Genomic DNA, 55322 nt, shown 5'->3' on the forward strand with positions numbered 1-55322 from the left:
CTGGTCCACGGGCAGGACCGCGTCGGGATCGTCCTCGCGGCGCTCGATGAGCAGCTCGCGCAGGGACTTGCCCCCCACGTACTCCATGACGATGTGGCCGCCGGGGATGCCGGTGCGCGGGTCCGGGTGCCGGGAGAAGTTGATGATCTTGACGATGTTGGGGTGCTCGACCTGGGAGAGGAACGCGCGCTCGGCGGCGGCCGCCTTGTGCGCCTCGGCGTCCCCGGCGTTGAGCAGGCCCTTGAGGACCACCCAGCGGTCGTTGACGTTGCGGTCGCGGGCCAGGTAGATCCAGCCGAGTCCGCCGTGGGCCAGGCAGCCGAGCACCTCGTACTGCCCGCCGACCATGTCCCCCGGGGAGAGCTTGGGGGTGAAGGAGAACTGGGTCCCGCACTTGCGGCAGAATCCCTCGGTGCGGCCGGGCTGGTCGTCCCGGGACCGGCCGACCCTCTCGCCGCAGTTGCCGCAGAAGCGGTTCTTCTCCGAGACGACGGGGTTGTCCATGACGGCTTCGGCGGGGTCCCGGTAGGGGACGAAGGGCACCTGGACCATGCCCATGCCGAGCATGCCCCGCGAGGAGCGGCGGCTGCCGCGCCCCGGGCTCCCGCCGCCGGCACCGGCGCCCACGGCGCCGGAGACACTGCCGGGCCCTGAGCGCCCGGAGAGCCTGACGTTGCCGGAGACGGGGTGGGAGTGCACCGGATCGCCGCCGGAGGATTCCCCTCCCGAGGGGCTGGAGGACAGCCACCGGTCGAGCGCCTCGTCCCGGCTTCCGGGCACGCCGGGTGCGCTCCCCGGGGCGGAGGGGCGGGGCGGCCTCTGCGGGTCCGGGGTCCGCGGGGGCGAGCCGAAGGACGCCTGCGGGCCCGGACCGTACCCCGAGGGGGCCTGCCGGGGCGCGGGGGCGGGGAAGGGAGCGGGCCGCCTCGGGACGGGTCCCGGGCCGCGCGGCCCCGGCACACCGGAGGGGCCGGGCGCACCGGGCGGGACCGCCGGCGCGGCTCCGGACGGAGGGGTCGGGGGTTGGTTCGGGGGGACCGGCGCCTGCGGGGGACCCGCGTCCACGGGAGCCAGCCCGCACACACCGCAGAAGCCGTCCTCGATCAGGCCGCGGCAGTCGGGGGTCGTGCACTTGGTCATCTGCTCACACCACCATCGCTCTCGCCGTCTGACGCGCCCTCGTCCGGTGTGGTTCTGTTCGCGGGGGTGCCGGTTCCCCCGAGCTCCTGGAGCGCGCGCTGGTACGAGGACAGGGCCACCGTGGCCGCGCGCAGGTCGCAGGGGGCGGTCCACAGCTCCCAGTGCGCCACGCGGTGGAGCCCGACCAAGCGCTCGTCCTCGGCGACCCCGAGCCGGACCGCGCGGGCCCGGTAGGCGTCCAGGCGGCCGCGGAGCTCGGCGCGGCGGTGCAGGAGCCCGGTGAGGTCGGCCTCGCGCCCGTGCGCGTCGTCGGCGGCCTCGTGGACGGTGCGCTGCAGCTCGCCGAAGCGCGCGCCGAGTTCGCGCCACCGGCTCCGGGAGCGCAGGGCGTCCATGTCCGCGATACCGTCCCTCAGCCCGGGGAGGGGGTCGGGGACCTCGATCGGGTGGGGTGAGGAGATCTTGGCGACGACCTGTTCGCGCAGTCGGCGGACGCGGGCGAGGACCTCGCCGACGCCGTCGATGGCGGATCGGAGCCGCTCGACGCTCTCGGTGTAGGAGTCGCGCATGCGCAGGGCGTCGCGGAGCTCGCCGCGTACGCGCTCCAGCCGCAGGCGCAGCCCTTCGAGGGAGGAGGTGTCCACGTGTCCCCCCTCGACGAGCGAGAGGGGGTCGCACCGCACGGTGGTGCCCACCGCGTCCAGGTCGGCGCGCAGGGCCTCGTGCTCGCTCTCACCGAGTCCGACCAGGTCGGAGAGGGTGCAGATCTCGTGCCACATGGCGTCGAGCCCGGCCAGGCGCGGGTGGAGGGCGTCCCAGGCCGTCTCGACGGCCGAGATGACCTCGGTGGCCTCCTCGTAGTCGGCCGACATGCGGGCGACGGCGGCGGCGAGGGTGGTGGACTCCCCGTCTGTGTGGAGCAGTCCGCGCCCGTCCAGCGGGACGTCCCTGTCGGGCAGCGGCACGGAGTCGCCGTTGAGCAGGAAGGTCAGGAGGGCCTGGTCCTCGGGGCCGCCGCCTCCGGAGACACGGAGGTCCCGGGCGCGGTCGACGACGCGGCGGAAGGCGTCGTAGACCGTCCACAGGCTGTGGATGTGGCCGTCGGCGTGCTTCCAGCGCCGACGGGTGCGTCCGACGAGGTCGGCTCCCCGGAGCATCCGGTGGCCGACGTGGCCGTCCAGGTCGGTGAGGTCGAGGGCGATCCGGTCGGCCTCGCCGCGCACACGGTTGAGCGCGTGGTCGATGCCCTCCCAGCTCATGGGCGGCGTGCTCGCCCCAGACGCGCTGGCCACCTACCGTATTCCTTCCGGCGTCCTCGGTCCTGCGCCCGTCCCGGGCGTGAACGGTCGATGTTCCTTTACCTAGACAAGAGTCTGGCGTCGACCCACCGGAACCACAAGGGAAAGGGCGGTTTGCGGCCACGAACGGCCACATATGCCGTGTTTGCGAAACAAGAGCACCATGACACGACACATGGCTCTCCCATCACAGGAGTCACGTCCCACCCGTACTCCGCCGGTGCCCGTCCGTGCTTCGGGGTGTGTGGGCCAGGACGAAACGGGCCCGTTCGGCGACCGGTACGCGCGGCAGTTCCACCAGTTCGTATCCGCACGCCGGGTAGGCCCGCACCATCGCCCGGTAGGTGCGCTCGGCCTCCTCGGGGGACTGGTGGCGCTCGGCGTCGCCGGTGAAGATCTCGGGCCACGGCGGGGCGATGAACACCCTGCGGCGGTACCGGAACCGGCGGGCCGCCTCGGTGACGTGCTCCGGGACCGGCAGGCCGCGCAGCAGGAAGTACCCGACCATGTCGGGGACGCCCCGGTCGCAGAAGACCGGCCCGGGCAGGGCCGCGGCCTCGCGGTGGGTGCGCATCTCCCACGCGAGCATGAGTTCGGCGAAGAGGTCGTCGTCGTGCCAGGCCAGACCTCGGCCGCCGATCTCCCTCTGGTCCCGGATGATCGCCCGTCCGGCCTCGGTCGTGCGCGCGTAACCGAGCGAGGCCAGGTGGTCGAGCAGGGTGGTCTTGCCCGATCCCGGGCCTCCGGTGACGACGACGAGGTGGTCCATGGTCTCTCCCAGTGGTGTCGGGCGGGTGTTCCGGTCCGGGACGCGGAGGGCGCGGCAGACGCGGCAGACCGGGGCGCCGCGTCCGAGGACGCGGCGCCCCGGAGGGAACCGCCCTAACCGGGCAGTTCCGCCTCGATCAGGTCGGCCGCGTAGGAGGTGCCGCCGGCCTGGAGCCGGGCGCTGATGTCGGCCAGCCTGCGGGCGACCTCCGGATCGGAGGCCAGCTCCAGCAGCGTCGAGCGCAGCAGGTCCGCGGTGGCGTCCGCGGTGTCGATCCGCCGGGCGACGCCGAGCTCCTCCAGGCGGTCGGCGTTGCCGAACTGGTCGACGGCCTGCGGGACGGCGATCATCGGGACCCCGCTGTACAGGCCCTCGCTGGAGCCTCCCATGCCGGCGTGGGTGACGAAGGCGTCGGCCTGGCGCAGGACGGCCAGCTGCGGCACCCAGGAGTGCGTCTCGACGTTGGCGGGGGCCTCCCCCAGCTCGGCCGGGTCCATGTACTTGCCGATCTGCAGCACCACGTGCCACCCGGGCAGGTCGCCGAAGGCCTTCAGGCACTCGCGGTAGAACCCCGGCTGGTTGGTGTAGGCCGATCCCAGGGAGACCAGCAGGACCTTCCCGGCGTCCGCGGGGCGGGTCCACTCCCCCTGGTCGGCCCGCTCTCCCAGGCACGGCCCGACGAAGGTGACCGTGTCGGGCACGGTGTCGGCGAACGGCTGCATCTCGCGCGGGATCATCGCCAGCGACCGCTCCGGACGTGCGACGAAGGAGGTGTGGTCCAGGCCGGTGACGCCGTTCTCGGCCAGCCAGGCGTCCATCTTCCCGAAGTGCTCCGCCGCTCCGGGCAGGGAGCGCACCTCCGCCATGGCGGTGTCGCCGTAGTCCGCCCAGGCCACGTAGGTGGGCGAGAGCTGCACGGACGGGATGCCCCAGCCGATGCCGAGCATCCGGGCGCCGTAGCCCGCGATGTCGTACAGGAACAGGTCGGGGCGGTCGGCACCGTAGGCGGCCCGCAGGACGGGCAGCTGGGTGATCGCCTCGTCCAGGAAGACGTCCATCCCCGCGACCGGGTCGTCCGGCCACTCCTCGTCCCCGGTGGGCAGGGTCGTGGCGTACGGGACGAGTTCGGCGCCGGTTCCGGTGACCAGGTCGGCCATCACGGGGTCGTTGGCGTAGGTGACGCGGTGTCCCCGGTCCACCAGCTCACGGATGATCTCCAGGCTGGGCAGGGTGTGGCTCACGGCGGGGATGCCGATCATGGCGATGTGGGCGCGACGGTGCATCGCTGCTTCTCCAGGAGTGTGTGTCCACGGGCAGGGCTGAGGAGCACCGGCCCCGGGCGGGGCGGGTGCGCGCGGCGTCGGGGGGACGCCTGCCTCTAGCCGTAGATCTGGAGGAAGTGCACGGACCCATGCTATCCGCGGCCCGGGCGGAAAACACCCCGGGGTCTGTCTGCTCGGCCCGGAGATGCGGTTCGGACGCCGGAGGCGCCGGAGGTTCCCGCCTTCGGGGCGCCCGAGCAAGGAGGGCCCCGCGCCCCAGGCCGTCCGCCGGGGGTGGTGGGGGGCGAGGCGGAGCCCCCAGAGGCGCGGCCTAACGCGGCTCGTCGGGTCGCCCGGGATACCCCTCGTCGTCCTCCCGGGCCCGGTGGCGGCCGCGCCCGAAGGGCTCCTGGTCCTCCCGGTCGCCGTCGTCGAGGAGGTCCCCGTAGGTCCCGGTGGACTCCCCTCCGGACGGCTCGCCGGGGTCGCGGAGGTCGTCGAGGGCCCCCGCCTCCGGCCCCCGGAAGGCGCCGGCGGCGCCGCGGAGGCGGAACCCGGCCACGGCCATCACCGCGCCGAAGATGACGGCGTACATCGCGATCACGAGCATGACGGCCTGGGCACCCTCCAGGGGCCAGAACCACAGCAGCAGGCCGAAGACGATCGAGAGGGCGCCGACGAAGACCAGCAGCCACTCGGAGCTGATGTGCGCGTGCAGGCGGATGGCCGTGATGATCTCCGCGACGCCGGTGACCACCGCCCAGGCGCCGATGACGAACACCAGGGCGGCGATCGCCACGAGCGGCCAGACCAGCGCGACCAGGCCCACGATGACGCCGACGACCGCCTGCACGGCCAGGGAGAGGCGGTTGCCCGGCAGCGCCCGGTAGGCCGCGTACCCCAGGGCGGCTCCGTCGGCCAGCGCGTAGAGGCCGAAGACGATCGCCAGGGCCACCAGGGTCTTCTCCGGCCAGATCAGCGCGACCACGCCGAAGACGACGGCGGCGAACCCCCTCAGGACCACCAGCCACCAGCTCCGGCTCAGCTCGTCGAGCAGGTCGCCGGCCAACGCGTACCGGACCATCGTCGCCTCCTTCCGCGGTCCCGTCCGGAACCGCATCCTGTCCCTTCCCCCGGAGTCGTACACGGGGGGCGGCTGTTCGCAAAATGCGGGAAAAGACGGAACCGGCCGCGGGTGCCCTGGTACGGGTGGTACCCGCCGCGTCCGGTACGCAACAGCGAACGCCGGGGGAGGACGCGAGAGCGCCCGCCCCGTCGGTGACGCGGGCGGGCGCTCTCGGTGTTCTCCCGGAAGGGCTACTCCTGGCCGGGGAGGCGGCGCTCGGAGGCGCCGACGTAGTGCTGGCGCGGACGCGCGATCCGGAAGGCCGGGTCGTGCAGCTGCTCGCGGTAGTGGGCGATCCAGCCGGGCAGGCGGCCGATGGCGAACAACACGGTGAACATGTTGGTCGGGAAGCCCATGGTGCGGTAGATCACGCCGGTGTAGAAGTCGACGTTCGGGTAGAGCTTGCGCTCGGTGAAGTAGGGGTCGGCGAGCGCCGCGGCCTCGAGCTTGAGGGCGAGCGCGAACAGCTCGTCGGGGTTGTCGTCGCGGTCGAGGATCTGGCTGGCCAGAACCTTGATCTCCTTGCTGCGCGGGTCGAAGTTCTTGTAGACCCGGTGGCCGAAGCCCATGAGGCGCACCTCGCGGGCCTTGACCCGCTCCAGGAAGTCCTCGATGGAGACGCCCGAGTCGCGGATCTGCTCCAGCATCTCCAGCACGGCCTGGTTGGCGCCGCCGTGGGACGGGCCGGAGAGGGCGTTGATGCCCGAGGCGACGCTGGCGTAGATGTCGGCCTTGGCGGACCCGACGACGCGCACCGTGGCGGTGGAGCAGTTCAGCTCGTGGTCGGCGTGCAGGACCAGCAGCATGCCCACGGCCTGGTTGAACAGGTCGCCGAGCTCACTGTCGGCGTGGGTGTCGCCGAAGGTCATCCGGATGAAGTTGTCGACGTAGTCGAGGGAGCTGTCCGGGTTGATCGGCTTCTCGCCGATGGAGTTGCGGTAGATGCGCGCCGCGATCGTCGGCAGCTTGGCCAACAGCCGGATCGTGGCGAGTTCGACCTGGTCCTCGTCGCCGGGGTCGACGCTGTCGCCGTAGTAGGCGGCGAGGGTGTTCACGGCGCTGGCCATCAGTGCCATGGGGTGGCCGTTGCGGGGCATCGCGTCGATGAGCGCGCCCATGTCGGCCGGGATGTCGGCGTTGTCTCGCAGCTTCTCGGAGAACTCCTTGAGCTGGCCCGGCTCGGGCAGCTCGCCATAGATCACCAGGTAGGCGACCTCCAGGAAGGTCGCGCCCACGGCGAGGTCCTCGATCGGGTACCCGCGGTAGCGCAGGATCCCGGCGTCCCCGTCGATGTAGGTGATCTTCGAGCTGCACGAAGCGGTGTTGCTGAACCCCGGGTCCAGGGTCGTCATGCCGGTCGACCCCAGGAGGGTCTTCAGCTCGATGGTGCGCTCACCCTCGGTACCGGTGAACACCGGCAGCTTCAGCACGCCGCCCTCGTAGTGGAGCTCCACCGTGCGCTCTTTGTCGTCTTCGCTCATGCCCGAGGTCAACCTTTCCAGGCGGGGGATACGTGAGATGCGTCAGACGCGGGGCGGTCCGCCGCCACGTTCCTGCTTCACTCGTTATTGTTCTGTTTTGTTAAACGACAGTTAAGCAAAAGCATATAAGTTTCACCGATTCACGGACAGGTGACATGCAACACATACCCAGGCGTGAGCAGAATTACCGCAAGGTGAAGATTTACAAACTTTGCCAGTCGTCGATTACTCCGTGATCGCCCTGAGACGTGGAGGGCGGAACCGGGGGTCCACCCGTCGCCGCCCCTCGCCTCCTGAACCGGTCCCCTGAGCACCCCACGACCCGGCCCGAACCCGCCCCTTCCGGCCGTCCTTCACAGAAGTGGACAGAGCCAGACGAAGCCCGGTGCGGCCGGGTGCCCGAACGCGCCCTAGTGGCCTTCTCCCAGGGTACCTTCGCCCTGATCACGGGGGTCGACACGGGGTACCCGACAACCGGTGACATTGGCCTCTGCCTGGGGCCCAGGGGCCCCGTGAGTCCCTCCGGGCACACCGGCCCGGGTTCGTCGTGGCAACAGTCTGTGCGCGGGACACGGGAGTTCACACACCGTCCGTGCGGGAGCGCGCCCGGCCCCGGCCGGCGTCCAATTCGCGCCGGTACCGCGACCGGGGGGCGACAAAGGGTTGTCCGCATTCACCCCGGGTAAACGGTCGGCGCGCTTTGCCGGAAAGGACGGCGGGCACCGGTGCCGGCGCCCGCCGGAGCGTCCCGGGGGCCTCACGCGCCCTCGTCGACGCCTCCGGCGAGCAGGGGCTCCATGAACAAGTCCGGGTGGTCGCGCTCGATGACGCGCAACCGCCACTTGTTGTGCACCAGCACCAGCAGCTCACCGTCGCCCCGGCGCTTGAGCACCTCCGCGCCCGAGAGCGCGTGCAGCGCCGGGGCCGAGTCGGCGTCGGTGCGCCGGGCCACGGAGTAGTCCAGCGGCGAGGTCTCGATCGGCGAGCGGAACTCGTGCTCCATGCGGTGGCGGACCACGTCGAACTGCAGCGGCCCCACCGCCGCCAGCACCGGCGCCTGCTCGCCGCGCACGTCCGAGGTCAGCACCTGCACCACGCCCTCGGCGTCCAGCTGGGCGATCCCGCGCTGGAACTGCTTGTACTTGCCCGCGTCCTGGGCCCGGGCCACCGCGAAGTGCTCGGGGGCGAAGCTCGGGATCGGCGGGAAGACCACCTTGGGCCCGTCGTAGAGCGTGTCGCCCACGGCCAGGGCCTGGGCGTTGACCAGCGCGATCACGTCCCCCGGGAAGGCGGCGTCGATGGTGGAGCGCTCGGAGCCGAACACCGCCTGGGAGTACTTGGTCGCGAACGGGCGCCCCGTGGAGGCGTGGGTGAGCACCATGCCGCGGTCGAACCGCCCCGAGGAGATGCGCACGAACGCCATCCGGTCCCGGTGGTTCTTGTCCATGTTGGCCTGCATCTTGAACACCTGGCCGGAGAAGGGCTTCTCCACCGGGCGCGGCCGGTCCTGCTCGTCGAGCTTGGGCGCCGGGGCCGGGGCCAGGCCGACCACCGCCTCCAGGAGCTGGCCGACCCCGAAGTTGGGCAGCGCGGCGCCGAACAGCACCGGGGAGGACTCCCCGGCCATGAACGAGTCGTGGTCGAAGTCCGCTCCCAGGGCCTCCAGGAGCTCGATCTCCTCGCTGGCCTGCTCCCACGCCGGTCCCTCGGTCCGGGCGGCCTCGTCCGCCGGCAGGACCTCCTCGATCGCCTTGCTGGCCCCGCCCGGGGTGCGGGTCATCTTGGTGTAGGTGCCGCTGGAGCGGTCGATGAGGCCGCGGAAGTCCCCGGCGATGCCCACCGGCCAGTTCAGCGGGGTGGGCCGCAGCCCGATGCGCTGCTCGATCTCGTCCAGCAGCTCCAGCGGCTCGCGCCCGGGGCGGTCCCACTTGTTGACGAAGGTGATCACCGGCATCCTGCGCGCGCGGCACACGTCGAAGAGCTTCAGCGTCTGCGGCTCCAGGCCCTTGGCCGAGTCCAGCAGCATGATCGCGCAGTCCACCGCGGACAGCACCCGGTAGGTGTCCTCGGAGAAGTCGGCGTGGCCGGGGGTGTCCACCAGGTTGAGCACCCGGTCGGCGTAGTCGATGCGCAGCGCGGCGGAGGTGATGGAGATCCCGCGGTCCTGCTCCATCTCCATCCAGTCCGAGGTCACGCCCCGGCGGTCGCCCTTGCCGTGCACCGCGCCGGCGGAGGAGATCGCGGCGGCGTGCAGCGCCAGGGCCTCGGTCAGGGTGGACTTACCGGCGTCGGGGTGGGAGATGACCGCGAACGTCCGCCGCCGCTCCGCCTCACGTACGACCTCTGACTCCTGCTTGGTGGCGCTCGCCGTGTCCACGCTCATTTCCGCTGTCCGCTCCGCCTCGTGTACTGCCCGGTTACCGGCCCCGTCCAGCCTACGCGCGTCGCGGCGCCGACCGGACCGCGCGGGCCGGCGGGGGGGGTTCCCCGGGGCGTGTCCGGCGGGCCCCGCCCCCGCGCCCTCGCGGGCCCGCCGGCCTTCAGGAGCCCTCGGGGCCCTGGACGGCGGCGCCGATGCGGCGGAGCAGCTCCTCCCGGCCGGTGCCCCCGGGATAGACCGCGACCAGCACGTGGTCGCGCCGGGACTCCCGCTCGGCGTGCAGCATCGGCTCGGCGGCCCTGCGGACGAAGTCCATGGCCTCGTCGAAGCCCGCCCACACCTCGCGGCTGTCCTGCTCCGGGCGGCGCAGCCATCCCCGCAGGACGTGGTTGTGCGCCGAGATGAGCGCCGCGGCCGCCACGCCCGCGGCCAGGGAGCGGCCCTCGCCGTCCCCGCTCCGGGCCAGGTAGCTGCTGAACGCGGCCTGGTAGCGGGCGGTCATCGCCACCTCCCGGTCGCGCAGCCGGGGATGGGCCCGCACCAGGTGGTAGCGGGGCACGGTGATCTCCGGGTCGCGCAGGTAGCCCTGGAGCACCAGGCGGGCGGCGGAGAAGACCGAGGTCAGCGGCTCGTCCGGGGAGGCCTCCAGGTAGCGGACCACGGTGGAGAACAGCTCGTCGTGCTCGGCGAAGAGGATGTCCTCCTTCGAGCCGAAGCGGCGGAAGAGGCTGCGGCGGCTCACACCCGTGGCGGCGGCGATCTGGTCCATCGTCGTGGCCTCGAAGCCGCTGTCGGTGAACAGCCGCACCGCGGCCAGCACCACCTCGCGCGTGGCCACGCGCGGTTGGCCGCCTCGGCCTCCCGGCCGTTCCATGGATCCGCCCCCTTCGCACCGGCTCGCTTCGAAGCTATCGGAATCCGCCGGTGTACTTCGCCCTTCCCACCCCCTATTCTGGCACCGGATGCCATATGAAGGCACGCAGTGCCAAGAACCGAGGGGCGACTCCCCCGGGGAGGGAAGCAGATGAGCGACTTCGACCTGTTCAGGACCACCGAGGAGCACGAGGAGCTGCGCGAGGCCGTGCGCTCCGTCGCCGAGGGCAGGATCGCCCCGCACGCCGCGGAGGTCGACGAGAAGAGCGCCTTCCCGCAGGAGGCCCTCGAAGCCCTGGTCGCCACGGACTTCCACGCCCCGCACATCGCCGAGGAGTACGACGGCGTGGGCGCCGACGCCCTGGCCACCTGCATCGTCATCGAGGAGGTGGCCCGCGTGTGCGCGTCCTCCTCCCTGATCCCCGCGGTCAACAAGCTCGGCACCATGCCGCTGATCCTGGGCGCCTCCGACGAGGTCAAGCGCCGCTACCTGCCCGAGGTCGCCAGCGGCGAGGCGATGTTCTCCTACGGCCTGTCCGAGCGCGAGGCCGGCTCCGACACCGCGAGCATGCGCACCCAGGCCGCCCCCGACGGCGACGGGTGGGTGCTCAACGGGCAGAAGTCCTGGATCACCAACGCCGGGGTCAGCAAGTACTACACGGTGCTGGCCGTGACCGACCCCGAGGGCGGCCGCGGCCGCAACGTCTCGGCGTTCGTGCTCCACGCGGACGACGAGGGCTTCACCCTGGGCGAGCCCGAGCGCAAGCTCGGCATCAAGGGCTCCCCCACCCGCGAGCTGTTCTTCGACAACGTGCGCGTTCCCGGCGACCGCATCGTCGGCGCCCCGGGCGAGGGCCTCAAGATCGCCCTGCGCACCCTGGACCACACGCGCGTCACCATCGGCGCCCAGGCCGTCGGCATCGCCCAGGGCGCCCTGGACCAGGCCGTGGCCTACGTCAAGGAGCGCAAGCAGTTCGGCAAGCACATCGCCGACTTCCAGGGCATCCAGTTCATGCTCGCCGACATGGCGATGAAGCTGGAGACCGCGCGCCAGATGGTCTACGTGGCCGCAGCCAAGTCCGAGCGGGGCGACGAGGACCTGCCGTTCTACGGCGCTGCCGCCAAGTGCTACGCCTCCGACGCCGCCATGGAGATCACCACCGACGCCGTGCAGCTGCTGGGCGGCGCGGGCTACGTGAAGGACTTCCCGCTGGAGCGCATGATGCGCGACGCGAAGATCACCCAGATCTACGAGGGCACCAACCAGATCCAGCGCATGGTCATGGCCCGTCAGCTGCTGAAGTAGACCGGCCCGCCGGTCGGGGCGCCCGTTCCCTCCCGGGGCGGGCGCCCGGCTCTCCGGGTCAGAGCACGGCCTCGCGGATGAAGCGGGCCAGCGGGATGGGGTCGCGCCTCAGGGCCTCGCGCACGCCCTCGGTGACCTCGGCGGCGCGCCCGGCGACGGCCGCGGCGAAGCGCTCGTTGAGAGTGTCCACGTACCGCTCGCTCCACCCCCGGTCGGTGGCGCGGAAGTAAAAGCCCGCCTCGTCGACGGCCTTGAACCGCCACACCGGGCTCTCGGTGCCCCGGGTCTGCCTGACCACCTCGCGGAAGGTGAGCGCCTGCGGACCCGTGAGCGTGTACTCCCTGCCGCTGTGGTCGTCCAGCAGCGCGGCGACGGCGGCGTCGGCGACGTCGCGTGCGTCCACGAAGCTGACCGCCGTCCCCTTCTTCACCGGCAGTTCGAGGCGGCCGTTGCGTGCGCGCGCCATGCCGGCGAACGTCCCCTCGGTGAAGTCCTGGAAGAGCCAGTTGGACCGCAGCACGGTCCACCGGTCGAACAGGTCCTTGACCCGCGCTTCGGCGGCGCGCTGGTCGGAGTCCGACGGCGCGTGCTCGGTGCCCATGGCCGTCATGACCACGGCGTTGCCGACCCCCGCTCCCGCCGCCTTCTCCAGGAATCCGGCGACCCGGTTGCCCAGGGCGCTCCCGACCGGCGTCACCACGAAGACGCTCTCCACGCCGTCGAGGAGTTCGTCCCAGTTGGAGGTGTCGGTCCAGTCCAGGCGCGTCTGCGAGGTGCGGGACGCGCCGGTCGCGGACAGGCCGCGGCTCCTCAGCTGGGTGAGGACGCGGCGGCCCACCATTCCGGTGGCTCCGGTGACCAGAGTGCTCATCGGTTACAAGGTACCGACGCGCGGTACCCGACCTGACACGAACCGCCCGCGCCACCGTGATCCCCGGCCGGTCTTCCCCGGAACCGGCCGGTGGCGGCGCCGCCCAGGACGGCCCTTCGCGTACACGCGGCACCAGGCCCGGGCCCGTCAGGGTCCGGACATAGACTTCCCACCGATGAACGCTATGGCCGTCGTGCGGCGGCGCGGTGCGCGCGACTGGATCGTGGACTCCTCCGCCTTCCTCCTCGCGCTCCTCTTCGCGCTGGCGAGCGCCGCCAAGGTCACCGACTTCCCCTCCGCCGAGTACGTCCTGCCCGCGTGGCTCCGGGGCGCCGACGCGCTCCTGACCCTCCTGGCCTGCCTGTCCCTGTGGTGGCGCCGCCGCTGGCCGGTCCAGATCGCCGTCGCGCTCGTCCTGTTCGCCGCCGTCTCGGGCCTGGTCTCGGGCGCCATGCTCATCGCCCTGTTCACCCTGGCCGTGCACCGGCCGCCCCGCACCAGCCTGGCGGTGTACGGGCTGAGCGTGGGCGCCGCGTTCGTGAACTCGGCCCTGTGGCCGGACCCGCACGCCCCCTTCCTCGTGATCTTCCTCCTGGGCGCGGCCCTCCAGGGCGCCGTGACGGGGTGGGGGCTCACCGTCCACCACCGGCGCAAGCTGGTGGAGTCGCTGCGCGACCGCGCCGTGCACGCCGAGACCGAGGCACAGCTGCGCGCCGAGCACGCCCAGCACCAGGTCCGCGAGGCCATGGCCCGCGAGATCCACGACGTGCTCGGGCACCGGCTGTCCCTGCTCAGCGTGCACGCCGGTGCCCTGGAGTACCGCCCGGACGCCTCCGCCGAGGAGGTGGCCCGCTCCGCGAAGGTGATCCGGGAGAGCGCCCACCAGGCCCTCCAGGACCTGCGCGAGGTGATCGGTGTGCTGCGCGCCCCGGTCGGGGAGCTGCCGCAGCCGACCATGGCCGACCTCCAGCAGCTGGTGGAGGAGGCCGACGAGGCCGGGGCCCGCGTGGAGTTCGTGGAGGAGTACGACGGGACCGTGCCGGAGCGCATCGGACGCACCGCCTACCGGATCGTCCAGGAGGGGCTGACGAACGTGCGCAAGCACGCCCCGGGCGCGGACACGCGCGTGCTGGTCGGGGGAGCACCCGGCGACGGGCTGGCGGTGGAGGTGCGCAACGGGCCCTCCCCCGGTCCCGCTCCCGCGGCCGCGGGAGGGGACGGACGCGGCCAGGGCCTCGCCGGCCTCGACGAGCGGGTGTCCCTGGTCTCCGGACGCCTGGAGCACGGCCCGGACACCGGTGGTGGCTGGCGGTTGTCGGCCTGGCTACCGTGGCCGGTATGAGCGAGACGGAGCGCGGGCGGATCGGGGTCGTGATCGTCGACGACGACGCGCTGGTACGGGTCGGCCTGGTGATGATGATGGGGGGCGCGCCCGACATCAGGGTGCTGGCCGAGGCCGAGGACGGCGGCGCGGTGCTCGACCTGGTGCGGCGGCACTCCCCCGACGTGGTCCTGATGGACATCCGCATGCCCACGGTGGACGGGCTGGCCGCCACCGAGCGCCTGCGCGCCCTGGAGGACCCGCCGGAGGTACTGGTGCTGACCACCTTCGACGCCGACGAGCACGTGCTGCGCGCCCTGCGGGCGGGCGCGGCCGGGTTCCTGCTCAAGGACACCCCTCCGGCGGAGATCGTGGAGTCGGTGCGCCAGGTGTCCCGGGGGATGTCGGTGCTGTCCCCGACGGTGACGCGGCGGCTGGTCGACCGGGTGGGCGCGGACGACCACGGCGAGCGCGCCGACCGGGCGCGCCGGCGGCTGGCGGCGCTCAACGGCCGGGAGCTGGAGGTGGCCGTCGCGGTCGGCGAGGGCCGGTCCAACGCCGACATCGCCTCGACCCTGTTCCTGAGCGTGCCGACGGTCAAGACGCACGTGTCGAACATCCTCACCAAGCTCGGGCTCAACAACCGGGTGCAGGTGGCACTGCTGGTGCACGACGCCCAGCTGCTGGACGAGAGGGGCTGACGCACCCGCGCGGCCCGGGCCGCGGCCGTGTACCGCCGCCGTAGCGGTACCGTGCCCGGCGCCGTTCTGGGTAGTCGGGGAGGGAACCAGGACCCGGCACGGGAGGACGCGGTGACCCAGGCCTGCGACAACGACGACTACACCGATGTGCTCGACTCCGTCATGGACAGAGTGCGGCCGCGTATCGGCTCGGGGAAGGTCGCCGACTACATCCCCGAGCTGGCCGGGGTGGACCCGGAGCGGTTCGGCATCGCGGTCGCCACGGTGGACGGCGACCTGTACCGCGCCGGCGGCCACGCCGACACGCGCTTTTCGATGCAGAGCATCACCAAGGTGTTCACGCTGGCCCTGGTGACGAGCGGGTCCGGCGGCAGTGTGTGGGGGCGGGTCCACCGCGAGCCGTCGGGCACGCCCTTCAACTCCCTGTACCAGCTGGAGTTCGAGGGGGGCGTCCCCCGCAACCCGATGGTCAACCCGGGCGCGCTCGTGGTCACCGACCAGCTGCTGACCGACACGGGGGACGCCTCCGGCGCGCTGCGGGAGCTGCTGCGCGCGGAGGCGGGCGCCCCGGACCTGGGCCCGGACGAGGTGGTCGCCCGCTCGGAGAGCGAGCACGGGGACCGCAACCGCGCGCTGGCCCACCTCATGGCGGGCTTCGGCACGATAAGGAACCCGGTGTCGGAGGTGCTGGAGCACTACTTCCGGCAGTGCTCGATCAGCATCAGCTGCGAGGAGCTGGCCAGGGTGGGGCTGCTGCTGGCGCGCCACGGCAGGCGCGCGGACGGCTCCCAGCTGCTCGGCAAGTCCGACGCGCGCCGCATCCTGGCGGTGATGCTCACCTGCGGCACCTACGACGCCGCGGGCGAGTTCGCCTACCGTGTCGGGCTCCCCTGCAAGAGCGGGGTGGGCGGCGGCATCCTCGCGGTGGTGCCGGGGCGCTGCTCGGTGGCGGCGTGGGGCCCGGGCCTGGACGCCAAGGGCAACTCGGTGACGGCGGCGCTGGCCCTGGAGGCCTTCACCGACATCACCAACTGCTCGGTGTTCTGACCGGTCGGCCCCTTTTCGTTCCCGGCCCCTCAGCCGGCGGGCTCGAAGCCGCGCGAGATCCGGTCCAGCAGCGCGTGGTTGGCCTCGGGGTCGTCGTTGTCGGCCACCAGGAACAGGGCGTAGCCCTTGTCCTCGGTGTGGAAGCCCCGGTTGATGGCGTGCATGCCGCCGCTTTCGAAGGTGAACTCCCAGTCGGCGGCGCTGACGTAGTCCTGGGCCCAGTCGGCCTCCACGTCCTCGATGCCGATGATCTCGTAGCCGTTGAAGTTGCCCCGGGCGGAGGGCTCCAGGGAGCGCCAGTCGTCCCCGGCGTCGGGGTTGGGGGCGTCGGTCTGATCGATCTGCAGGTACCCGCCGTCGGGGTTGTGGAAGAAGACCATGTCGCCCCGCCGCTCCCTCTCCCAGTCCTCGGGGACGTCCACGGAGAACCCGCTGGGGTCCTCGTAGCGGACCAGGAAGTCCCACCTGTCGTCCTCGCCGTCCTCGTCCTCCCCGGTCGGTTCGCTCGACTCGGCCGGCTCGGTCGGCTCGGTCGGCTCCGCGGTCTGCGACGCCTCCTCCCCGGGTCCGGGCTCCCCCTCCCCGCCGGTACCGGGGTCGACGGCGGCCTGCTGCCCCGAGCCGTCGACGAGTCCAGCGCCGGGGCCGCCGGTGCGGTCCATGCTCACCAGGACGCCGACGGTGGCGCCCGCGAGCACCAGCACCAGTACGGCCGCGACGACCAGCAGCGCCCTCCCTCGGGACGCGCCGCCTCCCCCGCGGCGGGAGGGGGCCGACGGCGGCGCGGAGGCGGCCCGTCCGGGGCCGTGCTCCGGACCGGCCGACCCGGTGTGCGGCGCCGGCCCGGCCTCCTCCCGTCCTCCCGGCTCCTCCGCCGGCGCGGTGCCGACCAGGGTCGGGGCGGCCGCGGCCGAGGAGTTCTCGGCGCCCTCCCGGACCTCCCGCAGGAGGGAGCGCACCTCATCGACCGAAGGCCGGTCCTCCGGGCGCTTCTCGCACAGGGCCTCCAGGACCGGGCGCAAAGGGCCCGCGTTGGCCGCCTCCGGCAGGTCCTGGGTGACGATCGCGGTCAGCGTCGCCATCGGGGTCGGCCGGTCGAACGGCAGGGTGCCCTCCACCGCCTGGTAGAGGGTGACGCCGAGGGCCCACATGTCCGAGGCCGGGGTGGCCGTGTGCCCGTGCGCGATCTCCGGGGCCAGGTAGCTCGGGGAGCCGATCAGCAGGCCGGTACTGGTCAGGTGGGTGGCGCCGTCCAGATGGGCGATGCCGAAGTCGGTGAGGACGGCCCGGTCGTTCCCGGCGATGAGCACGTTGCCCGGTTTGATGTCACGGTGCACGATGCCCCGGGCGTGCGCCTCGGACAGGCCCGCGGCCATCTGCTCGCCGATGCCGGCGGCCCGCCGGACCGGCAGCGCCCCCTCGTCGCGGACGAGGTCGCCCAGGGAGGGGCCGCGGACGAGTTCCATGACGATCCACGGACGGCCGTCCTCCTCGGCCACGTCGAACACGGTGATGATGGCGGGATGGCTGAGCTGCGCCGCGCTGCGCGCCTCGCGCAGCATGCGGGTGCGCAGCACCTCGACCTCGTGCGCGGGCAGGTTCGGCGGTGTGGTCAGCTCCTTGACCGCGACCGGGCGGTCCAGGAGGGTGTCGGTGCCCTCCCATACCCGGCCCATGCCGCCGGCGCCGATGACCTCGTCCAGGCGGTACCGGTTGACCAGGAGACGACCGGGGTCGGCTTCCGAGCTGTTCATGAAGGCGCGGTTCCTCTGCGGGGAAGGGCGGTGTGGAGGCTGCGGGGGGGCACTGTCCGGGGGCGGGAGAGTGCGCGGGCGTGCGAGGGGTACGGGCCCGCCGGGCGGACCCATGGCCGTTAGAGAGTCTAGAAGTCCGCGACCACCGCCGGCGCTGTCCGCCACGGTGGTATGTGTGTTCCCCCGGTATGCCGGATCCGTCCGGAACCCCCTGAAATGCAGATATCCCGCCGGAGGCGTCACATGACGCCGTTCCGGCGGGACCCGGGCATCGGGCGTGTCCCCGCGCCCGGAGGCCGGACCGCCCCCCGGGCCCGGGCGGATCACCGCAGGCGCACGGGAAGGGCCTCCACACCCGAGCCGATGATCGACGGCAGCGGGACCAGCTCCTCGTCGGCCACCGCGATGTGAAGCCCGGGGAAGCGCCCGAACAGGCGCGGCAGCGCTTCGAGGACCTCCATGCGGGCCAGGTTGGCGCCCAGGCAGTAGTGCCGCCCGTGGGAGAAGGTCAGGTGCGAGGTGTCCTCCCGGGTGACGTCGAACAGGTGCGCCGTCGGCCCGTAGCGCTCCTCGTCGCGCCCGGCCGACCCGTAGCCCATCAGCAGCGGCTCACCCGCCGGGACCGCGACCCCGGCCAGCTCGATGTCCTCGGTGGTGTAGCGCATCGGCACGAACTCGCCCGGCCCGTCCCAGCGCAGCACCTCCTCCACGGCCCTGGACCAGTCGACCTCGCCCCGCAGGACCATGTCGAGCTGGTCGCGGTGGCCGACCAGCGCCCGTACCGCGTTGGCGATGAGGTTCATCGTGGTCTCGTAGCCCGCGCTGATGATGAGCACCAGGCTCCAGATCAGCTCGTCCTCGCTGAGCCTGTCGTCATCGTCGCGTGCGGCGATGAGGGCGGAGGTCAGGTCGTCGCCCGGTTCGGCGCGCTTGGCCCGGACCAGTTCGGTGAGCACGCCCCACATCTCCATGAAGGTGGTCATCGCCTCCTCGGGCGTGACGCTCTGGTCGAAGAAGACCCCGACCAGCCGGTGCAGCTTCGGCCGTGCCTCCTCGTCCAGCCCGAACAGGTCGCTGATCACCGTCATCGGCAGCGGCTGCGCCAGCAGCGCCTTGAGCTCGACCACGCCGTCCGCGCTCGCCTCCGCCTCGGCCTCCATCCGGTCCAGCAACCCCTCGACGATGGCGGCGACCCCCTCGCGCAGCCGCTCGATCCGGCGCGGGGTGAACGCCTTGGAGACCAGCCTGCGCAGGCGCGTGTGCTCCTCGCCGTCGCTGGTCAGCATGTTCTCGGCGATGATCCAGGAGATCAGCGGCCAGTCCGGCGGGACCTCACCGGCGTTGAAGGCCCGCCAGTGCTTCTTGTCCTTCTGCACGCGCTGGTCGGCCAGGGCCTCGGTGACCGCCGCGTGCGTGGTCACGACCCACGCAGCAACCTCACCAGGAAGTTCGACAGGGACGACAGGCCCGATCCCACGGAGGTGGGCTGCTTGGGCTCGGAGGTTTCCGGGTGCGAGTCGGACGGGCTCCAAGGTGTTCCTTCCACGGAGTCGGAGGGCGGTGGGACCTGCGGATCGAACTCGACGGGGAGTTGGACGGGGGCCCAGGACAGGGCGGACAGCTGCCAGCGCAGCTGCTCCTGCGGAACGGCCAGGTGGAGCCCGGGGAGCCGGGTGAGGAGGACGCGCACCGCGATGATGGCGATGGTGGTGGCCTCGTCACGTGCGGGACAGCGGTGCGGGCCCGCGCCCCAGGCCACGTGCGCCCGGTTGGTGGTCTCCTCCATCTGCTCGGCGTTCTCCCGGAGGAAGAAGTGGTTCGACGCGGCGAAGCCCAGCAGTACGGGGGATCCGGCACCGATCACCCGACCGCCGCCGATCGGCACGTCCACCCTCGGATAGATGGCCGGGTAGTTGGTGATCGGCGGGTCCTGCCACAGGACCCTGTCGAGGAGGTCGTTGAGGGCGGTGTCGGAGAGGGACGCCGAGCCGTAACCGGTCAGGGCGGGGTCGTTCAGGGCGGCCCGCAGGGACGCGGCGACCAGGTTCGCGGTCGGCTCGTTGGCGGCGGCGATGACGAGGAGGAGCTGCATGATCACCTCCTCGTCGCTGAGGGCGGCGCGGTGCTGGATCAGCCGGCTGGTGAGGTCGTCGCCGGGATCGCGGTGCTTGGCCGACACCACCTCGGACAGGGCCCGCTCGGCCTCGGCGTTGGACTTCTCCGCGTCCACGCCCTGCCACAGGTTGCGCATGGCGGTGACGAAGCGCAGGCCCTGGTCCTCGTCGAAGCCGAAGAGGTCGTTCATCACCAGCAGCGGGAGCATGCGCGCGTACTCGTTGAGGGCGTCGGCCCGCCCGCGTTCGCAGAACTCGTCGACGAGCCGGTCGGCGTACCGGTGGGTGATCCTGCTCAGGTGCTCGGGGTCGATGGCGCCGAGGCTGTCGGTGACCGCCCGGCGGTAGCGCTGGTGCTCGGTGCCCTCGACGAACAGGGCGTTCATGCGCGGGGCCATCATCGGCAGCAGCGGTGAGTCCGGGCTGACCCGCCCCTCGGTGAAGTCCCGCCACAGCCTGGCGTCGTGGCTGAAGGTGGTGGTGTCCCGGGACCAGGAGATGAGTGTGGCGTAGTCCGTGACCAGCCATCCGTGCACCCCCGGTTCGAGCTCGACCGGGACCACGGGGCCGTGGTCCGCGCGCATCCTGGCGTACACGGCGTAGGGGTCGGGGTGCGGTTCGCTCTGGTACAGCGCGGCACGGGGGCATCCAGAAGACACGGGGAACCTCGGCTGGGGCGGTCGGGTACGGGCTGGGAATCCGTCCTTCACGTCACGGGGGTCGGGGGCTCAGCCTCGGGGCTCGGAAGCTGGTTCGCGGGTTTTCGGGCGGTGCCGTCCGCACGGCCCGCGGGCGCGTGCCCGGGCCCGTGCGGCCTCGCGCAACCTTAGCGGCCCGTCCCGGCGGGGCGCGAGACCCGTCCCCGCCCCCGCGCGGGGACGGCCGCCCCCATCTGCCGTTTCACCTCCGAATTTCACGGCCCCGGGCGGGCCGGGGAGACGGCGCCGCCCCCGCCCCGGTACGGGAGCGGGGGCGGCGCGTCCGGCGATGGGCCGGGAGGCATCCGGCAGGGGGCCGGGCGGCCGTTCAGGAGACCCGGCCCGCGTCGTCGGAGCCGTCCGCCGCCAGGGGGCGGAACCGGCGCAGCCTTTGGCTGTTGCTCACCACGAACACGCTGGAGAAGGCCATCGCCGCACCCGCGAGCATCGGGTTGAGCAGGCCCGCCGCCGCCAGCGGCAGAGCCGCGGCGTTGTAGGCGAAGGCCCAGAACAGGTTCCCCCTGATCGTGCTGAGCGTGCGGCGCGAGAGCCGGACCGCGTCGGCCGCCGTCCGCAGGTCGCCGCGCACCAGGGTGAGGTCTCCTGCCTCGATGGCCACGTCGGTTCCCGTGCCCATGGACAGCCCCAGGTCGGCCTGGGCCAGGGCCGCCGCGTCGTTGACGCCGTCGCCGACCATCGCCACGGTGCGCCCCTCGGACTGCAGCCGCCTGACGACGTCGACCTTGTCCTTGGGCAGGACCTCGGCGATCACCTCGTCGACGCCGACCTCGGCGGCCACCGAGCGGGCCACGGCCTCGTTGTCGCCGGTGAGCAGGATCGGGGTGAGGCCCAGATCGCGGAACCGGCGGACCGCCTCGGCGCTGGTGGGCTTGACGGTGTCGGCCACCACCAGCACGCCCCGGGCGCGGCCCTCCCAGGCGACGGCGACGGCGGTGCGGCCCTCGGACTCGGCGGCCCTGAGGGCGGTGGAGAGCTCCTCGGGCAGGGACGCCCCGTGCTCCTCCAGCAGCGCGACCCGGCCGACCAGGACGGCGCGGCCGTCGACGGTCCCCCGGACACCGAGTCCCTCGACGTTGGCGAAGCCCTCGGGCGCGGGCAGGGTGCCCACCCGGTCGGCGGCGCCGGAGGCGACCGCCCGGGCGACGGGGTGCTCGGAGGCGTTCTCCAGTGCCCCCGCCAGTCGCAGGACCTCCTGCCCGTCCTCGCCGTCGGCGACGGTGACGCCGGTCAGCGCCATCCGGCCGGTGGTGACGGTGCCGGTCTTGTCCAGCACGACGGTGTCCACCCGGCGGGTGTTCTCCAGGACCTCCGGCCCCTTGATGAGGATGCCGAGCTGGGCGCCGCGCCCGGTGCCCACCATCAGGGCCATGGGCGTGGCCAGGCCGAGGGCGCACGGGCAGGCGATGATGAGCACCGCGACGGCGGCGGTGAAGGCCGCCGTGGCGGACTGGCCGGCCAGGAGCCAGGCGCCGAGCGTGCCGAGGGCGATCAGGATGGCGATCGGGACGAACACCCCGGACACCCGGTCGGCCAGGCGCTGGACCTCGGCCTTACCGCTCTGGGCCTCCTCCACCAGACGCGCCATCTGGGCGAGCTGGGTGTCGGAGCCGACGCGGGTGGCGCGCACCACCAGGCGTCCGCCCGCGTTGACCGTGGCGCCGACGACGGAGCTGCCGGGTGAGACCTCCTCGGGGACGGACTCGCCGGTGAGCATGCTCATGTCGACGGCGGAGGTGCCCTCCTCCACGGTGCCGTCGGTGGCGATCCGCTCGCCGGGCCGGACGAGGAAGCGGTCGCCGACGACGAGCCGGTCCACGGGCACGAGCTCCTCGCGGGGCGAGGGGCCGTCGCCGCGCAGGACGGCGACCTCCTTGGCGCCGAGTTCGAGCAGGGAGCGCAGGGCGTCTCCGGCACGGCGCTTGGAGCGCGCCTCGAAGTACTTGCCGAGGAGGATGAAGGAGGTGACGCCCGCGGCGACCTCCAGGTAGATGTTGCCCGCCCCGTCGGTGCGGGCGATGGTCAGCTCGAACGGGTGGGTCATGCCCGGTGTCCCGGCGGTGCCGAGGAAGAGCGCGTACAGCGACCACAGGAACGCGGCCGTGACCCCGAGGGAGACCAGCGTGTCCATGGTGGCCGTGCCGAGCCTGAGGTTCTTCCACGCGGCCACGTGGAAGGGCAGGGCGCCCCAGACGACGACGGGCGCGGCCAGGGCCAGGGAGGCCCACTGCCAGTAGGTGAACTGCAGCGCCGGGACCATGGCCATGGCGATGACGGGCACCGAGAGCACCAGGGAGACCAGTGCGCGGTTCCACAGCGCCCGCACGGGGTCGGCCGGGTCGACGGCGGTCTCGGCCGTCTCGGCCTCGGCCCGGGGCACGGTGGCGGTGTAGCCCGCCTTCTCGACCTGTGCGACGAGGTCCTCCACCGGGGTGGGCGGCCCCTCGAAGGAGACACGGGCCTTCTCGGTGGCGAAGTTGACGGTGGCGCTGACGCCGTCGAGCTTGTTGAGCCGCTTCTCGACCCGGTTGGCGCATGCGGCGCAGGTCATCCCGCCGATGGCCAGCTCGACCGGTGCGGTGTCGGCCGGTTCCGCCGTGGCTTTGCTGGTACTCATTGACCCCTCCCGGGTGTCCCGGAACTCCTGGTGCCCTCCGGCGCCTCACGCGGCGTCCCTCCGCGGTGCGCGGGGACGGTCCGCCCCGGACGCCGCGGCGGACGCGTGTGCGAGGCCCGGGGCTCGGGCCTCGCGGCCGCGTCCGTGTCAGTCACGGACCTCGTATCCGGCCTCGTCGATGGCGGCGCGGACCGACCCGTCGTCGACGGGGCCGTCGCTGGTGACGGTCACCTTCTTGTTGGCGAGGTCGACCTCGACGTCGGTGACTCCCGCGACCTCGCCGACCTCCTCGGTGACCGCGTTGACGCAGTGCCCGCAGCTCATGCCGTCAACGGTGTAAACAGCGGTGGTGGTGGCAGCCATTTCGCCTCCTGGGGCATGTGTGGTGTGTCGGCCCCCCTGGGGCCGCCCTCCGATAACCACAACATACCCCTTAGGGGTATATGTTTGTCAAACGCCGACACGTGGACCGCGCCCCGCTCGGAGGAGGAGACTCCCAGGAAAAGCGGCCGTCACCACCCGGCGCGGGGCTCGCGCCCCCGGATCGCCACGGTACCTACCGGGGGTACCTGGCTGAGGCTGTCCTGGACACGGCGAAGGCCCCCGCACGCCGTGCGGGGGCCTCGGGGCCGTCCGTCCGGTTCCGGGCACCCCCGCCGTCGCGGGCGTGCGGGGCCGGGTCCCGGCTCCGAGGGGAGGAGGGACACGGGGACGGAAGGAGACGGGGGATCGCGGGGACGGGGGCGAAAGTGGGGGCGCGGGGACGGGGGATCGCGGGGGCGGGGGACTGCGGGGTTCGACGGGGCCTGGGGCGGTTACTCGGCCTTCAACTCCAGGCGTGCGACCACGCGCTCGCTCACGTGGTGCCCGTTGAGCGTGAACCCGGCCCGCTGGAACATCTCCACCGTGCCCGTGTAGACCTCGGCGCTGGGAGCCCTGCCCCCGGCCGTGTCCACCGGGTAGGCCTCCAGGACGCGGGCCCCGTTGGCGCGGGCGTACTCGATCGCCCCGTCCAGGAGGCGGCTGCCCAGACCGCGCCTGCGCCGCCGGGGCGGCAGCCAGAAGCAGACCAGTGCCCACACGCCCGGCTCGTGGGGATCGGCCGGGCGCAGGGACCGCGACCGCGACAGCCGGATGAAGTCCTCGCGCGGGGCCACGGAGACCCAGCCGCACGGGCCGTCCTCGTCGTAGGCCAGCAGGCCCGGTATCCGGCCCTCCAGGGTCAGGCGCCGCAACTCCTCCTTGTTGTCCACTCCCCGCCTGGAACGCTCACAGGAGGTGCTCGCCGTGTGGTCCTTGGCGCGCCTGCGAAAGAACGTGCACCAGCAGTGCCCGTACGCTCCCGTCGGTCCGAACAGGTTCTCCAGGTCTTCCCACCGCTCGGCGGTGGCGGGCTCGATTGAGACGATGGACATCGGACTCCCTCGACGAGACACACGGGCCGCCACAACTGTGACCCAGAACACTAGCGATTATTCGTCGTGACCGAAAGAACACGGATGCACGAAAACGCCTCACCTGGCGGGTTTCGTCACCGAAAGCCGGTGTCTGGGAAGCTCGTGGGGCGGAGGGCGCACGGCCCTCCGCCCCGTTCAGCCGATCGGTCCGGGCCCGGTCAGGAGGAGGCCTGGCCCGCCTTGTCCGTGGACTCCTGCCACCCGGGCTCCCAGCACTCCACGGAGCCCCGCACGCCGGTCAGCCGGTCCCGCGTGAACACGGGGTCGATGCCCTGGCGCCGCTGGTCGGTGTAGTCCTTGAGCAGACGTGCCGCCGTGGCCGCCAGTGGCGTGATGGCGATGAGGTTGACCAGCGCCATCATGCCCATGGTCGTGTCCGCCAGGGTCCAGACCAGGTCGATCGAGCCCAGGGCGCCCAGGAAGCTGGCGATGAGGAAGACCACCTTGTAGCCGACGAGGACGCCCTGGCTGTTGGTCAGGTACTCCAGGTTCGACTCGCCGTAGTAGTAGTTGCCCAGCACCGACGTGAACGCGACGATGACGACGATCAGCGTCATGAGGTGCAGCGCCCAGGGGCCCAGCGCGGAGGTGACCGCGAGCTGGGTGAGGTCGCCCTCCAGCTGCACGTCGGAGTCGCTCTGGTAACCGATGAGGATGATGAAGGCCGTGATGGAGCAGACCACGAGGGTGTCGAAGTAGACGCCCAGGCTCTGCACCAGGCCCTGCTTGACGGGGTGGGTGACCGAGGCGCTCGCCGCGGCGATCGGGGCCGAGCCGAGCCCCGCCTCGTTGGAGAACATCCCCCGGCGCACGCCCTGGATGACCACCGTGGCCAGGCCGGCGGCGGCGAACTCGCGGACGCCGAAGGCGTGTTCGAGGATCAGCGCGAACATCGCCGGGATCTGGTCGTAGTTCATCCCCACGATGATCACGCCCAGCAGCAGGTAGATCGCCGCGAAGGCCGGGATCAGGGCCTGGGCCGTGTGCGCGATCCGGCGGATGCCGCCGAAGATCACCAGCGCGGTGAGCAGGACGACCACGGCACCGACGATGACCGACACCCACACGCCCGTGCCCGTGCCCAGGCTCTCGGAGGAGTTGGCCACGGCACCGGAGATGGTGTTGCTCTGCACCGCGTTGAAGACCATCGGGAAGGTCATGATGAGCACGATGGCGAACAGCACGCCCATCCAGCGCTGGCCGAGTCCGCGCTCCATGTAGTAGGCCGGACCGCCCCGGTAGCCCGTGGAGTCCCGGACCTTGTAGAGCTGGGCCAGGGTGGACTCGACGAAGCTGGCTCCGGAGACCACGATCGCCATCAGCCACATCCAGAAGACGGCGCCCGGGCCGCCCAGGGAGATGGCGACCGCCACACCGACGATGTTGCCGGTGCCGATGCGGGCGGCGGCCGAGACCATGAACGCCTGGATCGAGGAGACGGCCCTCTTGCCGTCAGGGGCGATCTCGGGCTGGCTGCGCAGCACCCGGAACATCTCCGGGAACATGCGGATCTGGACGACTCCCGTCCTGATCGTGACGTAGAGGCTGACCAGCACCAGCAGCGGGATCAGCACCCAGGACCAGAAGAAGTCGTTGTTGAACGTGCCGATGGCCTCGGTGATGCGTACACCGACGGTGGACGTTGCGTCTGCGACTAACACGGGAACGGAACTCCTTGCTCCTAAAGAGGACAACCGCCCTCACATACCCGTGAAGTGCGAGGAGTCACCATCCGGTGCGTGCTGTGGTCTGATGGTGATCTTCCCGTTACTGCACCTCACCCGGCGGGCCGCACACGGGCTCCCGGGGGCCCGCGGCTCAGCCCTCGTGGACCAGGTCCGCGTAGGACGGGTTCCTCTTGATGTAGGCCTGCGCGAACGGGCAGATCGGCACCACCTTGAGCCCGCGCTCCCGGATGTGGTCCAGGGACTCGCGCATGAGGTGGCTGGCCACGCCCCGGCCCTCGAAGGCCGTGTCGACCTCCACGTGCGGCAGGGCGTACACGCCCTCGTCGATCAGGTGGTAGGCGCAGAACCCCACCACCGTTCCGTCGGCGCTCACTTCGTAGCGCGACCGCTCCGGCACGTCGGTAACCGTCAGGTCCATGGCACTCTCCTGCTCCCTGCGTCCGCGCACGGGTGTGCGCGTGAGCCCGATGCCCACGTTCCCACACATATCCGCCGCGCACACCCCCGAGGACGCCTGCTCCGGACGGTGGGGGGCGAGGCCCCGGCCGGAAGCACGGGTCACGCGCCCGCCGCGCGGGGTTCACCGTCCGCCGAGGTAGGGGTCGGTGGCCCCGCCGGGGCAGGCCAGTGCCTCGATGTCCCACCCGGCCAGCCCCGCGCCCGCCCGGTAGGCGCTCTCCATGAACTCCAGCACGGCCGCCCGCGGGTCCTGCGCCTTGCGCGCGTCGGCGTAGCGCAGCAGGGCCAGGTGCCCGTCGCCGCTGGGGAGCCACTCGGCCCCGGCCGGGCTGAGCGGCTGCTCGGCGAGCCCCTCCGGTTCGGGGGCGGTGTAGGAGTAGAAGCAGGGTTCGGGGACGTCGTCGTCGCCGAACCAGAAGCCGAAGCTGACGACCTCGCGCGAGTACGCCTCGCGCACCACCCGGCCCGCCTCTCTCGGCTGCGGAACCGTGTGCGGGGAGAAGCGGGTGACCGCGATGTCGAAGGTGTGCCAGAAGTGGTGCACGGGGCTGGTCTTGCCCGAGAATCCGGCGGCGAACTCCTCCAGCAGCATGTTGACCTGGCTGAGCACCTGCCAGTAGCGGGTGGCCTGCTCGGGAACGTAGGTGGCGTGTTCGCGGTCCTGCGCGAACGGGCGGTCGGCGTCGGGCAGGTCGAAGGGGTGCGCCGTGGGGATGCTGCCGTCCACGCCCAGGCTGTCCAGCGCGGACTGGAACCTCAGGTAGAACGAGGCCACGCTGTTGCCCTGGAGCGGGAAGGAGACCGCGCCGCCGTCCAGGGACGAGACGGTCAGCTGGTGGCGGACGAAGTCGAAGTCCACGGTGAAGACCGGGTTGCCGTCCGTCAGCCCCATGGGGCGTGAGGTGATCCCGCTGCCGGTGAGGTGGAAGGGCACGTTCCACCAGTGGTTGCGGCGCGGGCTGTGGTGCAGGCGCACCTTGCCGACGATCTGCTCGAAGCGGTGCAGGGTCTGCTTGGTGTCCCGCCAGGCGTCGAGGGGCAGGTCCGGGAACAGCTCCATGGTGACGGCTCTCCTTGTCGTACGTGCTGGTGGCGGTGCGGTCGGACCGCGTCGCCTACGGTTCTCCCCCGAGCCGGTCGGAGGCGTCGGTCCCGGTCCGGGCACCGGTGTCCGTGCCGGTCCGCGGCAGTGGAATCCGCGTCCCGTTCGGGACCGCCTCCGGATCCACGGCTGCGGTGAGCGGGCTCGCCTTCCCGGAGAGCGGACCCGGGGCGGGCGGGCGGAGAAGGGCGAGCCGGTGCGGCGGCCGTCCCCCGTCGGGGCGTCCGTGCGGGGTCGGCAGGGTCATCCGGACGGCGTCCAGGACACGCGCGTACGGGGTCCCGTGGTCGTGCAGGGCCTCGCCCAGCAGGTCCAGCCCGGGGCGCAGGCGCAGGAGCAGCGCCTCGCCCGTGCGGGCGTCGGCGCGGGCGGCGAACTCCAGGACGACCGCCAGGTGGTCGGGCGGTTCGTCGGAGGGCGCCGTCCAGCCCGCGTCGGCGTACACGCGCGCGACCTCGGACAGGGCGCGGTCGCGCGCGGAGGTGCCCCCGTAGCGGGTCAGGTGCAGGGACCGCCGGCCGAACACGTCCGCGTAGTGCCCGCGCAGCTCCGGCTCGGGCGTGGTGGACGCGTGCTCGCAGAACTCGCGGAGCGCCGTGCGCACCGCGCTCCAGGGCAGTTCGGCGACCGCCCGGGCCACCAGTGGCAGGCGTTCGAAGAAGGCCTGGCCGGGATGGCCCAGCAGGACGGAGGCGGCCTGGCGGGTGACCGCGGTCCGGTGGGCCCTGCGCGCGTCCCGGTCCGCCTCCAGCCATCCTGCGGTGCCGCGCACGCTCTCGTCCGGCGTGCCCCCGCCCGCCGTGTTCTCGTTCGCGCCGTCTGTGGTGGTGCTCATCGTCCGCCCCCTCACGCGGTGCGGCTTCCCTGCCGTTGTCACCGCCTCGGTGTCGCCATCGGGAAGGAGTCCGCGGGGCGGCCGTCACCGACCCGCGGGACCGGGCGGCGTGTGCGCCCGGGAGTCGCCGTGCGAGGGAGGAACACTGCGGAGACCAGTGGTCACCGCTTCCGCTAACGAATATGCCTCGTCTGCGTCGGATGTCACGTATCCCACACCGTGGTGGCCGAGAATCACCGCAAACCAGAAGGAGTCGGAAAACCCGTGGCGCAGACGGGAGGGGCCGCGGCCGCAGGCCGTCCGTTGAGGGTGGTGGAGGGTGACGAAGAGGGAGGAGCCGCGGCCGCAGGCCGTCCGTTGAGGGTGGTGGAGGGTGACGGGTGGGCGGTGCCCCCGCAGGGCACGCCCTACTGGGCGATGTCGCGTGCGCGGACCAGCACCGCCGCGCGGTTGCCGACCCTCACCCGCTCCAGTGCGCGCACGCCCTCCGGCAGCGCGACGCGCCGGGTCCTGGCGGTCACCACCGCCACGGCGCGCTCGGGCAGCACCCGCCCCAGGGACCTCAGGAATCCCCGCATCGGATCCTCACCCGGAACGGCGCCCGCCCACCGGGTCATCTCGCCGTAGGGCACGTCCGTCACCACCAGGTCGGCGTCCACGGGCTCCGTCAGGGAGAACACGTCCGCCACCGCCGTCTCGGAGGGCAGGTCACCGCCCATCGCGGCCAGTCCGGCGGCCAGGTCGCGGGCGGCCTCGGCCCGCTCCACGAAGGTCACCCGGCCGAAGTCCCGGGCGGACCGGCGCAGCTCCTCCTCGCGTTCCACGAGTCCCTCCCCGGTCAGCAGCCGCAGGTTGCGCTCGGCCAGGGCGACCGCGTCGGCGTCCACGTCCGAGGCGCGCACGTGGGTGAGGCGGTCCCGGTGCAGGAAGCCCAGTACCGTCGCGAGGTATCCGCTGCCGCAGCAGGGGTCCCAGAGGCGTACGGCCTCCCGGCCGGTGTGCACCATCGCCCGCTGGAACAGCTCGCTGGCCAGCCGTACGGGAAAGCCGGGAAAGCCCGGGGCGGAGCGCAGCACGTGTCCGCTCGCCAGCACCGAATGGTCGGTCCGCTCGACGGCGTACCGGTAGCTCAACGTACCTCTGCCCTTCCGTACTGGCCGGAGAAAGCCGAAGGCCCGGTGTCTGTGGACACCGGGCCTTCCTCACGCGGTCCTGACGGGATTTGAACCCGCGGCCTCCACCTTGACAGGGTGGCGAGCACTCCTAACTGCTCCACAGGACCTCGCTGCGGGTACAACTCTAGCGCGACTTCGGAGTACTTCGTACCGGTGGCCGCCTAGAGTGGCCCACAACGTCCCAGAGAAGCGAGAGGAACCGGCGTGAACGAGTCATCGGCCCCCCTGCCGTCGGGACCGGAGAGCACCCGGGTCGACCGCTGGCTGTGGGCCGTGCGCCTGACCAAGACCCGCTCGGACGCCGCCCAGGCCTGCCGTGGCGGGCACGTGCGCGTCAACGACCGCCCGGCCAAGCCCGCCACCACCGTCAGGGCCGGCGACAAGGTCCGCGTCCGCATGCACGGAGTCACCCGCATGGTCGATGTGAGCCATGTCATCGAAAAGCGCGTGGGAGCGCAGATCGCGACCCGCTGCTACGTCGACAACACACCCGCCCAGCCGCCGCAGGCGGCCGTGCCCCTCATCAGGCGGGACCGTGGCGCGGGACGGCCGACCAAGCGCGACCGGCGCCTCCTGGACAGGGTCCGCAACGACCTCCAGCAGGGGCCGCCACTCCCCTAGAACGTGTCCGGCGGGCACCCGCCCCGCCGCGCGGCGGCCCCCGGTCGCTCCGGTCAGTCGCGTGCGCGGAGCGGGTGCTCCGCGAGGAAGTCCAGGACCTCGCGCGTGGCCTTGGCCCCGGCCTCGTGCAGGTAGCCGTGCCGCACCCCGGGCAGGACCAGCAGCCGGGCGCCGGGGATCCTCTCCGCCAGGAGTGCGGCGTTGCCGACCGGGGTGAGGACGTCGTCCTCGCCGTGCACGACCAGGGTCGGCGCCCCGATGCCGGGCAGCAGGTCCCAGCCGTCGTAGCCCGTGCTCGCGCCGAAGTGCAGGCGCTGGGCGCGCAGCGGCCCGCGCGGCAGGATGCGGGTGACCGTGTCGGGGTGGGCGTCCGCCCACGCGGGGGTGTAGAAGAGCTCGGCGACCATGTCGCGTCCCTCGGCCGTGCCGGCCCGGCGCAGTGCCAGGGTGGACGACCTCGGGCGCTCGACCTCGTTGCGGCCTCCGGGAGCCGTGGCTCCCAGGACCAGCGAGCCGAGGCGTTCGGGCGCCGTGGCGGCGAGGGTCTGGGCGACCTTGCCGCCCATGGAGAACCCGTAGACGTGCGTCCGGGTGATCCCCAGCTCATCCAGGACGGCGAGGGCGTCGCCCACGAACAGTTCGAAGGTGTAGGGGTCGTCGAGGGGCGCGTCGCTGCCGCCGGTGCCGCGGAAGTCCATCCGCACGACCCGGTGGCGCCGCGCCAGCTCGGTGTGCACCCCGTCCCACATCTCGTGGTCGAGGGACTGCCCGTTGAGGAGCAGGAGGGGATCTCCCTCCCCGCGGGCGTCGTACCAGATGCGGGTTCCGTCAGCGGTGGTCACGTGGCTCACGGACCCGGACACTACCCGAAGAACCACGCATACGACGCGGTGCGCCGGGCGCGGGACCGTGCCCCAGGCCGCCCAGCGCCACAGCCGCTCGCCCGGCCCTTCGGCGTCGCCTACGCCCGCCCGGAGGACCCGTCACCTCCGGCCCGGGCTCCTGCGTCTCGGGCGGGGATGTCACGACGATGACGGACGGCTACGGGGCGGCTGAGGGAGGGGCGTTGTCAGGCGCGTGCCGCTTCTCCTGCTTCCTCACCTTGTCCAGTAGCACGAAGAAGATTCCGGCGTTACCGAGGAGCATGAGCCCTGGGAACACCAGAACCTCCACGAACGCCAGGGCCGACCCCGCCAGGTTGATCAGGGCCATGAACAGCAGCGGTGGTTCCCAGGAAGCTTTCATGCGGTGGAGACTCCTGTTCCGTGCGTGTGCTCGGTCGTGCTGGTCGGAGGGTCCGGGGCAGGTTTCTCCTCGGGCGGAGGAGCGGCCCGGGATTCGCGCTTCCTCGCTTCCTTCCGTGCCCGGCCAGGAACACCGCGAAGAACAGGGTGTTGAACACGAGGAGCGGGACCGGCACCACATGGCCGTGGCTGAGCGACAGTACCGACGCGGTCAGGCTGAGAACGGTCGTCACGAGCAGGGGCGGCACCGACCACGGTTGCATCCGGCCTCTTCCTTGGTCGTTCGAGGGGCGCCTGACGCCCGCTCCCACGGGCAGGTCCACCCGGGCCGGACGCCTCGCGCAACCGCTGGCGCAGGAGGTGGCCGAACAGGTCGCCGCCGACCACGGCGTGTGGGTCCGTCCGGTCTCTCTCCGACGCACGAACATCGTCGCCGGTGTCACGGAGGCGATCGACGTTCCGTGCGGGTCCACCCCGGCATCCCGGTGTCCTGACTGCGCAACCGCGCCGAGATCGCCGCCTGGGCCGGGGGGAACCGCCTGACGGACCAGGTCGGGAACATCGAAAACGCCCGGGACCTGATGGTCTCCGGGCGCCGGTACTGCTCAGTGTGAGTGGCTAGGGGCGGGGTCGAACCGCCGACCTTCCGCTTTTCAGGCGGGGTAGGTGGTGGGTCGCCGTGCTGGCCTGCGGGGTGGATATCCGTTCGGGTCCGGGTGAGTCCATCCCCGGTTGCTGTCGTTGCTGTCACCGCTGCTGTCACTTCAATGTGTCTCCGGCCTGCCCTGACGTAGGGGAAGGCGGTCCGCCACAGCAGTGCCGCGCGTGCGCTCCTCCGTCTGCCGCCACTCCCCCGGCCGCGGGACTTCGGCAACCACGGTTCCGGGCCGAGGTGCCCGATAGCGACGCGGCGGTCACCCCAGACAGTCGTAGCCCGCTATCGGGTGCCTCGGGATCTGAGCACGTCATCGACCTTTGGGACCAAATGCCCTGACAGGCGTGTATGCCCTACGTCACCATAGACGGGTCGGACAGCTCTGGCCCCGCTCGCCGTACGGGCCTGTCCAACAGATGTTGCGTGCGTGCGGCCTACGGCCGTGCGCTCGGGACCGGGCGGCAGCCCGCAGCCCGAGCGGCGGCCGGAGGCCGCTGCGACGGCGCTCGCGCCGTCGCCTTGATCTCATACAGCCCAATTCGGCACCGAGGAAGTGACTTGCCACCAACTGAGACCACAAAGGAAGATCCCTGGTTCGCAGGAAAGAATGGAACCATTCTTTTTTATCGAGTAAACCGTCGACCACTGCAAAATCCATCCCTAAACGCCGAGCAGCCCGACTCAGTAATGGATCACCTAACAGAGGTTCTTCTATTCGGAGAAGTAGTTTCTTCGGGTCGCGGAAACAAAAGGAACTGGCTCCTCGGAAATAGAGAAATTGCAGACAACGAGGAAACCCTAATGGGGCAGATCGGCTGGAGGCGGGACGGCAGCGAGACACAAGACGAGTACGACCCCGAAAGTAAGCGTTGGGTCGACGTCACCAGAGACAGAGACTCCTCGGGGCGGTCCGCTTTTTGCTTTGACAGCAAATCAAGAATTCTCGGAGTCCTCAAGCACCCATCGTTTGACGAAAAAACACTACCAGTGGTTTTCCAGGAAATTATGAACATGGGAGAGCAGAGGAGGAGTTGGCCTTCAACGGAATGGTCCGTAGAGCCCCTTCCAGATAATAAAAAGTTCACCCAGTGGCTGCGGGAAGTCGACTCAGTTCAACAAATCAACCTCGTCGCGAAACTACCCAACCCCGATGGCCTAGACGAATTTGGAAAAGTGTGGGAAGACATGAATTCCATGCGGGCCAGAAAAATACAACAAGTAGTCGAAGCCGTAGACAGCAGTGGACTTGAGAACATACAGCAAAATGAACGAGTATCCAATCACATCGCCATGAGCGAACGCGCGTACGGCTACGCCACGGCTCGCGGGATAAGGAACGGAAGGAAAGTCGTTTACGACCAGAGGAAGAACGTACAGCGCGCAAACACTGACGACATGCCCGCCCTGTGGCCACAAATAATGAATGTCATCAAGAGTCACGTCAAAGCCCGAGGGGAGAAGTTTCTCCGCGAAAACTTGAGAACAAATGAATAGGGAACTAAGAAAGTATCAATTTGGCTTCTGGTACAACCTGAAATCCTCTCCAGTTGGCCAGCTCATCGGAATCGAAGGCGCGGCAGCGCTAATAATATCCCCTGCCGCCGCTTTTTTGTGCCACAAGTTCCTGAGCGTAGAAGAAAGGATATCTCTGGCAAACGACCTACTCGGAACCACAACAGGCATACTAGGAGTGCTTTTCGCGGCTTTTGCAATAGTCGCAGCCCTCCTATCCGACTCATACTCACGCTTCATCCAAAGGAGCACAGGAAGAATTCACAGCTTCTACTCACCTTTTATTATAGTCATCGGAGTGGCCATTGGTACAATATTCTCAATAATCTCATACAAGGCATTCTCAAAGCACTTGCCAACACCATGGGAGATAGCTTTTTTTGGAGCTACTACCTTTCTCTTCTCCTACACTCTTCTCAATGTCTTGGCGCTAGCGAGAAATATGTTCGCGCACGGTGTAACGAGGGTTCTCTTACTCGAGATAGAGTCTCCCGTTGAGCGGGAAGAATAACTACTCTTAGAGGTTGACAAGAAACCAAGTCTTGCGACCAGACAGAGTGGCGTGGCTGCCCCATGAAGTAGCCAGAGCGTCAACGAGGAACAGGCCGCGACCGTGTTCGGCGTCGGGTTCGGGCTGCGCCACATACGGGGCGTCGAAATACGAACCGCCGTCGTGGACGGTAACGCGCACACTGCGGCCGTGCTCGTGCTCGACGAGGACACCGAACCCCGCCCCAGGAAGACTGGACGGCGTGTGCCGGACGGCGTTGGTCGCCAGCTCGCTCGTGAGTAGTACGACATCGTCCAACACAGGGCAGTCCGCCAACCGCTCGGGGACGAACGCACGCACTGCGGCGATCTGCTCGGGGCGGCCGTAGAACCACCCGTGGTGGACGCTCACCGTACGGTTGGGCCTGTCTGCATGGAGGGACATGGGGTTTCACCTCGTGCTCTAGGTGCAGGGGGCAGACACTGAGCTGCATGACTAGTACTATTAGTACGGCTACCGTACATTGAATGCGTGTGTAGCGCACTGGTTTGCGCGCACAATAAGTACGGGTCTTGTAGTCGAAGTGAGGAGAGTGCCCCATGTTCGGACTGTCTGTGCGGTTCACGCTGAAGGACGAGGCCGCCGCCGACGGCTTCGACGCCCTGGTGGCGGAGACGCTTCCGCACATCCGCCAGAGCGAGCCGGGCACGCTCGTGTACGCGGTCCACACGGTGGAGGACAAGCCGCTGGAGCGGATCTTCTACGAGCTGTACGCCGACCGCGCCGCCTTCGAGGCGCACGAGGAGCAGCCGCACGTGAAGCGCTTCCTGGACGCTCGCGGCGCGTTCCTGGCCTCAGCGGACGTGGACTTCCTGGACCTGGTGGACGCCAAGGGTGTGCAGGAGTGAGTACCGACTACCAGAAGGCGCTGGGCCGCAAGGTGGCCAAGCACCGCAGACAGCGCGGGCTCTCCCAACGGGAGTTCGCCGGACTCGTGGGACGCTCCGAGACCTGGGTGTCCCAGGTCGAACGCGGGGTGCGCAAGGTCGACCGGATGGTGGTCCTCGAAAAGCTGGCTGAGGTCCTGGAGATCCCCGTCTCCGAGCTGGCGGCCGAGGCGCCCATCGTCGCCGCCTCCAACGAGGAACCTCCGGGCAGTAGTCGCCTGCGCCTCATCCTCAGCGGGTCGCACGCCCTGGCCGCGCTGCTGCGGCGCAATCCCGCGTCGGTCGACATGGACGGCCTTCGCCAGCGGGTGGACCGCGCCTGGGAGCTGACGCACGCTAGTGCCTACATGGAGCTGACCGAGGTCCTGGAGTCGCTGATCCCCGACCTGGAGTCGGCCGCGCGCTCGGTCCCCAACGGTGAGCGCCTGGAGCTGTTCCGTCTCCTCAACGCCGCGTACCGGGCCTGCTCCTCCACGCTCTCCCGCCTGGGCGAGTACGAAGCGGCGTGGATCGCCGCCGACCGTGCCATCACGGCGGCCGAACGGGCGGAGGACCCGCTCCTCATGGCGGCGGGTGAGTTCCGCCTGTGTCTGACCTTCCAGGGGGCACGCCACTACGACCAGGTGGAGGCCACCGCACAGACCGCGTGTGAGGCTCTGGGCGGCCTGGTGGAGGAGGGCAACCCCGAAGCGATGTCCGTCTACGGCGCGCTGACCCTGCAACGGGCGGTCGCCGCCGCACGCCGCAACAACGCCACGGTCGCCTACCGGCACGTGGCCGAGGCCAAGCGGATCGCGGACACCATCGGCGGAGAGCGCAACGACTTCAACACCGAGTTCGGTCCGGCGAACGTGGGTCTGCACGAGGTGTCCGTGGCGGTGGACCTGGGCGACGCTGGCGTGGCCCTGCGGGCTGCGGACGGCGTGGACGTGTCCATCCTGTCCCCGGAGCGCCGAGGCCGCTTCCTCATCGACGTGGCACGCGCCCAGCTCCAACGCCGCAACGCCGACGCCGCCGTGGCCACCCTGGAGGAGGCAGAGCGGATCACGCCCGAGCAGGTCCACTCGCACCCGATCGTGCGACAGGTCGTGGGTGACCTCCTGGCGATCCAGGACCCCGCCGGAACAGCGCTGACCGGCCTCGCGAGAAGGGTGGGCGCACTCTGAGTGCTAGCTAGTACTTCATGTACTATACAAAATAAAAAGTGCGGATTAGTGTGTGGTGGGTCGCACAGTCCTTCCTGCTGTGGAAGGCGCGACCGACCACACACTTTCGTTTGCGCCGACAGGCGCGGTGAGGAGTCCGCATGGCTATCCAGGGTGCGTTGCCGGTCGAGTTCGGCACGGTGTTCCCGCACGGTGCCTTCGCCCTCGGGGCGGAGGCGATCACCGACTTCGAGACCAAGCGGCCCCAGTTGGACAAGGACACGGGGTTGCCGCTGTGGGCGGTGGACGTGATCGACGCCGACCCCGAAGCACGGGGCAAGGCCAAGTCGGTGAAGGTCAAGGTCGCCGCCGAGGTCTGCCCGACCCTGCCCGACGAGGTCCCGGGGCTGCCCTTCCGGCCGGTCGAGTTCGAGGCGATGGCGGTCATGCCCTACGTCGACGACAACGGCCGTCGTCCCCGGGTGGCGTACTCGCTGCGCGCCCGTGGCGTGAAGGCTCCCGGCGGCACCGCTGGCGGTCGTCGCGCTCCGGCGGCCAAGGACGCCGCCTGACCCGCCACAAGACATGAGACGGGGCGGCCTGGTGCGCCAACACCTAGCCGCCCCTGTGAACCCCTCCCCAAGCCCTTGCACAAGCTTCGTGAAGAGGTGTCCTCAGTATGTCCGAAAACCGACCCGACCTGTCCACACTGACCGGACCACAGTTGGTCCGGGCCTTCCTCGCCGAGTTCGACAAGCCGCGCACGACACCGGCTGAACGGGCGGCGTTCTTCGACTTCAAGGCACGGGTGTTCACCGCCATCGCTGAGCGGGACGCCAACCCGGACGCGGCTCGCGCCGCTGCTCGCGCCCGTGTGGCCCGTGACCGGCTCCTGGCCCAGACCGACACCGTCAACGGCGGTGAAGCGTGATGCTGCGTCAGCCCAAGGTGGGGGCCGCCCAGACCTCCCCGACCCTCCCCACTCCCGCCCAGGGAGTACGGTTCACCACTCCCGTCGTGGAGACTCCCGGGATCGTGGTCCTGGCCTCCTGGGTCTGGCGGCTGGTGCGCTTCCTTCTCACCCTGCCGTTCCGGTTCCCGGTCATGCTCGCCTGCCTGGCCGCTTCTGCCGGGGCGTGGTGGTGGCTGGACTGGCCCGGCCTCACTGCTCTGTGGGGTGCCGCTGTTGTGGTGTCCCTGGTGTGGTGGCGCACCTGGCCGGACTCCTACCGCACCTGCGTCACCTTGCGTCTGCTGGCGTGGTGGCGGCACCTGTTCGTGTACCGGCGTCACTGGCAGCCGGTGTTGGTGATCTCCGGGCTGGCCGAGTCCTACCAGGAACGCCGCTACCTGCCCCGTATCCGCCGTGTCCGCTGTAACTCCTGGGCCGACTACGTGCGCGTCTCGCTGGTGGCCGGAACCTCCCCGGCCGACTTCGAGCACCGCGTGGCCGAGTTGGCGCACGGGTTCGCCGCTCCCTCCTGCCGGGTCGTGGTCAACGGTCCCCGGGACATCACGTTGGAGTTCCCTCGCCACGACACGTTGGCTGAACCCCTGGACGCCCTTCCAGTTCCTGAGGTCCCGGACCTGGACGCGCTCTCGGTCGGCCAGAGGGAAGACGGGTCACCGTGGCTGTTGCGTCTGCACGGAACCCACGTCCTGGTCGTGGGCGTGACGGGGGCCGGCAAGGGATCGGTGATCTGGTCCACCGTGCGCGCCATCCTCCCCGCTCTGGCCGATGGAACGGCGCAGGTGTGGGCGATTGATCCCAAGCGCATGGAGTTGGCCTACGGACGCGACCTGTTCGCTCACTACGCCGACACCGGCGAATCCGCGGTGGCCCTGCTCGAAAAGGCAGTAGCGCAGATGCAGGAGCGGGCCGAACGCTATGCGGGCAAACAGCGCTCCCACATCCCGACCACCGATGACCCGTTCGTCGTCGTGCTCCTGGACGAGGTTGCCTTTCTGACCGCCTATCACCCCGACCGGGGTGTGCGCCGCCGCGCGGAGAACGCCATCGCCACCCTGACCTCGCAGGGGCGTTCGGTCGGCTTCGCCGTCCTGGCCGCATTGCAGGACCCGCGTAAGGAGGTCATGAACCTGCGCAACCTCTTCCCCGACAAGGTCGCCCTGCGCCTGGACGAGGCATCGCAGGTGGACATGGTCCTCGGCGAAGGAGCACGCGAACGCGGAGCGGAAGCCCACCTGATCGACCCCACCCTTCCCGGGGTGGCCTACGTCCGCATGGAGGGCTCACCGTCCCCGGTGCGGGTGCGGGCCGCCTACGTCTCCGATGACGACATCACCACTATGGCTGATGGTTACGGGGTGGGTTCCTCTTCTGCGGGAGAGATGGCCTGATGCTCGCGATATTCGGCCAGTTCGACCCGATAGAGAAGAGCGGCGTACACCAGGCACACCACTCCGCAGAAGAGCACCCACACAATCGTGGAAAGCACCAGGAAGTCGAACACCGCCCCAGCAATGCCGAACGCAATCAGGCCGACGCTGAAGAGCAAGTATCTGAGTCGTGGTCGCCGGGGCCTCATACGGTGGGGGTCTCCCGCTCTCTGGGTGTACTCGGTCAGGCTGGCAACGGGCTACGAGGCAGGCCCCTCGTCTTCGGAGGGCGCGGGCTGCTGGGCACTCTTCTTACGCCCGTAACGCTCCCACGCGGCCCAGCCGAACAGAGCCGCGTAGTAAACACCCATCCACGCCAAGGCAGCCACGGGATTCACGTAGCTCAGCAACAGCATCCCCACGAAGTAGGGGAAGCCAAAGTTGATCATGCCTCGCAGGAGCCAGCGGTCCGAGGATCGGGTGGGGCTCATCGGGTGGGGGTCTCCCGGTCTGTGGTTGTGGGGGTGGGCTGATGCCGACGCCTACCGGTAAGTCCACCCGGGCCGAACGCCTCGCGCAACCGCTGGCCCGTGAGGTGGCCGAACAGGTCGCCGCCGACCACGGCGTGTGCATCCGCCCCGTGTCCCTTCGACGCACGAACATCGCGACCGGTGCCAGTGAGGTGATCGACGTTCCGTGCGGGTCCACGCTGGAATCCCGGTGCCCGGCCTGCGCTAAAAGGAAGCGGTCGCTGCGGCGGATCCAGTGCGAGGAGGGTTGGCACCTGGCTGAGGAACCCGTCGTGGAACCTGACCCGCCGTCCGAGGAACAGCGCTCGTGGGTGGAGCAGCGGGCCGTGGTGACCGCCGAACGGGATCGCCTCGCCGCCACGGGGTCGGCCTCGGTCGAGGATCTGTCCGCGTTGGATGTGGCGATCGCGGACCTGGACGAGGAGATCACCGCCTCCGGCCTACGCGGCTCCATCACCCGCTCCACAGACTCCCCGGCCTCGTCCGGGACCCGGCGAGTGCGCTCGACCAAGCGGCGTCAGGACGTGCCCGACCTTCCCAAGCGACCCATGACGAGGAAGACGGTCGGCCGCGCGTTCACCGATCCTGCCTCGGGCAAGGTGTTCCGGCCCTCGCTGTTCATCACCCTGACGTTGGACTCCTACGGGCGGGTGCGCTCGGACGGCACTCCAGTGGATCCCTCGACGTATGACTACCGGCGGGCCGCTCGGGACACCCTGCACTTCTCCAAGCTCATCGACCGGTTCGTGCAGAACCTCCGACGGGTCGCGGGGTTCAATGTCCAGTACTTCGCGGCCGTGGAACCCCAACGGCGGTTGACTCCGCATCTGCATATGGCCACCCGTGGCACGATTCCTCGGGCCGAGCTGCGCCAGATCGCCGCCGCGACCTACCACCAGGTGTGGTGGCCCGCCGCTGACACGGTCCGCTTCGAGGGCGACCACCTGCCGGTCTGGGACGAGGACGCCGGGACCTACCTCGACCCGGCCACGGGTGAAGTGCTGCCCACTTGGGACGAGGCACTGGACACCCTCGATGATGACCCGGACGCGGAGCCCTTCCACGTGGTCCGCTTCGGCCGACAGGTGGACGCCAAAGGGGTCGTGGCCGGGTCCGAGGACGCGTCCCGGTGTGTGCGCTACCTGGCGAAGTACCTGACCAAGGACATCGCCGACTGCCACACCGTCGAAACGATCTCGCAGGAACAGCACGTGGACCGGCTCCTGGAGGCGCTGCGCTTCGAGCCGTGCTCGCCCCGGTGCTCCAACTGGCTCCGGTACGGCATCCAACCCGACCAGCCCAAAGCCGGTCTGCGTCCCGGGTTCTGCCGGTCCAAGGCGCACCGCCGCGAACACCTGGGCTACGCGGGCCGCCGCGTCCTGGTCTCGCGCAAGTGGTCGGGAAAGACCCTGGCCGACCACAAGGCGGACCGCTTGGCCTGGGTCCTCAACGCCCTCGGTGTCGACCCCGCCAACGAGGACCAGGCGGACGAGGACAACCCGCGTTCCCCGGTGCTGGCCTCGGTCTCCTCGGGCTCCTTCGCCTGGGAACTGGCACGCCCCACTGATCCCGACGTGGCCCCTCGGGAGCAACGCCTCCTCCGCGCGGTGGGTGAAGCACTCAAACGCCGCGCCCAACTCGACGCCGCACGCACTCCCGAACTTTCGGCAACTCCTGAGCAGGAAGCAGCGTGATCATGACCGAACTCCTCCTGACCGTCGAAGAGGCCGCCGAGCGTCTGCGGGTGAGCCGCTGGATGATCTACAACCTCATCCGCTCCCGCACCCTCCGCACCGTCAAGATCGGGCGTCGCCGCCTGGTCCCCGTCGCCGCGCTCCCCGAGTGCCTGGAAGCCCTGGAGGACGCCGCGTGAGCGCTTCTGAGAGCAACACCAGCCGTCGCAGGGGTCGCAGGCGCGCCAACGGCGAGGGAAGCGTCTGGCAGCGCAAGGACGGCCGCTGGGCCTTCGCGGGGTACGTGCTGACCACCGGGGGCACCTACAAGCGCGTACAGGGCTACGGCCGCGACCAGGCGGACGCCCGGACCAAGCTGAACAGGCTTCTGGCCGACTCCGACCGAGGCATCCCCGTCGCTTCGGAGAACTGGACGGTGGCCGAGTACCTGGACTACTGGCTGGAACACGTCGTGCGCGCCGAACGCCGCCCCAAGACCGTGCAGGGGTACGAAGGCGTCGTCCGTCGCTACCTCGTCCCCAGCTTGGGAAAGAAGCGGCTGGCCAAGCTCACCGTTCGGGATGTGCGGTCCTTCGTCACGAACATTCGGCAACTGTGCCAGTGCTGCCGCAACGGCATCGACGCCGCCCGGGACGAACCCCGCTGCTGCGCGCTCCCCCAACCCCAATGCTGCGAGCACAGGCTCTCCGCGCGCATGGTGCAGTCCATCCACGCCGTCTTGCGCAACGCGCTCCAAACGGCGGTCCGTGAGGAGGTGATCCCGCGCAACGTGGCGTCCCTGGTCAAGGTCTCTCCCCCGCGCTACGCGGTGAACCGGGGCCTGGACGTCGCCCAGTCCCGGCGTCTGCTCAAGGCGTCGGAGAACGACCGGTTCCACGCCCTCTACGTCCTGGCGCTGTGCCTGGGCCTTCGTCGGGGCGAACTGCTCGGGCTGCGCTGGTGTGACGTCGACCTGGAGGCGGGTCGTCTGGAGGTGGTCCACACCCTGCAACGGGTAGGCGGAAAGCTCTCCCTGGTACCGCCCAAGACCGACGACTCGGCGCGGACCGTCCCCCTCCCCGGCTTCTGCGTGGACGCGCTCAAGGCGCACCGGAAGCGGCAGTTCCTCGAACGCTCGGACGCCTTCCCCGGCTGGGAGGAACACGGACTCGTCTTCCCCTCCCGCAGGGGGACTCCCCTGGAGCCGGACAACCTTCGGCGGAGCTGGGAGCCGCTGCGGCGCGAGGCCGGCCTGGAAGGGGTGCGCTTCCACAACCTTCGGCACACGTGCGTGACGCTGCTGCTGAACCTGGAGGTGCCGCCACAGGTGGTCCGGGAGATCGTCGGGCACAGCGACATCGGGGTCACGATGACCATCTACGCGCACGCCTCACTCGACGACAAGCGGCGGGCACTGGGGAAGCTCGGGGAAGCGCTCGGCTGAACCGGTTACTGTCACGTTGCTGTCAACGGGGCACGAAAAACGCCCGGAGCCATGGTCTCCGGGCGCCGGTACTGCTCAGTGTGCGTGGCTAGGGGCGGGGTCGAACCGCCGACCTTCCGCTTTTCAGTAGGCCACACTGACCAGAGAAGCACCTGCGCTGACCTGGATCGACAGCTCCATAGTCTCGGACGTAGTCGAACTTGGCCGCATATTAGCCGTCACTGCTTGCGGTTCCCGAGCAACCATGCAGCAGAGTCACCCCTTGAGCTCCCTGCGGTTCGCCAGCCAAGCTGGGGGTAGAGAGCCGGTACGGCCAAGGTAGCCCAAGACAGTACAGGCTCCTGCTGAGATGCAATACTGGCCCTCCAGCGAGCTAGCCAGAGGAGGACCTACCATGCCTCGCACACTCGCGAGCGTTCCTCCGCTCGACGATCCGGCCTACACTACACCGATCTACCATCGCCCAGAGGTTGCGCGCCTAATAGGCATCCGACCAAACACCCTGCGCAACTGGGCCAAGGGTTACATCATTAAGCGACCGGGGAGGTACGACACCTCCTCGAAGGCGCTCATCACAACCATCCCCACCGCCAATGGGCGCGGACCGAGCATTCCTTTTGTAGGCCTAGCCGAGTCATACATGCTTGCAGCATTCCGCCAGGCCGGAGTACCAATGCAAAGGATCAGGCCTGCCTTGCGGCGCCTCGAAGAACAAATTGGCCTACCTCAGGCGCTAGCCAGCGAACAACTGATGACGGACGGCGCTGAGGTTCTCTGGGAATACAGAGAAACCACTGACAACCCCTTGGAAAAAGAAGTCGTGGACGAACTTGTCGTCCTACGCAACGGCCAGGGCGTTTTTCGCGAGGTAGTCAAAGACTACCTGGTTCGAGTCAGTTACGAAGATGGATGGGCCAAAGTCATCCACTTGCCAACATGGAAGAATGCCGACATCTTTGTTGACCCAAGGATCAACGGCGGGAAGCCCACTGTAGCCAGAAGAGGGATCCGCGTGAGCGATATCATTGATCGCTCAACCGCTGGCGAGAGCAGCGAAGACCTGGCATACGACTATGAACTCGAGATCAGCGAAGTGGAATCTATAATTTCAGGCGCAGCTTAGTCGAGGAATCAATGACTCCCCCCCTTGATGGCCTGACGTTCTTTCTCGATAGAGGCCTCGGATCCCGTATCGTAGCCAAAGCCCTCAGGGAACAAGGGTGGCGCCTGGAAACGATGGATGAGCGGTACGGCAAGCAGGCTTCTCAGAACATCCAAGACGTCCAATGGATATCCGAAGCCACAAGCAACGGTGACGTGCTTTTGTGCAAGGACCTGAGAATTGCCTCAAACCCGCTCGAAGCCCGATGCATCTACATGAACAACTCTCGCGTCTTCGGCCTAAAGAACCGACACATGACGGGGCCACAAATGGCCGATTTGTTCATTTCCATGGGCACGAAGATCGGGAATATGGCACGCGGAGCCAATGGCCCTTATGTCGTCTCCGTATCCTCTGATTCCTTGAAGAGAAGGAAGCTTCTATTCCCCTAGAAGGGGGGAACACAGAAAAACCCGGATCAAACGACCCGGGCTTCCTTTTTCCTGTCTAACTAATCCTTCGAGCGGCAACCCGAACGCTTCTCGTCAGCTTCTTCCCAGGTGCGGTTCATCGCTCCCTTGAGGGCTTCCACCTGGTCAACGACGGGCGCCACTCCGAAGGAACGCAGCATCAGCATGGCGGCCTGCTCCGGCTTCGGGTCGTCCTGCGCAACCGGCTGAAGGCCCTCGCTCTCCAGGAGTTCCCGCACCTGCCGCACGAGCTTGTTGCGGTCGTAGCTCTGATACATGCTCACGCCTCCCAGCGCTTGCCGGTGATCCGCTCGTAGACCTCGATGTACCGGGCCCGGGTCGCCTCTACGATCTCATCCGGGATCTCAGGACCGGGAGGCGTACGGTCCCAGTCGGTGACCGTGCTGGACCAGTCCCGCACGAACTGCTTGTCGAACGCGTGCTGGGGCCTGCCCGGCTGCCAGTCGTCCGCAGGCCAAAACCGCGAGGAGTCGGAGGTCAGCACTTCGTCGGCGAGCACGAGAGTACCGTCCGCCGCGCGGCCGAACTCCAGCTTGGTGTCAGCGATGATGATGCCGCGCTCAGCCGCGATCTCCGCGCCGCGCTTGTACACGTCCAGGGTCACCGTGCGCAGGCGGTCGGCGGTCTCCTGGCCGATCTCCTCGACAACGTCGGCGAAGGTGATGAACTCGTCGTGGCCCTCGGTCGCCTTGGTCGTGGGGGTGAAGATCGGTTCGGGGAGCTTGGACGCCTCCACCAGGCCCTCGGGGAGCTGGATCCCCGAGACCGTGCCCTGCTTCTCGTACTCCTTGAGCCCCAGGCCCGCGAGGTAGCCGCGGGCGATCCACTCCACAGGAAGCATGCTGAGCTTCTGGCAGCGCACGGCACGCCCGGCCCACTCCTCCGGAACGTCGGTGGCGGAGATGACGTGGTTGGGCACCACGTCGGCGAGCTGATCGAACCACCACAGCGAGAGCTGGGTCAGAACCTTGCCCTTGTCGGGGATGGGGGTGGGCAGCACGACGTCGTAGACGCTCACGCGGTCCGAGGCCACCAGGATGAGGTCGTCACCGTCGGCGTAGACGTCGCGCACCTTGCCCGAGTGCAGCAGTTCCATGTCGCTCCTACCTGGAGATCTCGTAGTTGTAGGTGGCCCAGCGACGGGCCACGGAGACGGACTGGCCGAACTCGATCACGTCGCCTTCGGCGTTGAACACCCAGTTCTGCTTGCGCAGGACCGGGGAACCGAGCGGGATGCCCAGCGCTGCGGAGTCCTCCTCCGAGGCGATGTCGGCGCGGAGCTGGTCCTTGCCGGTGGCGGGTGTGAGGCCCGTCTTCTCCTGGACGTACTTCGGGGTGCCCTGGGGCAGCCGCTTCGCCTCCAGGAGCAGCGGTGCGCTTTCGGCCAGCTCTCCGTTGAACCAGGACGTGCTGGCTGAGGAGGGCACGTCATCCCGGAGGGTGACCCGCTGACGCCGGATGACGTTCGTGCCTGCGGAAACGCCGAGGGCGTCCGCGACTTCCTCGGGTGCCGGCACCAGTTCGGCCGCGCGGATCTCGGCACGCTCGTTCGCCGCGTAGATCCGGCCTTCCAGGCTGCGGACCACACGGTCCTTGGCGCTGTCCGCCGCCTGGTCGCGGGTGACGATGCTGCCCTTGCCGGGTTCGCTGCGCACCAGGCCCTCAGCCTTGAGCGTCCCGACAACCTTGGTGGCGGTCGCCAGCGAGATCTTCCACTTCGCGCTGATGGCGCGCACGGAGTCGATCTTCTGCCCGTCCTGGAGGACACCGGACTCGATCTCGGCCTTGATGTGCTTGACGACCTGCATGTAGGGCGGGTCGGTGCGTTGGACCTGAGGCGACACGTGTGGCTCCTTCGTGGTGAACACGATCAGTGTACTAGTACGCATAGAGGTACAGGCATGTGAGCTAGGGCTCTACGACCTGCAACACGCTGCGGCCCAATGAATATGCCAACTGTACTAGTACGCCAAACGCTCGCGTGCTATAACAGTTGCACGGCCACAGGCCGCAGCCCGGAAGAGGACTCCGGTGACCAGGGCAGAGCCCTGTCCCATCGCGTGGAATCCCGGAGCGCACGAGCTTTGACAAGCCCTTGAGGCACATAGCGCGCACGCCCTGACCCCATCCCGAGCTCTCAAGGGACGGCGAAGGGAAGACGTGGCCACGGCACCCCGACAAGGGTGCGCCGCCCCAGCAAGAGCAGGGGCCGCATGGCATGGCCGCGCCGCACCCCAGGGGTGCCTGTCCGCCCCCGCCTCCCGACACAACAAGGGACACGCGGGGCCGGGCCGGGACCACCCGGGTCCACGAGAAGCCGCTAACGGCTCGAACCACTGATCAAGCAGAGACGAGCCCCGCCGGGATGCCGCCCGGCGGGGCTCTTACGCACCCGCTCACCTGCAAGGAGCAGCACATGCGCACCACCATGATGCCGTCCCCGACGGTCCACGAATTCCACACCCCTCCCCCGGCGCTGTTCGAGGTCGCCCCCGCAGCCCTGGACGTTCTCGGCATCACCGACACCGAGGACCTGTTCGCCGTCGCACTGCCCGACGAGACCCCCGAGGAGGCCGCCGCCCGCAGGGCGGCCGCAGCCGACATCCTCGACGACCGTCTGACCGACATCGCCACCGAGGCCCTCGTCCACGACGTGGTCCAGAGGTGGTCCGTATGACCCCCGACCTGCTGCCTGTCGTCATCGCGACCGCCGGGGTGGTGCTCCTGCTCGTGCTGGGAGCCCTCCGGGTCGCCGCTGGCTACCGCAGGGTGCGCAACACCGTGCGCCGCTGGGGCCGCACCCGGCTGGTCCTCACCCACACCATCCGCCGCCGCAAGGGGGTTCGTCGCTGATGGCCTCGCTGATCTCGCTGTTCGCCCTGTTCCTGACCGCTGCCCTGGTCTACCTGATCATCGGTAACCCGCTGATCGAGCGCAGGTCCGACCTCGAAACCCTCGTCCGCCTTTCCAAGCTGGAGGAGCACCGGTGAAACTCCGACGCACCCCCAAGAACAAGCCGACCGAGGTCACCGACGTCGTGGCCGACCTCAAGGCCCGTACCCAGCAGGCCCAGTCCCTGGCCAGCGTTCCGCGTCAGGAACTGTTGGCCGATCCCCGGCTCAACCCCGCTACCCGCGCTCTGGCGGACCGGTTGGAGGCCGACCGGCTCCGTGCCCGGCTGGACTGGGAGCACCGCCGCTACCTGCGTTCGGAGCGCGAAGCCGACCGCCGCGCGGAGGAAGCGATTCGGGCCGCTGAGACTGTGGACCGTGCCCGCGCCGCGACCGATCCGGCCTACACCGTCCTGACACTGGTTCGGAGCAGGGGCCGGTTCGCGGCCCTGTCCCTGGGAGCGTCCCTGGTGCTGTCGGTCGGGTCCGCGATGGGCCTGGAGGCCGCCGTCACCGCGCACTACCCCACCGCCCCAACCGGTATCGGCTACCTCGGAGAGGTCGCCCTGACCGGCATGTCGACGGCCGCGATCATCTGGGCGGGCCTGCTGGCCCGGTCGCAGGCGTTCCCGACCGGTGGCCGCCGCGCCGCGCTGATCGGGCTGATCGTGGTTCCGCTGCTCGTGAGCATCGTCGGGTCCACGATCGGCTCCGGCCCGGTCGGGGCCGTCGCCTCGCTGGGATCGGCCGCGTTCTCATGGTTCGCGTACCTGATCGCGGTCACATCCGCCGACGCCATCGGCCAGCTCGTGAAGCGCATGGGCACGACCACCACGGCCACCGAGGTCCCCGTCGACAACGAGGACCAGGAGCACGAGGAACCGACCACTCCACTGCCCCACCGCACCGCCGGAGAGGCTCTGGAGGTCGTCGGGGAGGAGCTCGCGGAGCAGGTCGACGACTACCTGCGCTCGCACGGGAGCCCGTCTGAGCGCTCGCACGGCGAGACCCGCTCGCACGGGACCGGCCCGGAGCGCTCGCACGGGGACGCCTCCCCTGCCGACGACGGGTCGGACGCCGAGTCGGCACAGGTCACCCCGTCTGAGCGCACGTCCGAGCGGGACCGCTCGCACGACGACGGGGAGTCGCCCGAGCGAGTGCTGACCGCGCAGGAGCGGCGCCGCCTGGAGGGCCTCCAGAACCGCCGCCGGGTCGCGAACTACCTCTACCGCCGTCCCGACGCTCACACGGCCGAGATCGCGACCGAACTGGGGTTGGGAGAGTCCACCGTCCGCCGGATCCGCAAGGAGCTGGAGAGCGGGGGCGAGCCGTGACCGTTCGCCACCGCCCGAAGGTACGCCGCTGGCGCGAGGAGACCAGTCAGGGAGAGGCCTGGTGCTACCAGGTCCGGTGCTCGTGCGGCGAGGAGTTCGACGAGCACTACACCAAGCGGCTCGCGGAGTCGGACAAGGCCCGTCACCTGATGGACGTGGCACCGCCCGTCTCCGAGCGGTGCCGCGACCCCAAGAAGCACCGGACGCAGAGCCACGACTACTGCCCGGTGTGCGCCAACCAGCTCTGCCTTCCCGGGTTCGAGGGCCTGGAGGCGACCGGATGAGCAGCACCGACTGGCGCACCCGCCTGCGGGCCGCCGCATCCCTGGCTGACCACCTGCTTTGCCATGCCGACTCCGTGGTGTCGGCATGGCTGGACATCCGCCCGATCCGCCACACCCTGGCCGACTGCGCTGGCTGGCTGGGGCGCACCTGGAGGGCGCACCTGTACCGCGCCCACGTGCGCCGCTACGGCCCCGGCCGAGGCGTGATCGCCGTCGTCATCAACCGCACGACCACGAAGGAGACCCGTGACTGAGTCCGCACCCACCGAGCGCTCCGAGCTGAAGCGCATCATGTCGGACCTGGAGAGCATCGAGTTCGAGACCGGCTCGGACATCCGCCGCTACACCGAGACCACCCGCAAGCTCGCACGAGCCCTCGCGATGGAGCTGGAGTTCTCCGCACAGGAGCTGGAGGCCGCCCTGAAGGAGCTGCCGCCCGGGTCCGGGGAGTCGCGCATGGCCATGCGCCGCAAGGCCCGATCGGTGGCCAAGCACCTGCGCCGTTGCGCTGAGGCCCAGCGCGTCGTGGGCGTGGAGGCGGTGCGCACCTGGGCCAGCCTGCACAAGCACTTCGAGTACCTGGTCAAGCGCAAGAAGCGCAAGAAGGCCCTGGACCTGAGCGCCTGACACCACCACAACCGCGGGGGCCGCATCGCGTGCGGCCCCCGCCCACCACACGAGAAGGAGAGACACGGATGGCTCGCAACGAGCTGGTGGTGCGCGACGGCAACCGGGAGACCCCGGTCCGGCGCGGCAACACGGCCATGGACTACGTCCGGCCCTGGATGGCCGCTCCCGCCCTGATCCCGGCCGGGTTCCTCACCCACTGGATGTGGGGCGACCTCGGTCTGGGCACCGGCCTGGCCGCCGCCGCCATCGCGGCGGCCGGCGGGGTGGTCACCTACGCCGCGCACCGACTGACCGCCGCGCGGACCTGGTACGCGCACCACATCTCCACCGCCATGACCGGCGGCGCCGGGGCCTGGCTGGCACTGGCCACCGCGTTCGGTCCCGGACGGCCGCTGATGGACGCGCTCCTCATCGGAGGATCGGCCGCCGCCGCGATCGCGAACATCCACTTGTGGGCGCGCCACCAGGGCACCGGAGACGCCCGTGAGAAGGGCACCGGCCGCATCCTGCCGACCTTCGACGAAGTCGCCGCCAAGCTGCACCTGAAGAACGTACGGGCCAAGCTCACCTCCGACACCGAGATGCAGCAGCGCCACCGGCTCACCCTGGACAACGGGACCACGGCCGAGGAACTCCAGTCGCGCGGCAAGGAGCTGGCCTCCGCCTACGGGGTCGCTCCCGGCGCGATCCGCGTGATCGAGGACCAGGGCCGCGCCGACCGCGCAGAACTGGTCATCACCAAGAAGGACGTGATGGGCAAGCTCATCCCCTGGCCGGGGCTCAACCCGGCGCACGTGGGCACCTCGATCGCGGACCACCCGCTGGAGCTGGGTGTCTACGAGGACGGCGAGACCTTCACCAACCAGATCACCAACCGGCACTCGCTCACGGTCGGCATGGCCGGTGCTGGGAAGAGCGTGTACGGCAAGGTCAAGATGGTGCAGGTCGCCGCCCGGTCCGACACCTTCACCCTCGCGATCGACCTGGCCAAGGGCCGTCAGACCCTCGGTCCGATCGAAGGCGCGATCGGCTGGCCCGCCTACACCAAGAAGGCCGCGCGCGGGCAGCTCGACGCGGTCAAGCGCGCGATCAAGGCGCGCGCGAACCACCTCGCGGACGCCGGGCACGCCCAGTGGGTGCCCGGGTGCGGACTGACCTTCCTCTACCTGCTCGTGGAGGAGGCCGCCGAAGTCGTCGACTTCGACGAGATCGTGGAGATCGCGCGGGTCGCCCGGTTGGTCGGCATCCACCTGGAGCTGAGCCTCCAGCGCGCCACGTGGGGCAACCTCGACACCGACACCCGCGCCAACCTGGGTGACGGGCTGTGCTTCGGGGTCCGCGACTTCGCGGACGCCTCCTTCGTCCTGCCGGACTACGTGACCGACGCCGGGTGCGACCCGTCCCGCTGGCGCAAGTCCAGGCCGGGAGCGGTCTACGCCGCGATCGAGCACGTGGACGTGGACCGGCACACGGTCGCGGCCAAGACCTACGGGCCGCCCTCGACCGACCCGGCCGAGGAGAACCGCGACCTCAAGGCCGCCGCCGACGCCCTGCCGGACCAGGACGCCAAGCTCGACGCCGTCACTCGCACCGCGTTCGGTGCCGAGTACGCCGAGTTCCTCGGGGGCCGCACCGGGACCGCCACGGCCGCCGCGCCGGTCCCGGCCATGGCCGACACCGTGAACGACGTGGACGACGAAGAGCTGATCGTGGACGAGGACATCGAACCGGTCGTGCTCCAGACCCCGGACGACGACCCGGAGATCGAGGGCGACCTGGACACCGAGATCCCGCCCCTGGAGGAGGGGGAGGACTTCGCGCTCCCGACCCGCAAGAAGGGCACCAAGGCCAGCGCGGAGGAGGCCCGCGCCGCAGTTGAGGGCCTGCTGGAGGAATGGGGGCCGGGCAAGGAGTTCGGAGCCTTCGACCTGAAGACGGAACTGGCCGAGATGGGCGTGGAGCGCAAGCGGTCCTGGATCTACGGCCAGCTTCGCCGTCTGGAGGAGGAGGGCCGACTCCGCCACGAGGACTCCGGTGCCTGGACCGTGCTGGAGAGCCGCGAGATGGCGGGTGTCTGACGGTCTGGAGCTCCCGTCCAAGCCGAGTCCGGGCAGCCGTCCACACCCTGTCCAAACCGGGTGTCCAGACCCCGTCCAAACCGGTTTGGACACCCTCTGACCTGTAACACCGCGCCGGGGCGTCCAACGCGCGCTCCGGCCTGTCCAACACGAAGGCCCGCCCCTTGCCGACCAAGACCCGGGGCGGGCCTTCTCACTCCAGTGAGGAGCACTACCAGTATGACCACCGACACCCGCGCCACCGCCCGTGACGTGCGCTGCCACGCCGTTCAGGTCCTGGCGGACCTGCTCGCCGAAGACCTGCCCGAGGTCACCTGGCGGGTGCGCACGGTCCACAGGTTCCTACGCCTATACGTCTCCTATCCCCTGGACCACGAGGTCTTGGAGGGGCACGCCGACTCCCACCAGGCCGTGCGTGAATGGGCCGCGCACCTGGGTGCCGACGTCGAGCTCCTGCACGGCGACACTCCGGCGGCCAGGGCGGTGATCGACGGCGTCGGAGTCCGCGTGTGGTGCGCCCCCGAGCGCCGGGACGACGTGAACGCCTCGGAGGAGTAGTGGCACCGGCTGACCCGAGCACGGTGCGCGGGCGGTGGCTGCGCTACGTCTACGCCACCGCCCGCGTTCCCGACAGCGTGCGCGTACTGCTGCTCGTACTCGCGGAGCACATGGACGAGGACGGCCGTGTCGAGGTCAGCCGAGACGACCTCGCGGCCCTGCTCTCCCGGGCCCCGAGACGCATCTCCGCCCGGCTGGCCGACGCGGTCGCGGCGGGGCTGTTGACCCAGGTACGCCGGGGAGCACGCGGCAGGCCGTCCGCGTACCAGGCTGCCCTACCGGACGGTCTACGGGTGACCCCCGGGCAGCACATGCTTCCGGGGAAACAGGTGACGGAACCCAGCACCCTTTCCCAGGAAGAGGGTGTCCCCCGGGGAGCACATGCTTCCCGGGAAACGGGGGACACCCGGGGGTCACGGGATGACCCGAACTGGTGCCCCACGGGGGTCACCAGTTCCGGGGCCCCTATAAGGGAAGGTTCGCGCGACCAGCCGTCACAGGCGACCCCGAGCACCCCTCCAGAACGGGACGGTTCACCGGCCCCGATCGACCACAAGCGGGTCAACGCGCTCGCGACCGTCTACCACCGGGCCACCAACGGCATGGGCGACTGGAACAAGATCCGCGCCGTCGTCAAGAAGGCCCTGAGGAACGGCTACTCGGACGAGGAGATCTCCCGGGGGCTCGAACACGTCGCGGCTGACGGTCGCTTCGCCCTGACCGCCGACACCCTGCGCATCGCGATCAACCGCACCCGGCCACGGCCGCAGCTCCGTGTCGTGGGCGGCCACACCCCGTACCGGAACCCTAGCGATTACGGCGACGATCCGGACCCCTGGTCCTGAGAGGCACCGCATGAACACGACCACCGAAACGCAGTTCTTCGCCAGACTGGCGCGCATCACCCGAGAGAAGGGACTCGACACCACGCCCGGCCCGGTCGAGGACGCACCACACCCCGACCTTCCGGGCCACCCTGAGTACCACCACAGGCAGCGGGTCAACGCGGCCCTGACCAAGTTCGAGCGGGCGACACCGCCCCGGTACCTGACCGCCTCGACGGAGCACCCCCGGGTGTGCGATTGGGCCGACCAGGTCGCCGCCGACGTGACGCAGGCGCCCTCGCTCATGCTCTGGGGCGGCACCGGCACCGGGAAGACCCACGCGGCGTTCGGAGCCGTGCGCAGGATCGCTCTGACCGGCCCCGCACGGTTCGGCTTTCTGGCCACCACGTTCCCGGACTTGTACGCCGCTCTCCGGCCCGGAGCGGCCACGGACGAGGAGCGGGAGCGGCTCATGCGCCGGGTGCTGAGCGTGCCCGTGCTGCTCCTGGACGACCTCGGGACCACGAAGTCCTCGCTGTGGACCGAGGAGACGACGTACCGGATCGTCAACCACCGCTACAACCGCATGCTCCCGGTCATCGTCACGAGCAACGAGCCGCCCGCAGCCCTGCCGGAGCTGCTGGGCGACCGGATCGCGTCGCGGCTGATCGAGATGACGACCCGTGTCGAGATGAACGGCCGGGACCGGCGGCTCACCCGGTGAGCGCCGCCGCCCACCTCAGGAAAAGCGACCCCGGCCTGTACCGCCAAGCACCGCCGGAGCCGCGCCCCGAACCCCGTGAGAGGCAAGGAGCACTTCCCATGATGACCGACCGCACCAAGCCGCGCCGGGTGCGACCGGCCAAGACCCCCACCGTCCCGGCACAGCGTGCCCGGGGCTGGCTGACCGTGGACGAGTTCTGCGGGGAGCTGATGATCAGCCGCGACACCTTCTACGACTGGCGCAAGAAGGGGCGCGCCCCCAAGTGCGCCAAGCTCCCGAACGGGAGCCTGCGCATCCGCCGTTCGGAGTTCGAGAAGTTCATGACCACCGCTGAGGACAACGCCTGATGATCGACTCTGACGATCTGAGCTACAAGGTCGCCGTTTGGAAGGTCACCACCTACAAGGGCACCCGGGGGACGACCTACCGGGTGCGCTGGAAGGTCGGCACCGAGGAGTTCAAGGAGCCGTTCAAGAAGCGGGCGCAGGCGGACGCCTTCCGCTCCCAGCTCGTGCAGGCCCAGAGCAGGGGCGAGGCGTTCAGCCTGTCCAAGGGGCTGCCCGTGAGCATGCTCCGGGAGGAGCGGCCGGAGATGTCCTGGTACGACTTCGCGGTCACCTACGTGGACCACAAGTGGCCGGACATCTCCGCCAAGCACCGAGGCAACATCGCGTTCGCCCTGATGATGGCGACGACGGCGCTGTTCACCACCGAGCGGGGGATGCCGGACCCGGCGCTGCTCCGGGCCGCGCTGAGGCGTTGGGCCTACAGCAAGACCTACCGGGCGGCGGAGCGTCCACCAGAGGTGGAGAACGCCTTGCGGTGGGCCTCCCGGCACACCCGCGCGGTCGGGGAGCTGGCCGACCCGAAGGTCGCGGACGCCGCCGTGCGCGCGGCCATCCGCGACCTGGAGGGCAGGAAGCTCGTGGTCGGCTCCCAGCGGCGCAACCACGGCATCCTCAAGGCCGCGCTGGCGTACGCCGTGAGCGAGGGCCTGCTCGAACGGAACCCGATCGGAGAGCTGGAGGCAACCACGTCCCGCTCCGTCCACCAGGTCGACCGGCGGTGCGTGGTGAACCCGGAGCAGGCCCGGAACCTGCTCGACAAGGTGCGGGAGTACGGCTACGAGGAGACCGAGCGGCGACAGGGCATGAAGTCCGGTCCGCGGCTGGTCGCGTTCTTCGGGTCGATGTACTACGCCGCGCTCCGGCCCGAGGAGGCGGTGAACCTGCGCAAGCACAACCTGTCCCTGCCCGCGCCCCGGGTCGACGCGACCGGCTCACCGGTCTACGACTGGGGCGAGATCTACGTGGAGGAGGTCACCCCCGACGCACGGCCGGAGTTCACCGACGACGGCACCAGCCGCGACACCCGGCGCGGCCCGAAGCAGCGCGAAGCTGGGGAGGTCCGGCCGGTCCCCTGCCCGCCGGAGCTGACCCGGCTCTTCTGGGAACACCTGGAGGGCTTCGGCACCGACCCGGAGGGGAGGCTGTTCACCGGCGTGCGCGGCGGTCCCCTCGCGACGATCACCTACCGGCGCGCGTGGGCGTGGGCACGCGAGGAGGTGCTGAGCGAGGCTGAGGCACGCTCTCCGCTCGCGAGGCGTCCCTACGACCTCCGGCACACCTGCGTGTCCACGTGGCTCAACGCGGGCGTCTCAGAGACGCTCGTGGCCCAGTGGGCGGGGCACAGCGTGGCCGTGCTCAAGAAGATCTACGCGAAGTGCCTCGTCGGGGAGGAGGACCGGGCCAAGCGCCAGATCGAGGAGGCCCTGCGCCGCTCCTGAACGTGGCCGCGCATTGGCCGTGGGCACCCACCGAGACCCGCCACCGCCCACCGGCAGCCACCGACGCACGAAAAGGCCCCGCCATCTGTTTACACAGGTGGCGGGGCCTTTTTGCATGTGTGTGGGTTGTGGCTAGGGGCGGGGTCGAACCGCCGACCTTCCGCTTTTCAGGCGGACGCTCGTACCAACTGAGCTACCTAGCCTCGTTCGCCGATCTCTCGGCAACGGCGGTCCTGACGGGATTTGAACCCGCGGCCTCCACCTTGACAGGGTGGCGAGCACTCCTAACTGCTCCACAGGACCTTGTTCTGTTGTCACGCCGGGCTTGTGACCCCGCGCGTTGCTGCGCTTCTCATTCTGCCAGATGTCCGACAGTGCTCGAACCGCCTCGTACCCCCAACGGGATTCGAACCCGCGCTACCGCCTTGAAAGGGCGGCGTCCTAGGCCGCTAGACGATGGGGGCCCGTGTGACACGCCAAGCATAGGGGAGATACCCGACCAACACCAAAGTGATTCCCCAGGACGG

58 protein-coding genes and 5 tRNA genes (1 of these 63 cut by a window edge) are annotated in these 55322 nt (G+C 70.1%); 30 read left to right on the forward strand and 33 right to left on the reverse strand.

The features are described 5' to 3' along the window. From A6A08_RS01815 to A6A08_RS01850, 8 genes are all read right to left on the reverse strand, one after another. Positions 1-1140 carry the 5' end (the start) of a tetratricopeptide repeat protein gene (locus A6A08_RS01815; protein WP_378701101.1) on the reverse strand. The gene continues 1461 nt to the left of window position 1, outside the view, so only the first 1140 of its 2601 coding nucleotides appear in the window; it begins with the start codon at positions 1138-1140; its stop codon lies off the left edge, out of view. Beyond that, complete coding sequence (locus A6A08_RS01820) at positions 1137-2399, reverse strand: hypothetical protein (protein WP_073700716.1); 1263 nt, start codon at positions 2397-2399, stop codon at positions 1137-1139. The genes A6A08_RS01815 and A6A08_RS01820 overlap by 4 nt, the downstream gene beginning before the upstream one ends. Before the next feature lie 235 nt (positions 2400-2634). After that, positions 2635-3207 carry an AAA family ATPase gene (locus tag A6A08_RS01825; protein WP_073700717.1) on the reverse strand — a complete coding sequence of 191 codons (573 nt, stop codon included), beginning with the start codon at positions 3205-3207 and terminating at the stop codon, positions 2635-2637. A gap of 113 nt (positions 3208-3320) precedes the next feature. Then, positions 3321-4490, reverse strand: a complete 1170-nt coding sequence (locus A6A08_RS01830; protein WP_073700718.1) for a macrolide family glycosyltransferase — start codon at positions 4488-4490, stop codon at positions 3321-3323. A 310-nt stretch (positions 4491-4800) separates the two neighbouring features. Beyond that, the gene (locus A6A08_RS01835; RefSeq protein ID WP_073700719.1) at positions 4801-5553 is read right to left on the reverse strand and encodes an HdeD family acid-resistance protein; all 753 of its coding nucleotides are present in this window, start codon (positions 5551-5553) and stop codon (positions 4801-4803) included. A gap of 233 nt (positions 5554-5786) precedes the next feature. Beyond that, a complete protein-coding gene (locus A6A08_RS01840; protein ID WP_073700720.1) occupies positions 5787-7076 on the reverse strand; it encodes a citrate synthase in 1290 nt (429 codons plus the stop codon). Between the two features lie 757 nt (positions 7077-7833). Then, entirely contained in the window at positions 7834-9459 is a 1626-nt protein-coding gene (locus A6A08_RS01845) for a peptide chain release factor 3 (RefSeq protein ID WP_073700721.1), read from the reverse strand. Between the two features lie 157 nt (positions 9460-9616). After that, positions 9617-10330 carry a TetR/AcrR family transcriptional regulator gene (locus A6A08_RS01850; RefSeq protein WP_073700722.1) on the reverse strand — a complete coding sequence of 238 codons (714 nt, stop codon included), beginning with the start codon at positions 10328-10330 and terminating at the stop codon, positions 9617-9619. A gap of 150 nt (positions 10331-10480) precedes the next feature. On the opposite strand from A6A08_RS01850, the gene A6A08_RS01855 reads away from it, so the two are divergent. After that, positions 10481-11635, forward strand: a complete 1155-nt coding sequence (locus A6A08_RS01855; RefSeq protein WP_073700723.1) for an acyl-CoA dehydrogenase family protein — start codon at positions 10481-10483, stop codon at positions 11633-11635. Positions 11636-11693: 58 nt separating this feature from the next. Here A6A08_RS01855 and A6A08_RS01860 read toward each other — a convergent pair whose 3' ends face one another. After that, positions 11694-12506: an NAD-dependent epimerase/dehydratase family protein gene (locus tag A6A08_RS01860; RefSeq protein ID WP_073700724.1), complete on the reverse strand. Its 813-nt coding sequence runs from the start codon at positions 12504-12506 to the stop codon at positions 11694-11696. Positions 12507-12681: 175 nt separating this feature from the next. On the opposite strand from A6A08_RS01860, the gene A6A08_RS01865 reads away from it, so the two are divergent. The 3 genes from A6A08_RS01865 (at position 12682) to A6A08_RS01875 (ending at position 15575) form a co-directional block, all read left to right on the forward strand. Then, complete coding sequence (locus A6A08_RS01865) at positions 12682-13848, forward strand: sensor histidine kinase (protein ID WP_073700725.1); 1167 nt, start codon at positions 12682-12684, stop codon at positions 13846-13848. Further along, on the forward strand, positions 13836-14528 hold the full coding sequence (locus A6A08_RS01870) for a response regulator transcription factor (RefSeq protein WP_199866815.1): 693 nt from the start codon (positions 13836-13838) through the stop codon (positions 14526-14528). The genes A6A08_RS01865 and A6A08_RS01870 overlap by 13 nt, the downstream gene beginning before the upstream one ends. 111 nt (positions 14529-14639) lie before the next feature. Beyond that, positions 14640-15575 (forward strand): glutaminase, encoded by a 936-nt coding sequence (locus tag A6A08_RS01875; protein WP_073700726.1) that lies wholly within the window; start codon positions 14640-14642, stop codon positions 15573-15575. Between the two features lie 29 nt (positions 15576-15604). Here A6A08_RS01875 and A6A08_RS01880 read toward each other — a convergent pair whose 3' ends face one another. The 12 genes from A6A08_RS01880 to A6A08_RS01935 form a co-directional block, all read right to left on the reverse strand. Continuing rightward, entirely contained in the window at positions 15605-17329 is a 1725-nt protein-coding gene (locus tag A6A08_RS01880) for a serine/threonine-protein kinase (protein ID WP_073700727.1), read from the reverse strand. 323 nt (positions 17330-17652) lie between these two features. Beyond that, on the reverse strand, positions 17653-18750 hold the full coding sequence (locus tag A6A08_RS01885) for a cytochrome P450 (RefSeq protein WP_073700728.1): 1098 nt from the start codon (positions 18748-18750) through the stop codon (positions 17653-17655). After that, positions 18747-20027, reverse strand: coding sequence for a cytochrome P450 (locus tag A6A08_RS01890; RefSeq protein ID WP_242422091.1), 1281 nt, complete (start codon positions 20025-20027; stop codon positions 18747-18749). Before A6A08_RS01890 ends, A6A08_RS01885 begins: the two co-directional genes overlap by 4 nt. Positions 20028-20469: 442 nt before the next feature. Next, positions 20470-22776, reverse strand: coding sequence for a cation-translocating P-type ATPase (locus A6A08_RS01895; protein ID WP_073700730.1), 2307 nt, complete (start codon positions 22774-22776; stop codon positions 20470-20472). 147 nt (positions 22777-22923) lie between these two features. Further along, positions 22924-23139 (reverse strand): heavy-metal-associated domain-containing protein, encoded by a 216-nt coding sequence (locus tag A6A08_RS01900; protein ID WP_073700731.1) that lies wholly within the window; start codon positions 23137-23139, stop codon positions 22924-22926. Between the two features lie 452 nt (positions 23140-23591). After that, positions 23592-24191: a GNAT family N-acetyltransferase gene (locus A6A08_RS01905; protein ID WP_073700732.1), complete on the reverse strand. Its 600-nt coding sequence runs from the start codon at positions 24189-24191 to the stop codon at positions 23592-23594. Positions 24192-24391: 200 nt separating this feature from the next. Continuing rightward, on the reverse strand, positions 24392-25894 hold the full coding sequence (locus A6A08_RS01910; protein ID WP_073700733.1) for a sodium:alanine symporter family protein: 1503 nt from the start codon (positions 25892-25894) through the stop codon (positions 24392-24394). Positions 25895-26051: 157 nt separating this feature from the next. Beyond that, complete coding sequence (locus tag A6A08_RS01915) at positions 26052-26339, reverse strand: GNAT family N-acetyltransferase (protein WP_073700734.1); 288 nt, start codon at positions 26337-26339, stop codon at positions 26052-26054. Between the two features lie 162 nt (positions 26340-26501). Further along, a complete protein-coding gene (locus A6A08_RS01920; RefSeq protein WP_073700735.1) occupies positions 26502-27440 on the reverse strand; it encodes a DUF5996 family protein in 939 nt (312 codons plus the stop codon). A 55-nt stretch (positions 27441-27495) separates the two neighbouring features. After that, a complete protein-coding gene (locus A6A08_RS01925; protein ID WP_073700736.1) occupies positions 27496-28317 on the reverse strand; it encodes a nitrate reductase molybdenum cofactor assembly chaperone in 822 nt (273 codons plus the stop codon). 407 nt (positions 28318-28724) lie between these two features. Continuing rightward, positions 28725-29450 (reverse strand): rRNA methyltransferase, encoded by a 726-nt coding sequence (locus A6A08_RS01930; protein WP_073700737.1) that lies wholly within the window; start codon positions 29448-29450, stop codon positions 28725-28727. 74 nt (positions 29451-29524) lie between these two features. Further along, a tRNA-Asp gene (locus tag A6A08_RS01935) sits at positions 29525-29599 on the reverse strand. Between the two features lie 97 nt (positions 29600-29696). Between A6A08_RS01935 and A6A08_RS01940 the strand changes: the two genes are divergently transcribed. Then, complete coding sequence (locus tag A6A08_RS01940; protein ID WP_073700738.1) at positions 29697-30113, forward strand: RNA-binding S4 domain-containing protein; 417 nt, start codon at positions 29697-29699, stop codon at positions 30111-30113. 53 nt (positions 30114-30166) lie between these two features. On the opposite strand, the gene A6A08_RS01945 is transcribed toward A6A08_RS01940, so the two are convergent. The 3 genes from A6A08_RS01945 to A6A08_RS27845 form a co-directional block, all read right to left on the reverse strand. Next, complete coding sequence (locus A6A08_RS01945) at positions 30167-30976, reverse strand: alpha/beta fold hydrolase (protein ID WP_199866816.1); 810 nt, start codon at positions 30974-30976, stop codon at positions 30167-30169. A 178-nt stretch (positions 30977-31154) separates the two neighbouring features. After that, complete coding sequence (locus A6A08_RS01950; protein WP_073700740.1) at positions 31155-31358, reverse strand: hypothetical protein; 204 nt, start codon at positions 31356-31358, stop codon at positions 31155-31157. Between the two features lie 614 nt (positions 31359-31972). Next, a tRNA-Ser gene (locus A6A08_RS27845) sits at positions 31973-32045 on the reverse strand. Positions 32046-32570: 525 nt separating this feature from the next. On the opposite strand from A6A08_RS27845, the gene A6A08_RS27275 reads away from it, so the two are divergent. Further along, on the forward strand, positions 32571-33506 hold the full coding sequence (locus tag A6A08_RS27275; RefSeq protein ID WP_143181631.1) for a hypothetical protein: 936 nt from the start codon (positions 32571-32573) through the stop codon (positions 33504-33506). Further along, the gene (locus A6A08_RS27280) at positions 33499-34035 is read left to right on the forward strand and encodes a hypothetical protein (RefSeq protein WP_143181632.1); all 537 of its coding nucleotides are present in this window, start codon (positions 33499-33501) and stop codon (positions 34033-34035) included. Before A6A08_RS27275 ends, A6A08_RS27280 begins: the two co-directional genes overlap by 8 nt. A gap of 6 nt (positions 34036-34041) precedes the next feature. Here the strand turns inward: A6A08_RS27280 and A6A08_RS01955 are convergent, their stop codons facing one another. Continuing rightward, on the reverse strand, positions 34042-34458 hold the full coding sequence (locus tag A6A08_RS01955) for an ATP-binding protein (protein WP_073700741.1): 417 nt from the start codon (positions 34456-34458) through the stop codon (positions 34042-34044). A 155-nt stretch (positions 34459-34613) separates the two neighbouring features. On the opposite strand from A6A08_RS01955, the gene A6A08_RS01960 reads away from it, so the two are divergent. The 5 genes from A6A08_RS01960 (at position 34614) to A6A08_RS01980 (ending at position 38467) form a co-directional block, all read left to right on the forward strand. Beyond that, the gene (locus A6A08_RS01960; protein ID WP_073700742.1) at positions 34614-34922 is read left to right on the forward strand and encodes a putative quinol monooxygenase; all 309 of its coding nucleotides are present in this window, start codon (positions 34614-34616) and stop codon (positions 34920-34922) included. Further along, on the forward strand, positions 34919-36127 hold the full coding sequence (locus A6A08_RS01965; protein WP_073700743.1) for a helix-turn-helix domain-containing protein: 1209 nt from the start codon (positions 34919-34921) through the stop codon (positions 36125-36127). The genes A6A08_RS01960 and A6A08_RS01965 overlap by 4 nt, the downstream gene beginning before the upstream one ends. Positions 36128-36267: 140 nt before the next feature. After that, positions 36268-36678 carry a plasmid replication, integration and excision activator gene (locus A6A08_RS01970; RefSeq protein ID WP_073700744.1) on the forward strand — a complete coding sequence of 137 codons (411 nt, stop codon included), beginning with the start codon at positions 36268-36270 and terminating at the stop codon, positions 36676-36678. Positions 36679-36785: 107 nt separating this feature from the next. Beyond that, positions 36786-37037: a hypothetical protein gene (locus A6A08_RS01975; protein WP_073700745.1), complete on the forward strand. Its 252-nt coding sequence runs from the start codon at positions 36786-36788 to the stop codon at positions 37035-37037. Next, complete coding sequence (locus tag A6A08_RS01980; RefSeq protein WP_073700746.1) at positions 37037-38467, forward strand: FtsK/SpoIIIE domain-containing protein; 1431 nt, start codon at positions 37037-37039, stop codon at positions 38465-38467. Before A6A08_RS01975 ends, A6A08_RS01980 begins: the two co-directional genes overlap by 1 nt. Here the strand turns inward: A6A08_RS01980 and A6A08_RS27285 are convergent. Further along, positions 38428-38625, reverse strand: coding sequence for a hypothetical protein (locus A6A08_RS27285; RefSeq protein ID WP_143181633.1), 198 nt, complete (start codon positions 38623-38625; stop codon positions 38428-38430). The two genes, A6A08_RS01980 and A6A08_RS27285, sit on opposite strands and share 40 nt — an antisense overlap. Before the next feature lie 81 nt (positions 38626-38706). Beyond that, positions 38707-38895, reverse strand: a complete 189-nt coding sequence (locus A6A08_RS01985; RefSeq protein ID WP_143181634.1) for a hypothetical protein — start codon at positions 38893-38895, stop codon at positions 38707-38709. Between the two features lie 83 nt (positions 38896-38978). Here A6A08_RS01985 and A6A08_RS01990 point away from each other — a divergent pair, with 83 nt between their 5' ends. From A6A08_RS01990 to A6A08_RS27850, 5 genes are all read left to right on the forward strand, one after another. Further along, positions 38979-40670: a replication initiator gene (locus A6A08_RS01990; protein WP_073700748.1), complete on the forward strand. Its 1692-nt coding sequence runs from the start codon at positions 38979-38981 to the stop codon at positions 40668-40670. A gap of 2 nt (positions 40671-40672) precedes the next feature. Then, positions 40673-40849 carry a helix-turn-helix domain-containing protein gene (locus A6A08_RS01995; RefSeq protein WP_073701062.1) on the forward strand — a complete coding sequence of 59 codons (177 nt, stop codon included), beginning with the start codon at positions 40673-40675 and terminating at the stop codon, positions 40847-40849. Next, the gene (locus A6A08_RS02000; RefSeq protein ID WP_073700749.1) at positions 40846-42093 is read left to right on the forward strand and encodes a tyrosine-type recombinase/integrase; all 1248 of its coding nucleotides are present in this window, start codon (positions 40846-40848) and stop codon (positions 42091-42093) included. The genes A6A08_RS01995 and A6A08_RS02000 overlap by 4 nt, the downstream gene beginning before the upstream one ends. A gap of 394 nt (positions 42094-42487) precedes the next feature. Then, positions 42488-43216: a DUF433 domain-containing protein gene (locus A6A08_RS02005; RefSeq protein WP_073700750.1), complete on the forward strand. Its 729-nt coding sequence runs from the start codon at positions 42488-42490 to the stop codon at positions 43214-43216. Positions 43217-43227: 11 nt separating this feature from the next. Beyond that, positions 43228-43647 carry a hypothetical protein gene (locus A6A08_RS27850; protein WP_158069246.1) on the forward strand — a complete coding sequence of 140 codons (420 nt, stop codon included), beginning with the start codon at positions 43228-43230 and terminating at the stop codon, positions 43645-43647. A 59-nt stretch (positions 43648-43706) separates the two neighbouring features. On the opposite strand, the gene A6A08_RS02010 is transcribed toward A6A08_RS27850, so the two are convergent. The 3 genes from A6A08_RS02010 to A6A08_RS02020 are packed head-to-tail and all read right to left on the reverse strand — an operon-like array spanning position 43707 to position 45530. After that, a complete protein-coding gene (locus A6A08_RS02010; protein ID WP_073700751.1) occupies positions 43707-43943 on the reverse strand; it encodes a hypothetical protein in 237 nt (78 codons plus the stop codon). A gap of 2 nt (positions 43944-43945) precedes the next feature. Continuing rightward, positions 43946-44782, reverse strand: coding sequence for a phosphoribosylaminoimidazolesuccinocarboxamide synthase (locus tag A6A08_RS02015; protein ID WP_073700752.1), 837 nt, complete (start codon positions 44780-44782; stop codon positions 43946-43948). A 7-nt stretch (positions 44783-44789) separates the two neighbouring features. After that, positions 44790-45530 carry a GntR family transcriptional regulator gene (locus A6A08_RS02020; protein WP_073700753.1) on the reverse strand — a complete coding sequence of 247 codons (741 nt, stop codon included), beginning with the start codon at positions 45528-45530 and terminating at the stop codon, positions 44790-44792. A gap of 572 nt (positions 45531-46102) precedes the next feature. Here A6A08_RS02020 and A6A08_RS02025 point away from each other — a divergent pair. The 13 genes from A6A08_RS02025 to A6A08_RS02080 all read left to right on the forward strand — a co-directional run bounded on the left by A6A08_RS02025 (position 46103) and on the right by A6A08_RS02080 (position 54795). Continuing rightward, positions 46103-46363, forward strand: a complete 261-nt coding sequence (locus A6A08_RS02025; RefSeq protein WP_073700754.1) for a hypothetical protein — start codon at positions 46103-46105, stop codon at positions 46361-46363. Further along, positions 46360-46539: a hypothetical protein gene (locus A6A08_RS02030; RefSeq protein WP_073700755.1), complete on the forward strand. Its 180-nt coding sequence runs from the start codon at positions 46360-46362 to the stop codon at positions 46537-46539. The genes A6A08_RS02025 and A6A08_RS02030 overlap by 4 nt, the downstream gene beginning before the upstream one ends. Next, positions 46539-46676: a hypothetical protein gene (locus A6A08_RS28100; protein ID WP_199866817.1), complete on the forward strand. Its 138-nt coding sequence runs from the start codon at positions 46539-46541 to the stop codon at positions 46674-46676. The genes A6A08_RS02030 and A6A08_RS28100 overlap by 1 nt, the downstream gene beginning before the upstream one ends. Further along, the gene (locus A6A08_RS02035) at positions 46673-47911 is read left to right on the forward strand and encodes a winged helix-turn-helix domain-containing protein (RefSeq protein ID WP_073700756.1); all 1239 of its coding nucleotides are present in this window, start codon (positions 46673-46675) and stop codon (positions 47909-47911) included. The genes A6A08_RS28100 and A6A08_RS02035 overlap by 4 nt, the downstream gene beginning before the upstream one ends. Next, positions 47908-48195, forward strand: a complete 288-nt coding sequence (locus tag A6A08_RS02040; protein ID WP_073700757.1) for a hypothetical protein — start codon at positions 47908-47910, stop codon at positions 48193-48195. The genes A6A08_RS02035 and A6A08_RS02040 overlap by 4 nt, the downstream gene beginning before the upstream one ends. Then, entirely contained in the window at positions 48192-48449 is a 258-nt protein-coding gene (locus A6A08_RS02045; protein WP_073700758.1) for a hypothetical protein, read from the forward strand. Before A6A08_RS02040 ends, A6A08_RS02045 begins: the two co-directional genes overlap by 4 nt. Beyond that, the gene (locus tag A6A08_RS02050) at positions 48442-48822 is read left to right on the forward strand and encodes a hypothetical protein (RefSeq protein WP_242422055.1); all 381 of its coding nucleotides are present in this window, start codon (positions 48442-48444) and stop codon (positions 48820-48822) included. Before A6A08_RS02045 ends, A6A08_RS02050 begins: the two co-directional genes overlap by 8 nt. A 68-nt stretch (positions 48823-48890) precedes the next feature. Next, entirely contained in the window at positions 48891-50903 is a 2013-nt protein-coding gene (locus tag A6A08_RS02055; RefSeq protein WP_073700759.1) for a hypothetical protein, read from the forward strand. Positions 50904-51122: 219 nt separating this feature from the next. Continuing rightward, the gene (locus A6A08_RS02060) at positions 51123-51461 is read left to right on the forward strand and encodes a hypothetical protein (protein WP_073700760.1); all 339 of its coding nucleotides are present in this window, start codon (positions 51123-51125) and stop codon (positions 51459-51461) included. Then, a complete protein-coding gene (locus tag A6A08_RS02065) occupies positions 51461-52306 on the forward strand; it encodes a hypothetical protein (RefSeq protein WP_073700761.1) in 846 nt (281 codons plus the stop codon). The genes A6A08_RS02060 and A6A08_RS02065 overlap by 1 nt, the downstream gene beginning before the upstream one ends. A 10-nt stretch (positions 52307-52316) precedes the next feature. Continuing rightward, positions 52317-53009 carry an ATP-binding protein gene (locus A6A08_RS02070; protein WP_073700762.1) on the forward strand — a complete coding sequence of 231 codons (693 nt, stop codon included), beginning with the start codon at positions 52317-52319 and terminating at the stop codon, positions 53007-53009. Between the two features lie 98 nt (positions 53010-53107). Further along, positions 53108-53356 carry a helix-turn-helix transcriptional regulator gene (locus A6A08_RS02075; RefSeq protein WP_375539649.1) on the forward strand — a complete coding sequence of 83 codons (249 nt, stop codon included), beginning with the start codon at positions 53108-53110 and terminating at the stop codon, positions 53354-53356. Then, entirely contained in the window at positions 53356-54795 is a 1440-nt protein-coding gene (locus A6A08_RS02080; protein WP_073700763.1) for a tyrosine-type recombinase/integrase, read from the forward strand. The genes A6A08_RS02075 and A6A08_RS02080 overlap by 1 nt, the downstream gene beginning before the upstream one ends. Before the next feature lie 129 nt (positions 54796-54924). Here the strand turns inward: A6A08_RS02080 and A6A08_RS02085 are convergent. From A6A08_RS02085 to A6A08_RS02095, 3 genes are all read right to left on the reverse strand, one after another. Further along, positions 54925-54998, reverse strand: a tRNA-Phe gene (locus A6A08_RS02085). Between the two features lie 25 nt (positions 54999-55023). Then, positions 55024-55098: transfer RNA gene (locus A6A08_RS02090), tRNA-Asp, on the reverse strand. An 88-nt stretch (positions 55099-55186) separates the two neighbouring features. Then, a tRNA-Glu gene (locus A6A08_RS02095) sits at positions 55187-55259 on the reverse strand. Between the last annotated feature and the right edge of the window lie 63 nt (positions 55260-55322).

Source organism: Nocardiopsis sp. TSRI0078 (assembly GCF_001905145.1).
Classification (GTDB): Bacteria; Actinomycetota; Actinomycetes; order Streptosporangiales; family Streptosporangiaceae; genus Nocardiopsis.

Bases quoted from the DNA above. Each gene is read 5' to 3' on its own strand.
- A6A08_RS01925 (WP_073700736.1), bottom strand. From the start codon at position 28,317: ATGAGCACCACCACAGACGGCGCGAACGAGAACACGGCGGGCGGGGGC.
- A6A08_RS01860 (WP_073700724.1), bottom strand. From the start codon at position 12,506: ATGAGCACTCTGGTCACCGGAGCCACCGGAATGGTGGGCCGCCGCGTC.
- A6A08_RS02060 (WP_073700760.1), top strand. From the start codon at position 51,123: ATGACCACCGACACCCGCGCCACCGCCCGTGACGTGCGCTGCCACGCC.
- A6A08_RS01955 (WP_073700741.1), bottom strand. From the start codon at position 34,458: ATGTCCCTCCATGCAGACAGGCCCAACCGTACGGTGAGCGTCCACCAC.
- A6A08_RS02055 (WP_073700759.1), top strand. From the start codon at position 48,891: ATGGCTCGCAACGAGCTGGTGGTGCGCGACGGCAACCGGGAGACCCCG.
- A6A08_RS01890 (WP_242422091.1), bottom strand. From the start codon at position 20,027: ATGCGCGCGGACCACGGCCCCGTGGTCCCGGTCGAGCTCGAACCGGGG.
- A6A08_RS02080 (WP_073700763.1), top strand. From the start codon at position 53,356: ATGATCGACTCTGACGATCTGAGCTACAAGGTCGCCGTTTGGAAGGTC.
- A6A08_RS01850 (WP_073700722.1), bottom strand. From the start codon at position 10,330: ATGGAACGGCCGGGAGGCCGAGGCGGCCAACCGCGCGTGGCCACGCGC.
- A6A08_RS01880 (WP_073700727.1), bottom strand. From the start codon at position 17,329: ATGAACAGCTCGGAAGCCGACCCCGGTCGTCTCCTGGTCAACCGGTAC.
- A6A08_RS01825 (WP_073700717.1), bottom strand. From the start codon at position 3,207: ATGGACCACCTCGTCGTCGTCACCGGAGGCCCGGGATCGGGCAAGACC.
- A6A08_RS01840 (WP_073700720.1), bottom strand. From the start codon at position 7,076: ATGAGCGAAGACGACAAAGAGCGCACGGTGGAGCTCCACTACGAGGGC.
- A6A08_RS01865 (WP_073700725.1), top strand. From the start codon at position 12,682: ATGAACGCTATGGCCGTCGTGCGGCGGCGCGGTGCGCGCGACTGGATC.
- A6A08_RS01990 (WP_073700748.1), top strand. From the start codon at position 38,979: ATGCCGACGCCTACCGGTAAGTCCACCCGGGCCGAACGCCTCGCGCAA.
- A6A08_RS01975 (WP_073700745.1), top strand. From the start codon at position 36,786: ATGTCCGAAAACCGACCCGACCTGTCCACACTGACCGGACCACAGTTG.
- A6A08_RS02030 (WP_073700755.1), top strand. From the start codon at position 46,360: ATGACCCCCGACCTGCTGCCTGTCGTCATCGCGACCGCCGGGGTGGTG.
- A6A08_RS02070 (WP_073700762.1), top strand. From the start codon at position 52,317: ATGAACACGACCACCGAAACGCAGTTCTTCGCCAGACTGGCGCGCATC.
- A6A08_RS02025 (WP_073700754.1), top strand. From the start codon at position 46,103: ATGCGCACCACCATGATGCCGTCCCCGACGGTCCACGAATTCCACACC.
- A6A08_RS01835 (WP_073700719.1), bottom strand. From the start codon at position 5,553: ATGGTCCGGTACGCGTTGGCCGGCGACCTGCTCGACGAGCTGAGCCGG.
- A6A08_RS01980 (WP_073700746.1), top strand. From the start codon at position 37,037: ATGCTGCGTCAGCCCAAGGTGGGGGCCGCCCAGACCTCCCCGACCCTC.
- A6A08_RS01995 (WP_073701062.1), top strand. From the start codon at position 40,673: ATGACCGAACTCCTCCTGACCGTCGAAGAGGCCGCCGAGCGTCTGCGG.
- A6A08_RS01920 (WP_073700735.1), bottom strand. From the start codon at position 27,440: ATGGAGCTGTTCCCGGACCTGCCCCTCGACGCCTGGCGGGACACCAAG.
- A6A08_RS01915 (WP_073700734.1), bottom strand. From the start codon at position 26,339: ATGGACCTGACGGTTACCGACGTGCCGGAGCGGTCGCGCTACGAAGTG.
- A6A08_RS27850 (WP_158069246.1), top strand. From the start codon at position 43,228: ATGACTCCCCCCCTTGATGGCCTGACGTTCTTTCTCGATAGAGGCCTC.
- A6A08_RS01845 (WP_073700721.1), bottom strand. From the start codon at position 9,459: ATGAGCGTGGACACGGCGAGCGCCACCAAGCAGGAGTCAGAGGTCGTA.
- A6A08_RS01960 (WP_073700742.1), top strand. From the start codon at position 34,614: ATGTTCGGACTGTCTGTGCGGTTCACGCTGAAGGACGAGGCCGCCGCC.
- A6A08_RS01820 (WP_073700716.1), bottom strand. From the start codon at position 2,399: ATGAGCTGGGAGGGCATCGACCACGCGCTCAACCGTGTGCGCGGCGAG.
- A6A08_RS01830 (WP_073700718.1), bottom strand. From the start codon at position 4,490: ATGCACCGTCGCGCCCACATCGCCATGATCGGCATCCCCGCCGTGAGC.
- A6A08_RS01985 (WP_143181634.1), bottom strand. From the start codon at position 38,895: ATGATCAACTTTGGCTTCCCCTACTTCGTGGGGATGCTGTTGCTGAGC.
- A6A08_RS01855 (WP_073700723.1), top strand. From the start codon at position 10,481: ATGAGCGACTTCGACCTGTTCAGGACCACCGAGGAGCACGAGGAGCTG.
- A6A08_RS02005 (WP_073700750.1), top strand. From the start codon at position 42,488: ATGCCTCGCACACTCGCGAGCGTTCCTCCGCTCGACGATCCGGCCTAC.
- A6A08_RS02045 (WP_073700758.1), top strand. From the start codon at position 48,192: ATGAGCAGCACCGACTGGCGCACCCGCCTGCGGGCCGCCGCATCCCTG.
- A6A08_RS02010 (WP_073700751.1), bottom strand. From the start codon at position 43,943: ATGTATCAGAGCTACGACCGCAACAAGCTCGTGCGGCAGGTGCGGGAA.
- A6A08_RS01895 (WP_073700730.1), bottom strand. From the start codon at position 22,776: ATGAGTACCAGCAAAGCCACGGCGGAACCGGCCGACACCGCACCGGTC.
- A6A08_RS01950 (WP_073700740.1), bottom strand. From the start codon at position 31,358: ATGAAAGCTTCCTGGGAACCACCGCTGCTGTTCATGGCCCTGATCAAC.
- A6A08_RS02075 (WP_375539649.1), top strand. From the start codon at position 53,108: ATGATGACCGACCGCACCAAGCCGCGCCGGGTGCGACCGGCCAAGACC.
- A6A08_RS01970 (WP_073700744.1), top strand. From the start codon at position 36,268: ATGGCTATCCAGGGTGCGTTGCCGGTCGAGTTCGGCACGGTGTTCCCG.
- A6A08_RS27280 (WP_143181632.1), top strand. From the start codon at position 33,499: ATGAATAGGGAACTAAGAAAGTATCAATTTGGCTTCTGGTACAACCTG.
- A6A08_RS28100 (WP_199866817.1), top strand. From the start codon at position 46,539: ATGGCCTCGCTGATCTCGCTGTTCGCCCTGTTCCTGACCGCTGCCCTG.
- A6A08_RS02015 (WP_073700752.1), bottom strand. From the start codon at position 44,782: ATGGAACTGCTGCACTCGGGCAAGGTGCGCGACGTCTACGCCGACGGT.
- A6A08_RS01900 (WP_073700731.1), bottom strand. From the start codon at position 23,139: ATGGCTGCCACCACCACCGCTGTTTACACCGTTGACGGCATGAGCTGC.
- A6A08_RS01905 (WP_073700732.1), bottom strand. From the start codon at position 24,191: ATGTCCATCGTCTCAATCGAGCCCGCCACCGCCGAGCGGTGGGAAGAC.